This is a genomic window from Pseudoalteromonas sp. S3431 (genome assembly GCF_000690035.1).
In the GTDB taxonomy this organism is placed as follows: domain Bacteria; phylum Pseudomonadota; class Gammaproteobacteria; order Enterobacterales; family Alteromonadaceae; genus Pseudoalteromonas; species Pseudoalteromonas fuliginea.
The window spans coordinates 1-57671 of record NZ_JJNY01000011.1 but is presented as its reverse complement, the minus strand read 5'-3'; the positions used below and the strand labels follow the sequence as shown (position 1 = coordinate 57671).

At 38.8% G+C, this 57671-nt stretch carries 40 protein-coding genes and 1 pseudogene (1 of these 41 running past the window's edge); 28 read left to right on the top strand and 13 right to left on the bottom strand.

Annotated features, from left to right (window positions below; translation table 11 throughout):
- Together DO88_RS15340 and DO88_RS15345 are read right to left on the bottom strand one after the other, a co-directional pair.
- Positions 1-786: the 5' portion of a TonB-dependent receptor gene (locus DO88_RS15340; RefSeq protein WP_007375546.1), read on the bottom strand. It extends 2388 nt beyond the left edge of the window; only the first 786 of its 3174 coding nucleotides appear in the window; its start codon is at positions 784-786; its stop codon lies beyond the left edge, outside the window.
- A gap of 43 nt (positions 787-829) precedes the next feature.
- Positions 830-1684: a S1/P1 nuclease gene (locus DO88_RS15345; protein WP_033038156.1), complete on the bottom strand. Its 855-nt coding sequence runs from the start codon at positions 1682-1684 to the stop codon at positions 830-832.
- 221 nt (positions 1685-1905) lie between these two features.
- Here DO88_RS15345 and DO88_RS15350 point away from each other — a divergent pair, with 221 nt between their 5' ends.
- Together DO88_RS15350 and DO88_RS15355 are read left to right on the top strand one after the other, a co-directional pair.
- The gene (locus DO88_RS15350) at positions 1906-2802 is read left to right on the top strand and encodes a hypothetical protein (protein WP_188085299.1); all 897 of its coding nucleotides are present in this window, start codon (positions 1906-1908) and stop codon (positions 2800-2802) included.
- Complete coding sequence (locus DO88_RS15355) at positions 2795-3739, top strand: hypothetical protein (protein WP_033038155.1); 945 nt, start codon at positions 2795-2797, stop codon at positions 3737-3739. The genes DO88_RS15350 and DO88_RS15355 overlap by 8 nt, the downstream gene beginning before the upstream one ends.
- 29 nt (positions 3740-3768) lie before the next feature.
- Here DO88_RS15355 and ushA read toward each other — a convergent pair whose 3' ends face one another.
- Positions 3769-5388 (bottom strand): bifunctional UDP-sugar hydrolase/5'-nucleotidase UshA, encoded by a 1620-nt coding sequence (ushA, locus tag DO88_RS15360; protein WP_033038153.1) that lies wholly within the window; start codon positions 5386-5388, stop codon positions 3769-3771.
- 87 nt (positions 5389-5475) lie between these two features.
- Entirely contained in the window at positions 5476-5661 is a 186-nt protein-coding gene (locus DO88_RS15365) for a hypothetical protein (protein WP_007375541.1), read from the bottom strand.
- A gap of 250 nt (positions 5662-5911) precedes the next feature.
- Between DO88_RS15365 and DO88_RS15370 the strand changes: the two genes are divergently transcribed.
- The gene (locus DO88_RS15370) at positions 5912-6652 is read left to right on the top strand and encodes a peptidylprolyl isomerase (RefSeq protein ID WP_033038151.1); all 741 of its coding nucleotides are present in this window, start codon (positions 5912-5914) and stop codon (positions 6650-6652) included.
- A 67-nt stretch (positions 6653-6719) separates the two neighbouring features.
- On the opposite strand, the gene DO88_RS15375 is transcribed toward DO88_RS15370, so the two are convergent.
- Positions 6720-7136 (bottom strand): MAPEG family protein, encoded by a 417-nt coding sequence (locus DO88_RS15375; protein WP_033038149.1) that lies wholly within the window; start codon positions 7134-7136, stop codon positions 6720-6722.
- A gap of 240 nt (positions 7137-7376) precedes the next feature.
- On the opposite strand from DO88_RS15375, the gene DO88_RS15380 reads away from it, so the two are divergent.
- Together DO88_RS15380 and DO88_RS18530 are read left to right on the top strand one after the other, a co-directional pair.
- On the top strand, positions 7377-10259 hold the full coding sequence (locus DO88_RS15380; RefSeq protein WP_033038147.1) for an insulinase family protein: 2883 nt from the start codon (positions 7377-7379) through the stop codon (positions 10257-10259).
- Between the two features lie 972 nt (positions 10260-11231).
- Positions 11232-13454 carry a discoidin domain-containing protein gene (locus DO88_RS18530; protein ID WP_050482422.1) on the top strand — a complete coding sequence of 741 codons (2223 nt, stop codon included), beginning with the start codon at positions 11232-11234 and terminating at the stop codon, positions 13452-13454.
- A gap of 505 nt (positions 13455-13959) precedes the next feature.
- Here DO88_RS18530 and DO88_RS15385 read toward each other — a convergent pair.
- The 5 genes from DO88_RS15385 to DO88_RS15405 form a co-directional block, all read right to left on the bottom strand.
- Positions 13960-18432: a di-heme oxidoredictase family protein gene (locus DO88_RS15385; protein WP_050482421.1), complete on the bottom strand. Its 4473-nt coding sequence runs from the start codon at positions 18430-18432 to the stop codon at positions 13960-13962.
- A 422-nt stretch (positions 18433-18854) separates the two neighbouring features.
- Positions 18855-19463: a PqiC family protein gene (locus tag DO88_RS15390; protein ID WP_007375535.1), complete on the bottom strand. Its 609-nt coding sequence runs from the start codon at positions 19461-19463 to the stop codon at positions 18855-18857.
- A complete protein-coding gene (pqiB, locus tag DO88_RS15395) occupies positions 19463-21118 on the bottom strand; it encodes an intermembrane transport protein PqiB (protein WP_007375534.1) in 1656 nt (551 codons plus the stop codon). The genes DO88_RS15390 and pqiB overlap by 1 nt, the downstream gene beginning before the upstream one ends.
- Positions 21115-22281, bottom strand: a complete 1167-nt coding sequence (locus DO88_RS15400) for a paraquat-inducible protein A (protein WP_007375533.1) — start codon at positions 22279-22281, stop codon at positions 21115-21117. Before DO88_RS15400 ends, pqiB begins: the two co-directional genes overlap by 4 nt.
- 184 nt (positions 22282-22465) lie before the next feature.
- A complete protein-coding gene (locus DO88_RS15405; protein WP_033038145.1) occupies positions 22466-23281 on the bottom strand; it encodes a thioesterase family protein in 816 nt (271 codons plus the stop codon).
- 241 nt (positions 23282-23522) lie between these two features.
- On the opposite strand from DO88_RS15405, the gene dnaK reads away from it, so the two are divergent.
- The 11 genes from dnaK (at position 23523) to DO88_RS15460 (ending at position 36250) form a co-directional block, all read left to right on the top strand.
- A complete protein-coding gene (gene dnaK / locus DO88_RS15410; RefSeq protein ID WP_007375531.1) occupies positions 23523-25439 on the top strand; it encodes a molecular chaperone DnaK in 1917 nt (638 codons plus the stop codon).
- Between the two features lie 200 nt (positions 25440-25639).
- Entirely contained in the window at positions 25640-26779 is a 1140-nt protein-coding gene (gene dnaJ / locus DO88_RS15415) for a molecular chaperone DnaJ (protein WP_007375530.1), read from the top strand.
- 99 nt (positions 26780-26878) lie between these two features.
- Positions 26879-27340: a Cys-tRNA(Pro) deacylase gene (ybaK, locus tag DO88_RS15420; RefSeq protein ID WP_033029845.1), complete on the top strand. Its 462-nt coding sequence runs from the start codon at positions 26879-26881 to the stop codon at positions 27338-27340.
- A 123-nt stretch (positions 27341-27463) separates the two neighbouring features.
- Entirely contained in the window at positions 27464-27868 is a 405-nt protein-coding gene (locus DO88_RS15425) for a DUF1761 domain-containing protein (protein ID WP_033029847.1), read from the top strand.
- 42 nt (positions 27869-27910) lie between these two features.
- Positions 27911-28162 (top strand): hypothetical protein, encoded by a 252-nt coding sequence (locus tag DO88_RS19050; protein WP_007375527.1) that lies wholly within the window; start codon positions 27911-27913, stop codon positions 28160-28162.
- Between the two features lie 150 nt (positions 28163-28312).
- Positions 28313-28576 (top strand): CBU_0592 family membrane protein, encoded by a 264-nt coding sequence (locus DO88_RS15435; protein WP_007375526.1) that lies wholly within the window; start codon positions 28313-28315, stop codon positions 28574-28576.
- Between the two features lie 375 nt (positions 28577-28951).
- Positions 28952-30682 carry a sensor histidine kinase gene (locus tag DO88_RS15440; protein WP_033029849.1) on the top strand — a complete coding sequence of 577 codons (1731 nt, stop codon included), beginning with the start codon at positions 28952-28954 and terminating at the stop codon, positions 30680-30682.
- Positions 30675-32039: a sigma-54-dependent transcriptional regulator gene (locus DO88_RS15445; RefSeq protein ID WP_007375524.1), complete on the top strand. Its 1365-nt coding sequence runs from the start codon at positions 30675-30677 to the stop codon at positions 32037-32039. The genes DO88_RS15440 and DO88_RS15445 overlap by 8 nt, the downstream gene beginning before the upstream one ends.
- A gap of 176 nt (positions 32040-32215) precedes the next feature.
- Positions 32216-33172, top strand: a complete 957-nt coding sequence (locus DO88_RS15450; RefSeq protein WP_007375523.1) for a porin — start codon at positions 32216-32218, stop codon at positions 33170-33172.
- Positions 33173-33181: 9 nt separating this feature from the next.
- Entirely contained in the window at positions 33182-34651 is a 1470-nt protein-coding gene (locus DO88_RS15455) for an SLC13 family permease (protein WP_007375522.1), read from the top strand.
- A gap of 180 nt (positions 34652-34831) precedes the next feature.
- The gene (locus tag DO88_RS15460) at positions 34832-36250 is read left to right on the top strand and encodes a coniferyl aldehyde dehydrogenase (protein ID WP_033038143.1); all 1419 of its coding nucleotides are present in this window, start codon (positions 34832-34834) and stop codon (positions 36248-36250) included.
- Between the two features lie 62 nt (positions 36251-36312).
- Here DO88_RS15460 and DO88_RS15465 read toward each other — a convergent pair whose 3' ends face one another.
- A complete protein-coding gene (locus DO88_RS15465; protein ID WP_007375520.1) occupies positions 36313-37038 on the bottom strand; it encodes a tetratricopeptide repeat protein in 726 nt (241 codons plus the stop codon).
- A gap of 577 nt (positions 37039-37615) precedes the next feature.
- Between DO88_RS15465 and DO88_RS15470 the strand changes: the two genes are divergently transcribed.
- The 7 genes from DO88_RS15470 to DO88_RS15500 all read left to right on the top strand — a co-directional run bounded on the left by DO88_RS15470 (position 37616) and on the right by DO88_RS15500 (position 45653).
- The gene (locus tag DO88_RS15470) at positions 37616-38479 is read left to right on the top strand and encodes a DUF6279 family lipoprotein (protein WP_007375518.1); all 864 of its coding nucleotides are present in this window, start codon (positions 37616-37618) and stop codon (positions 38477-38479) included.
- A gap of 161 nt (positions 38480-38640) precedes the next feature.
- Positions 38641-39669, top strand: coding sequence for an XdhC family protein (locus tag DO88_RS15475; protein ID WP_033038141.1), 1029 nt, complete (start codon positions 38641-38643; stop codon positions 39667-39669).
- Positions 39663-40277, top strand: a complete 615-nt coding sequence (locus tag DO88_RS15480; protein ID WP_033038140.1) for a nucleotidyltransferase family protein — start codon at positions 39663-39665, stop codon at positions 40275-40277. Before DO88_RS15475 ends, DO88_RS15480 begins: the two co-directional genes overlap by 7 nt.
- A gap of 103 nt (positions 40278-40380) precedes the next feature.
- Complete coding sequence (locus DO88_RS15485) at positions 40381-40869, top strand: (2Fe-2S)-binding protein (RefSeq protein WP_007375515.1); 489 nt, start codon at positions 40381-40383, stop codon at positions 40867-40869.
- Between the two features lie 12 nt (positions 40870-40881).
- Positions 40882-43173: a xanthine dehydrogenase family protein molybdopterin-binding subunit gene (locus DO88_RS15490; RefSeq protein WP_033038137.1), complete on the top strand. Its 2292-nt coding sequence runs from the start codon at positions 40882-40884 to the stop codon at positions 43171-43173.
- A gap of 95 nt (positions 43174-43268) precedes the next feature.
- Positions 43269-44240: a GTP 3',8-cyclase MoaA gene (gene moaA, locus DO88_RS15495; RefSeq protein WP_007375513.1), complete on the top strand. Its 972-nt coding sequence runs from the start codon at positions 43269-43271 to the stop codon at positions 44238-44240.
- Positions 44241-44654: 414 nt separating this feature from the next.
- Positions 44655-45653 (top strand): GGDEF domain-containing protein, encoded by a 999-nt coding sequence (locus DO88_RS15500; protein WP_033015114.1) that lies wholly within the window; start codon positions 44655-44657, stop codon positions 45651-45653.
- A 30-nt stretch (positions 45654-45683) separates the two neighbouring features.
- On the opposite strand, the gene DO88_RS15505 is transcribed toward DO88_RS15500, so the two are convergent.
- Positions 45684-46622, bottom strand: coding sequence for a LysR family transcriptional regulator (locus DO88_RS15505; RefSeq protein WP_008134313.1), 939 nt, complete (start codon positions 46620-46622; stop codon positions 45684-45686).
- Between the two features lie 119 nt (positions 46623-46741).
- Between DO88_RS15505 and DO88_RS15510 the strand changes: the two genes are divergently transcribed.
- From DO88_RS15510 to DO88_RS15530, 5 genes are all read left to right on the top strand, one after another.
- Positions 46742-47911: an efflux RND transporter periplasmic adaptor subunit gene (locus DO88_RS15510; protein ID WP_033038135.1), complete on the top strand. Its 1170-nt coding sequence runs from the start codon at positions 46742-46744 to the stop codon at positions 47909-47911.
- A gap of 9 nt (positions 47912-47920) precedes the next feature.
- Positions 47921-51073 carry an efflux RND transporter permease subunit gene (locus DO88_RS15515; RefSeq protein WP_007375508.1) on the top strand — a complete coding sequence of 1051 codons (3153 nt, stop codon included), beginning with the start codon at positions 47921-47923 and terminating at the stop codon, positions 51071-51073.
- Positions 51066-52478: a TolC family protein gene (locus tag DO88_RS15520; protein ID WP_033029863.1), complete on the top strand. Its 1413-nt coding sequence runs from the start codon at positions 51066-51068 to the stop codon at positions 52476-52478. The genes DO88_RS15515 and DO88_RS15520 overlap by 8 nt, the downstream gene beginning before the upstream one ends.
- A gap of 10 nt (positions 52479-52488) precedes the next feature.
- The gene (locus DO88_RS15525; protein ID WP_033029865.1) at positions 52489-53517 is read left to right on the top strand and encodes a zinc-binding dehydrogenase; all 1029 of its coding nucleotides are present in this window, start codon (positions 52489-52491) and stop codon (positions 53515-53517) included.
- Positions 53518-54007: 490 nt separating this feature from the next.
- Positions 54008-56263 (top strand): acyl-CoA dehydrogenase, encoded by a 2256-nt coding sequence (locus DO88_RS15530; protein WP_007375505.1) that lies wholly within the window; start codon positions 54008-54010, stop codon positions 56261-56263.
- A gap of 220 nt (positions 56264-56483) precedes the next feature.
- On the opposite strand, the pseudogene DO88_RS0118170 reads toward DO88_RS15530, so the two are convergent.
- Positions 56484-57446: pseudogene (locus DO88_RS0118170) on the bottom strand (integron integrase).
- Positions 57447-57671: the final 225 nt, after the last annotated feature.

The window sequence follows — 57671 nt, the reverse complement described above, 5'->3', positions numbered from 1 at the left end:
ATCGCCAGCTATCTCAGGAGTAGATATTTCGTAAAAGCCAGAAAATTTGAACTCATTTGTACCAGATTTTGTTACTGCGTTAATAGTACCGCCACCAAAGTTACCTTTAGAAGCTGAGAAAGGAGATACATCAACAGAAACTTGTTCAATAGCATCAAGTGCTACAGGAGGCTGAGAAGTAGGGTAGCCACCAAAGTTCAAGCCAAAGTCATCATTTTGACCAATACCGTCAACGGTTAAACCGTTAGTACGAGGGTTACTACCTGCAAACGTTAGCTCACCATTACCATTAATACTGGCAAGTGGGTTTAAGCGCGCAATATCTTTAATGTCGCGATTAAAGCTTGGCATATTTTCAATAGTGTCAGAGCCAAATGTACTGCTAGAGCCACCTGATTGTTGAACAATCTTATAACCAGACACTTCAATCTTTTCGATGTTTAGCGGAGCTAGCTGTGAGCTTAAACGGTAAGTTTCACCAAGGTTTAAGTAGATATTTTCAACCGTTGTGTCGTTAAACGTATCAGAATCGATGATCACCATGTAAGGACCACCTACACGTAAACCATTAGCGATAAACGTACCACTTTCGTTTGTAGTGAGCTCGCTAATAGTTCCCGTTGGTTGGTGAACTACTTTGATTTTAACGTTTGCAGCACTGCCACCTGAAGGCGTTGTGATTTTACCACGCATTGCAGATGAAGTATCAGCAGCCATTGCGCTTGTAGAAACACCTAGAGCTAAAATTACCGCTCCAGTTAATTTCGAAAGGCGAAGCTTAGTCATAATGTTGATTTCCCGTGTGTAGGTTATATAAATTTAATACAGTTTATTTGTCAGTCGTCATTTTCAGCGCCGTTTCTAACTCTTTTGCAGAAGGGTCAAATAAGGCATTTAGTAATCCAGCTAGTCGAATACCCGCTTGTTGTAAGCGTGTTTTTACAATTGGAGTGTTGTTATAAATGTAGCTATAACCAATTTCATCGTTGGTATATTTATAAATTTCTGTTGCTAAATTATGAGATTCTTCAACCCAAGTTTTAGGTGAGCTTTGTAAATACTCAGCAATTAGTTCTTTATTGTTTGTATCAATAAATTGTGCAAATTCGGTGTAAGACAAGTTCTGGTTTTCGATTAACTTAGTATCCCAAAGGCTGTGAAGGTTTGTTTCTTCGTTAAAAAATGAAACCTTGATACGGTTACCACCTCTGTCTTCACCTCGACCCGCATGAAATGGTTGGTGACTGTCGCCCACCAAATGCACTAAAAAACGCAAACTGAACTGCTTAGCATCTAAGGTGCTATTTTTATCAGTGAGCGTTTGCATTGAATAGTGAATGCCCTCTAGGATATTACTTACAGATTCTTTGTTTTTAGTGTGATCGTGATTGAAGCTGAAAGTTTTTCCTGGTGCTGCGTTAATGTAATGCCAACGAGATGATTTCTTTTGCCAAAAGTCGCCAGGAGCAGAGCGCATTTCATCAGGCCACGTTGATATTTGCGCAAGTGACTCACCATCAAGGTAGGGTTGTATTGCCGTTTTTGTTGTTTCGCTTATATGAGATTCTGCAATCTTCCCTACAATACGATGGCCATTTTGACCCCAAGCGTATGAGTTAGTGCTTGTGAATATTGCACTAATCAAAAGCAAAGAAGATATCGAGTATTTTATATTGTTATGCATTAGAACTTCCTAAATGAATATTTCATGGGGTTGCTATAAGCTAATGCGGTCAATTGTCCTCACTTTTAATGTTGATAGGAAGGACTTATTAAAATTCATACTTTCTTATTCACTTGTGATTAAAATCAATAGCTTATAATTAACAGGTAAAATTACTTGTTGTAATAAGTAAGTAAAGTTGTTCAAATACAATATATGATTTATTTTTGAGTGGCACTGCGTTGAATTTGAAAAATATCGTGTTACATAAAACGTTAATTGTTACATTTTTGTTTGTTTTATTGGTCGTTACGTGGGTTTGTGGACAAGTTAGTGTGTATAACGATGATTTGCATTTCCCAGTTATGATCGAAACCTCAACAGAGTGTCAAACAACAGCAACAAGTAATAAAAGCCAATTGATTGTTTTTACGCAATCAAAAAAAATAGCCAAGTTATTAACACAAAATTTGTGTTCTGATAACGTAGTGTCTAAGCAGTATGGCTCTGTAAAAGGATATTGGGGGTATAGAACGGCAGACAGCTTTGAGTTTGTTGGTAAAGGTATTGCTGATTTAATTTTGGCTAAAAATAATATTATGGCAGCCTTTAAAGCAGAGTCGACCTATAACTACCAGCCTGTTGTTGGCTTTTCTGACTACACGGCCTTTTTTATATCTTCTAAAGAAAAACCTCGAATCACAAAACAATACTTTTTAGATAAGCGCATAGGTTTGCTTGATTATCCGACCAGCCGCTCAGGGCATATTTTACCAAAGCAGACGTTTAAAGAGTTGGATATAAATTTAGCTAATTTGAAAATCACTTATGCTAGCTCTCATAACGAATTACGTGATTTACTCGCCGACGGAAAAGTAGATATTATTGCCTCGTTTTGGAAAGAGAGCGACGAAAAACGTTTTTCTAAAAACTATATTACGCCATTGAGTAATAACATTTCAGGAACAAGATGGTACTTAAAAATGCAGCAAAACAATACTGATTTATTGTGTGCAGTGCAAGCAAATTTACTTGATATGTCTAAAGATCAAAGTTTGCATTACTATCAAAACGTACAGCCATTTTGGAGTTGCGGTACTAGTTCAGTAAACTTAAAAGAGGAAGTTAGTGATGAGTAAATATAAACAACTGCTTGTTTTACTTTGCTTGTTTTTAACTTTATCGTCTGTTTTTTATATTTCTGTAACTCAAAAAAACCAGCAAGTAACTAAACAAAAAATAACGCAGATAGAAAGGCAAATAGCACTAGATTTACCATTACTTGATTTACCAAATGAGCTGCTTAAGCATTCAGGTAATAAAGATGCAGTTAACAGCTATATCAAAATCTTAAATAGCTACATTAATATGAGTGGGCTTAAAGTTGTTGCTATTGCACCAAAAAGCGAAATGGCAACACCTATAAACTCAAGCCAAATAATACGTAATTTGAGCACAAATAACGGACTCGTATTAGTTGTTTTTAGTGTTAAACACATTCACTTTCCGCTGAGTCATTTTATTTATTATTTTATATTTTTGGTATTAAGTGTGTTGATTAGTTTTTGGGTAAAGTTTGCGTTTATTAAACAAAGCAATAAGCAGTTTAGTAATGCAAAGCATCAATCAATTGTAGAGCCTACGCCGCTGATACTTATTGTTGATCTTAACGATAAAACATTATCTAGTAGTTGTAACCCAGAACAAAAAATATGTTTAGCCAATAAGCCATTGTGCTTTTATTTAGCACTTATAGAGTATTGTACAAATAACGATGATGTAGCACTTAGTCATAATAAAGATGTACCTGAGGAACTGCTAGAGCTTGCTAACAAGTATTTTTATAGGTTAGTCCAACTTGGTCACACAGTTAGAAAAAGACCAAACTTTAATAATAGTCTTGAAAAAACGTTGAGTGAAATACGTGCGGCACTAGATGAAGTACTTAACGAATGCCCTGAAGAGAAAGAATTATATTATCCACCAAAAGCGTATGGTGAGGGCTCTCGCTCTCGTTTGCATAGTTATGGGCTGGCAAATATTAGAAAAGGCAATATCGAAATAAGAGGAAAGTAGCTTGGCTACTTTCCTCTTATTATCTTTATTTACTTAGGAGCAAACTCAGCCGTTTTAAGAGGGCTGTTTTTTGATATAAAGTCTTGAAGGGCTTGGGCATCTGTTTCATCTGTACTAACAAACCCCTTTTTATTTGTAAGCGCAGGGTAGCCATCACCGCCTGATGCGTTATAGCTATTTAGACTCATTCTATACGTATTATGTTTATTAAAAGGCTGGCCATTAATAACCACATTAACTAGCTGTCCATCTTTACGCTCAAACGATAGTTTATGGTATTGCAAATAAGCACCTGCATCCGGTGGGAAGCTCGTTACTGTATTTAAATAATCCCATAAATCACTGCCTTGCCAATCCATATAAGTAATGCGATTTTTAAAAGGATGTACTTTTAAAATATCTTTATAGCTTACTTCACCAGCATCAATTGAGCTGCGAATGCCACCACCACTTATCAGTCCAAAGTCTGCACCCACTACATCCATTTGCGCTTGAATAATTACGCGTGCAAGATTTGTTTGTTGATAGCGGACTTTGTTTCTGTCACCTTCTAAACGAGCATCTACTTCACCAATGGTACCTTCAATTTGTTTAGCGCCTTTAGCTTGGTATACCGCTAAATAAGATTCAAGTTTTGAGTCTGGTTTAATGTACTCGTTCGCTAATACTTCTTTAGTTGAGCCATCAGCTTGTACTTTATCTACATACAAATTAACTGGCATCAATTTGTAGTCTAGTAACGTTAATTTTCCATTTTCAAGTTTAAACTCAGCTTTACCCACATACTTACCCCATTCATGGGCTTGCATAATGTAAGTACCGTTTTGTTGGTCTGGTTTACAGGCAAGACCTGGTTTAAAGTTATCGTCATTTACATTTGTATCGCTCATACATACAGGTTCTTGAGAGTGGCCACCAATGATCATATCTAGCGTGTTTGCAGGAAGTGAGCGAGCAAGTGTTACATCACCGGGTGCGTTAATACCAAAGCTAGCATCAACATAATGACCCATATGAGTCAGGGCGATTGTAATGTCAGGATTGTACTTAGCTTTTATTTCTTTAGCTAGTTTTGCGGTAACGTCAACAGGGTCTTTAAACTCTAAGTGCCCAATATACTGAGGATTACCAATTTTAGCTGTGTCGGTTGTTGTTAATCCAATAACGGCAATAGTTAAGCCATTTTTTTTGAATATTTTATAGCTATCAAACGCGTGCTCGCCTGTCTCTTTTTCAAATATATTGGCTGATAAAAAAGGAAAGTTCACCCATTTTTGCTGTTGCTTTAAAACATCAATAGGGTTGTCGAATTCGTGATTACCCAATGCCATTGCATCGTAACCAATCAGCGACATTCCTTTAAAGTCAGGTTCTGCTTTTTGTAAGTCTGACTCAGGAATACCCGTATTAATATCACCACCAGAGAGTAGTAAAACGGCATGACCTTGTTTGTTCGCTTCAGCTCGAAGCGAATCAATAAGCGTTTTACGTGCAGCCATGCCGTATTCGCCTTTTTCATTGTGCCAAAAACGTCCATGGTTATCATTTGTATGTAGAACAGTTAAGTATTGAGTTGAGGGACTACTAGTTGATGATGAAGTGCAACCAAGTACACTAAGAATAATTGAGAATAAAATAATAATACGCATAAAATACCTATGGATTAAGGTCTACTTAATTTATTGAGCGGGTAGTTTAAACTAGTTTAATCCTAAAAAAACGTACTTATTTACATTTTATTTAGAAGGTGCAGTTAATTGATTTGTGGCAGCACGTTCACGACGCCTTAATTCGGTATTCGCATATTCCCGCTTGCTGTGATTAGTACCTATCATCCATGTTAAAAAGCTCGCCGGTAGTTTTGTGTATGGTTCACCTTTGTGTAAACCAAAGTCGCAAATCGTTTGTTTAGTGTGTGGCATTGTTAGATCCTGTTGTTTGTGTTTTTTTAAAGTAACAAAAAGTAGTCACGCTTTTTAGATGATTTATTTGTAAATAATTAAATTTATATAGCTAAAAAGCATATAAATAATGATGTATGTAATTAATTTGTTATCAACACGGTCTAATTTGTATCAACTCGCACTTTAGAATCGATTTTAATCGCCTATGGTATTAATGTGTTAACGTATTAACTACTTATCTAAAAAAATATAACAACAGGAATGTAACATGAAAAAACTTTTACTTGGCTCAGTACTCGCTGCAGCAAGTTTTACTAGCACCGCTACTATTGTCGAAATGAACACGAGCCAAGGTGTGATAGAAATTAATCTTTTTGATCAACAAACACCTAAAACAGTCGAAAATTTTTTAAGTTATGTTCAAGATGATTCATATAACGAAACAGTGATTCACCGCTCTGTCAGTAATTTCGTTATTCAAGGTGGTGGATTTACATTTTCTGATTCATTAGATGCGATTACGACAAAGCCTACTGTAATAAATGAGCCGGTTTTTTCTAATGTTAAGGGTACAATTGCTATGGCTAAATTATCAGGTGATGCTAATAGCGCGACAAGCCAGTGGTTTTTCAATATCACCGATAACAGTGCTGCACTTGATACGCAAAATGGTGGTTTTACTGTGTTCGGACAAATTACTGCAGCGAGTCAATCTACTTTAGATAAAATTGCAGCTTTGGTGCACTGTGGTGAAACTCCAGTTGTTGATATTACTGCTGAACAATGTTCAAGCAATGACGTAACGATTAGCAGTGCTAATTTAGTGACTATTCAAAGCGTAACTGTAATGGATGATGACCCGAATTCTTCAGCAGGGCTTACAGTCACTGCAAATACGTTAATTGACGCTGACACATCAACAGATTCAGGTAGTAGCTCTGGCGGCGGGTTAATTTGGCTTTTAGGTGCTTTTTTACTTGCGTTACCTCGTTTAAAACATGCTAAATAATTAAAATTAACGGTAATGTGGATGGCGTAAACCAGTCGTCCACATTACTATTATTAAACTTTGCTATTTAAAATAATACTCGCCAAACCATCGCAAGCCAAATTGAAAACACACAAATACAACCCAGTAAAAACACGTTAAAACGTGCGCGTACGTTATTTTTACCTAAATGAATAACACTATGCACAATTCGTGTTGCTACAAATAAACAGGCCAATATAGCCACAAGTGTACTGGCGCTATTTAGTTGTAGTGCAAGTAAACATCCCGCGTAAAAAAGTACAGGTATTTCAAACTGATTCGAAAAGTTCCTATCTGCAACCCTAATAGTGTCGCCAGCCTTATCTAACTGCATTGTTTTAAAATCCCTTAAATCTAGTTGTTTATTTTTAGCTGCTGCAAAGCGCCTTTTACCCATAATGAGCATAACAACCAGTGAAAGTGTAACTTGTGTGAACATGGCAAGTATGATGATTTTTTCCATTATTTTTCCTTATTATTATTTAGAGTTTGTGTATCTTTTGATATTGAATGATTTTTAATCTTGTAAGGTTTGCAGATTCCCAATCTAATATTCGATTATGAAGTCATTTTTCACAATGTGTTACACAAAATAGCGTTATTTTGTAGAAAGTTATTAATTGAAAATGTTAGTTTAGCTTAACTATATTGCTTTGAATTGGCGCACGCTATTTTGCGCAATACTTTTTAATGGAAAACAAAAATGAAAAAGATTATTGGTTTTAGTGCTATCGCACTTGCAGTTTTAAGTGGTTGTTCAAATACGGCTTCGGTTTCAGTGGCGCCTCAGGCCTCTTTACTATCAGATACGTTAGTCGTAAGTCCTAACGATAACCGCGAATATAAAATACTTAAGCTGGCAAACGACATTGAAGTTATTTTAGTGTCAGATCCAGGTGCTGAAAAATCAGCAGCGGCACTAAGCGTTGGTGTTGGTTTACTGCACGACCCGATGTCGCAGCAAGGTATGGCGCATTATTTAGAGCACATGCTGTTTTTAGGCACAGATCGTTACCCAGATACAAAAGGGTATTCTGATTTTATGACCAAAAATGGTGGCGCGCACAACGCGTATACGTGGCTCGATATTACCAATTACATGTTTAAAATTAATAACGACGCGTTTGATGAAGGGCTAGATCGTTTTGCCGATTTTTTCAAAGCGCCAAAGCTATACCCAGAATACACAGACAAAGAAAAAAATGCAGTGAACGCAGAGTGGTCAATGCGCCGCGAAATGGACTTTTTTGGACAATTTAAACTCGCGCGTAAAATGATGGGCGATCACCCAGCTAATCGCTTTTTAATTGGTAACCTAGAAACCCTTGGCGATAAAGAAAACAGTTCACTTCATAAAGAAACGGTTGATTTTTATAATAAATACTACTCTTCAAATATTATGAAAGTTGCGCTTATTTCTAATTTACCTATTGCTGAAATGGAGCTAAAAGCGCAAAAATACTTTGCTGACATAAAAAATAAAAATATCGAAAAACCAACAGTGACTGCAAAACTTGATTTTGATAACGCTGGCGGAAAACGCGTGTTTTATGCACCAAATGAAGATGTAAAACAGCTGCAACTTGATTTCACCATTGCTAATAATAATAGTGAATTTGCACTTAAACCAAACCGATTTGTAGCGTATTTACTAAGTAATGAAATGCCGGGCAGCCCAGCGCAACTTCTTCGTGATAAAGGGTGGGTATCTCAGCTTTCAGCTTCAGCTGCACCAAATCAATATGGCAACTACGGTTCGTTAAATGTAAATGTAGAGCTTACAGATGAAGGCATGAAAAATCGTGACGAAATAGTTGCAACTATCATGCAGTACATCGACCTAATTAAAAAAGAAGGCGTTGATAGCAAGTACTTCAACGAAATTCGTACTTCCCTTAATAACCAATTTAAGTTTTTAGAAAAAGGTGATGAATTTAATTATGTAAGCTCACTTACACAAAGTATGCAAGATTATCCGTTAAATCACGCTATTAATGCACCTTATTATTATGCAAAGTTTGACGCTGACGCTGTAAACAATGTACTTGAGCAGTTAAATGCCGATACCCTTCGTATTTGGTATGTATCGCAGCAAGAAGAGACTGACTCACAACTACACTTTTACGACGGTAAATACCGCATCAGTGACATTAGCGATGATGAAATTGCCAGCTGGAAAAAACCAAGCGAATTTAAGTTAGCACTACCAACAGTAAACAATTTATTGCCTGAAAATTTTGCAATAAAAACGCAAGCATTTAAAGAGCAAAAACACCCAGAACTTGCTTACGATAAAAATGGTGTAAAAGTATGGCGCCAAGCAAGTCAAAAATTTGCAGAGCAGCCAAAAGGGCTTGTCGAAGTTTATATAAATACTCAACCAGGTTTGAACGATATCAAAGCAGAAGTCCTTTATTCTGTTTGGGCTGATTTATATAATATTCAACAAAGTCAGTTAAGTACCGAAGCAGCAATCGCCGGTATGAGCGTAAGCTTAGCACCGAGTAATGGCCTTGTTTTATCTATGAGTGGTTTTACAGATAAGCAAGATGTATTGCTTAAACAAGCTTTAACCGGATTAAAAGCCGATGAAACAGCACAAGCATTTAGCCAAGCTGTAGATCGTTTTAAACGTAATTTACTAAACCAACAAAAGCAGTTTCCGTATGCACAAGCATTTGGCGAGTATTCAAAACTAACGCGTACAGGTGGCTTTGATACAGATGCGCTTATAAAAGCCGCTGACTCACTGAGTGTTGCCGACTTAGCACAATTAAAAACAGCTACGTTTGCACAAAACGATTTACGCGTATTTAGTTACGGTAACTACGATCAGCAAGATATTGACGCGATTGCACAAGAGTTAAGTGCAACATTACCAAGTAATCATAAGCGCAGTGAATTTGCACGAAGCAAAGCGTGGTTGCCACAACCGGGCGAAACGCTGGTACTGCAAAAAGATATTGATGTAGCCGATGTAGCGGTGGTTGATATGACCGTTCATCCTGTTGCGGGTTACAAACAAAAAGCAGAAGCAGCTGTATTACAAAGCCACTTTAGAACAGTTGCGTTTGATAAAATGCGTACTGAGGAGCAACTTGCATACGCAGTAGGTGCGTTAGCTCGCCCAATTGAAGATTACTCAGCAATTGGTTTGTATATCCAAACACCGGTTAAAGGACCAAAAGAAATACAAGCTCGTTTTGATAAGTTTAAAAAAGAATACGCAGTTGAACTCGATAACATGAGCGAAGAGACTTTTGAGCAGCTGAAAAACTCTACCCTTGTATCACTTAAAGAGCAGCCTAAAAACTTAAGTGACGAAATGAGCCCACTTATAAACGATTGGTACCGTGAAAACTTTACCTTTGATTCTAAGCAAAAGCTGATTGATGAAGTTGAAAAAGTAACGCTTGCAGATATAAAAGACTACTACAAGCAAACAATGCTTAACCCTAATGCTGCACGTTTAAATGTGCAATTACGCGGGACTAAGTTTATAGAAAGTGACTTTGCCGATTTACCAAATCAAACTAAAATCACAACGCTTGATGCCTATTACAATGGCATCAAGTTACAAAAGTAATACGCTCTGTTATATGTAAAGTGAAACCGGTGCAAATGTACTGGTTTTACTTTTATACACTAACTCTTCACTTCTAAAATCGTTATTTTTAATATTTATATTTTAATGGTTTAGCTAAAAGTTTATTATTTTTACTAGGGCGTGTTGACCTGTGTGGATTGAAATTTTTTCAATCTAGAGGCGATTAAATCGCGGCGCATGTTTGGTATTTATGCTTCGTTATCGCCTATTTATGGGGAATAAACACCATACGCTCTGCCTTGCTTAAAAACCAAACATATTGCTGGAAATTAAGCCACCAAAGATCACATGCCCTAATGCAAATTCTAATTTTTCCGTAAATAATACCAACCTGTGTAAATATTTTAACAATTTATCGAATTAAATCACTCTACAGTGTTGTTAAAAATTTTTATTTAGAACAACTAGATACAAAAATTTTTGCCTAGTTCTAGCGAAATTTTCTTATCGTTAAATAGACCCCATATATGATCAGATTGGTATAACCTGAACTCCGGTTAAAATATTTACTAACGTATTGAATTAAAGTGATATTTAAATTTATTTTCTCTAGCCAGCCTATTGCAAGTAAATTCAACGCAGTTAGCGTTGAAAATAGCTGAGCGAGATAGATTTATTATCCAGAGTTCAGGTTAAATAATAAGGAAAAGTTCGGTTTATCCATTTACTCATCAACAGTAACTTCTGCTAGCATGCGTCATCGGAACCTACCTTGAATATTCGTAAAATCCATAAGAAACTTGTTTTAACCTCCACAAGTTAACATTTGTTAACGAATAGTAATTTTGTATCTTATTTTTTAATTTAAATATTGGCTTGCAATTAGTACCTTAAGAAGGTAAATTGCCGTCCCCTTCAAACTATAAGCCTGCTTTTATTTTTTAATGTAGTTATAAAGTGCTGGTATTTTTTTGTGGGTAAGTAATTTAAATAAATTAATGAGAAAAAATAATGATTGGAAAATTTAAAATATTACCGCTTGCTGCGATAATGTTAACGGGTTCAATGCATGCAGATGCAGTTGTTATTAAAAACGCAGGCTTTGAAAGTGGCCTAACATATTGGACGATAATTGATGACGCACGTGCATCAATTATAAGTAATTCTGGTACGCAATCTCTGCAATTAATGGGCTCACCAGCGCGCGTACACCAATGGATTGACGTTGAAAAAAATACAGATTACATTCTTACAGGCTATGTAAATGGTTCTGGTAAGTTTGGTGTTAATAATGGTTATGATGTAGTAAAAAAAGTAGTGTTTGATGTGAGCAAATGGCGTAAAGCTGTTGTTCCATTTAATTCTAAGTCACGTTCTAGAATTCAAGTTTACACTAAATTTAATGACGAATTCCAGCATGGTTACTTTGATGATATACAAATAGTTAGAGCTGATTCTATACCTACAAACCCAACTGAACCAACTGAACCAACTCCTGTTCCAGAACAGTGTGGCGTGACTAAGTTAGAAGTTATCGAAGCTAGCGATGATGGTTCGTATAACAACAACTACTCACCAGAAAAAGCGATCGATGGATTTTTAACTAACTCTTCACGTTGGTCTTCAAAGGGCGACGGTAAGTGGATCCAGTTTGATTTAGGTGGCGAAACTACGATTGACAGTATTAAAACAGCGTGGTTATCAGGCGACAAGCGTACTGCTTACTTTGATATTGAAACGTCACTAGACGGTGAAAACTGGACTCCTGTAGTAACAGATGCTAAATCTCAAGGTGATGACTCGCTTAATAAAGATGATTTAGGCGATGTTTACGCTCGCTTTGTACGAGTTGTGGGTTACGGTAATAGCTCATCTGAAGACTCACAATGGAATAGCTTACTAGATGTAGAAGTATATGGTTGTGATGAACTTAAAGAAAGTCCAATTGAAACGCCTACTGAACCAACAGAACCAACAGAACCAACAGAGCCACCAGCTTCCTGCCCAATTACACGCTTAAGCGCTTCAGCTACTGATGATGGTTCATCAAGCGGTAATTATAAGCCAAGTCTTGCTGTAGATAATTCTTTGAAAGACTCTTCTCGTTGGTCTTCTAAAGGTAACGGTAAATGGTTACAGTTAGATTTAGGTGGCGAGACAACAATTGATTCAATTCAAACTGCTTGGTACTCAGCGGATAAGCGCACAGCTTATTTTGACATTGCTGCGTCATTAGATGGTGTTAACTGGGATTCAATTCTTACGGGTGGAGAGTCCAAAGGAAATGAACAGCTAAATGAGAATAATTTAGGCGACGTATATACTCGCTTTATTCGAGTTATAGGCCAAGGAAATAGCTCTTCTGAAGATTCTCAATGGAATAGCTTACTAGAAGCACAACTTTACGGTTGTGGTGAATTAGTAGATAGCCCAATTGAATTGCCAACAGAGCCTACGGAACCAACAGAGCCAACAGAGCCAACAGAGCCAACAGAGCCAACAGAGCCAACAGAGCCTACGGAACCAACAGATCCTGGTGAGTCAATTCCAGATTTAGTTATTCCTGAAAACATCACTAATGGTTCACTTTTTGATCTAGAGGGGAGTGACCCAAGAATTAACGACTCTACTTTAGTATTTCTTGCACTTGAAGAGCAAGTGACTACGCCTAACGGTAACGGTTGGCGTCATGAGTACAAAATCAAAGAAAGCAAACGTATTGCGATGACGGATACGTACGAAGAGTTCCAAGCAACTATTAAAGTTGACCTTTCTAAAGGTGGTAAAACAATCGTTGCGCAGCATCACGCAGGTGATACTGGTACGATTATGAAACTTTACGTTTCTGATACTGATGAGCCTGGTTTCTCTGATAGTAAAGCTGAAAACGGTATATTCGATGTGTACGTTCGAATTCTTAATAAGAGCGGTAAAGAAGAGAAAAAAGCCCTAGGTACTATTAAGACCGGTGATTCATTTACTTTCCACGTATTAAATGATTACGGTGTGGTAAAAGTATCTGCTTTTGGTAAGGACTTAGAAACTGAAGTTGAAGATGATTCAAAGTCATACTTCAAATTTGGTAACTACTTACAATCACAATACCCTGAAGGCACAGATAATTGTGGAAAACATGGTGATTCTTCAAGCTTTAAAAAGTGTTTTGAGAAAATTGGGATTACAACGTCTAAAATTACAATGACAGACGTAACATACGTTCGTAAAACAAAATAATTTTTACGAATAACGAATCTAAACCCGTATAGCGTTTGCTATACGGGTTTTTTTATATTTAAATTTATTAACTTAGCCATTTATTTATTTGTTAATTGCCTTGGCAGTGAGCCTCAGCCTTTAAAACTTATTAACCTAGCCGTTTATGTATTTGTTACTTATCTTCGCAGTGATCCTCAAGTTTTTTATATTGGTACGTGTAATCATGAAGGCATATCTAATCTACTTTATTTGGCTATCTGCTTAAAATGATATTATTTATTCATACGCTATTGTTTTAGTGAATAAAAAATTTATAGACAGCAGTGTTCAACCCTTTAAATTTGAGGCCGTGTTTTATGTATCAAAGTGATTTGTTTAATCTTATAAATAAATGATGCAACGGGGGAGGGTTTACAGAGATTTAGTTAAATAGAAGTGAATGATTACGCAGTGGATGATTGAATAGCGAAACATTCACATCAGTAATTTATACTGATGTGAATGTCGTTCTTATTGCGATGTCTTATAGTGAGTTTAAAAACGCCAACAAGGCTGAGCGTCTTGTATTACTCAGAGATTCATAAGCAATACGTGATTGCTCTGCTTCTCCACCGTGCCACATGATCGCCTCATTAATAGTACGTGCACGGCCATCATGAAGGTAGTTTGCGTCAGGTGTGCACACGTCGTCACCTTGATAACCTGTTGGATTAGTTACTCCTGCGGTTACACATGCGGATAAACCAAGGCCCCAAAGTGGTGCTGTGCGCCACTCTGCACCGGTTGCATTTCCGCCACCTAAGTTATCAGCTAGACCTTCACCCATATCATGGAGTAATAAGTCAGTAAATGGGCGAATAGTTTGACTGCGAAGCTCTGCGTGTACAGCAAATTCACTGGTTTTCATTGTGCTTCTATGACAGCTTTCACAACCCGTTTCGTTGAAGATCGTTTCACCTAATATTACACTTGAATCATCAAGATCGCGCTGTGCACGAACACCTAATAAAGAAACATATTTAACTAAATCATTTAGGTGTTCATCAGCAAGCTCACTGCCTGTATTATTTCCACAGGTTGTTTGCTCTGGCCCACAATCAGGAGTTGGCAATACCGATGTCATTACACCCATATCTGTATTTAATGCGCCAGCAACTTGATGCATAATACTTGTTGCATTACCTTTATAACCAAATCGTCCTAAACGCGTTTCGCCTGTTATAGGGTCAGTGGATAAACGAGCTTTGCCAGAGATGCCATCTCCATTAAGATCTGCTTCATCTTCACGTTCTAATATTGTCTCTTCACTTATTGCTTCGAGTAAGCCTAAACCGACTAGTTGTGGTGCTAAGCGAGCAGAAAAACGTGCAGGTCGACCTTTTGAGAACTCATAATTAGGTGAGCGCAAGCCATTATTTTCAGTCCATGAAGCAATTTTAACTGTACCTTCACCTAAAGCTGAATTAATACCAATATTGTTAGATTGTAAAATATATCCACGAAGAGGATCTGGTTGGCCATTTTCGTCTGCAATTGCAAACACCCATTTATCTAATGGTTCGCCTACATCAGCAACAGAGGCACGGCCATTTCGTTGATGGCAACCAGCACAAGATGCATTTACGTAGTTCGGCCCCGCTTTACCTGCGAGTTCAGCGAAAATACCATTTTCAACGCTTTCATCATGGCCACCTGTTTTAAAATTAGTGTGATGAACACGACGACCTTTAACAAATGTTTGACCATTAATATTCGATAAATTAGTTGCCATTTGCATAAAGTGATTGTCAGACTCCGCAGTATAATTGTATGGTAAAGTAGTACCGCCACCTAAACGGCCATGTTCTGCAATAGGGTATGAATCTTCGCGTTCTGATGTTGAATCTTCAAATTCACCCACTGTTTTCCATGGTACAAGACCTTCACCTATAATGTACAAATAGGTTGTGCCGTAATAATTTTCACGCCCCTCTGGTACACCGTCTAGAAACTGACTTACTTCAAATTCCATCCGTTGACCCACAGCCAATGGGATATTATCAGATGCTGACCAGTTTAAAGGGCGGTAACGATCAATAACTAAATGGTAACGGTATTGATCGCCATCATTACTTATTTTATTAAAGTTATGATCGTAACTGCCGTTATCTAATTCAACAACATTACCCCCTAAATTACCATGGTATTCAGCAACTGTATTTAAACCGCGATACCAAGCTCTAAGTTCTTTTGCGCCTAATTTCCATTCAGTAATAAAAGTAATTTCAATAGTTGAGCCACCTTTAGCTACGTAGTCAGCAAGCTCAAACTGTGCTGTTCGATGCGTCCAATAGTGTGATAAATAATGATCGTAGGCTTGAAATTGGTCCTCTTTTGCATGACGATCGCGCCCACGATCGGCAAAGCGAGTCACTAATGCATCGCCTCTGTCGAATGATATGGCTTGCTCAAGTACCGTATTGGCATTAAATAAAGGAACAATACTCGTTAAATCTGTATTAAGAGGATTGTCAGCGCCGTTGTTGCTGCCATTGTCGCCGTTGTTGCTGTCATTGTCGCCGTTGCTGCTGTTATCGTCGCCGTTATCGCCGCCGTTATCGCCGTTATCGTCGCCACCGTTGTTAGTGAACGCAGTGCTACTAAATACTAAGTTAAACCAAGGTGACGTTTTTACTCTGTAATCACTGTCTAAATATGTAAAAGAGTAAATAATCTGATCGCCATCATTTAGCCCAGTAAGGCTTCTTGTGTTATTATTACCATTGTTGGCCATTCTGAAATTACGCTGTGTACCTTCATTGACAAAATAATGTACATCAGCCCAATCAGGTAAATTAACAACAAAATCTAGTGAACTTTGCGAGGTGATTTCAATATCTAAGATATTGGTTTGTATGATTTTACAACCAGCTTCATCGACAACTGAACCTGGTAGAGTATCGGTGCATTGATCTTGAGCATCAAGTACTCCATCATTATCACTATCAATAACAGTATCGATTATCTCTGGTTCTATAAGCGTCAACTCTAGCCAATTAAAGTTAAAACTTCCGCTTTGTGCTGTAATAGTTAATGTATGTTGCGATGCTTCTAGTTCTACTGTATTTAAAAACAATGTTTCATATTCATGCCAACCTTCAGTAGCTGTAACACCGGTTGCAATAGCTTCACCATCAATAGATAACGTAAAGCTACCCGTTATTGCAGAAGCAACGCGGGCATTGATATCGTATGTACCTGCACCTAAATTTAGTGTGTAATCAAGAAATTCTTCTGGTTCTATCCATCCAACATTGTAGCCACCGCCTTGATCTGTTGTTGTTCGTATGTCAACAGCATCATCACGGTATTCACCACCAATATTTATCGGCGTCTTATCATAGTAGTTAGTGTAATCCTCAGCTTCAATGCGCACACTTTGTGCAGTTATTATGTGGCAGCCGTTATTATCAACATTTTTACCAGGCTGGGTATTAGGGCAAATATCATTAGTATCTAATACACCGTCATTATCAGTGTCATCTTGGTTAGAAGTTGTATTACCACCTAACCACACTATGTCATCTATCGCCATTTCAAAGGGGGCTTTGGGTAAATCATTATCAAGACTTGTAATATAAAAAAGGCCTTTTAATGATTGCAGTGCAATTAATTCACCACGCAATTCATTAACAGGAATATTCACTGTAGACCATTGACCATCTCGAATTAACCCATAATGTTCTTCATTAGCTGGAAATTCGATCCAATTTATATTTGTATATGTATCTTCAATACCGATTTTAAACGATACGTCTGCTGGTATTTTAATTTTAAAACTTAATACACCATCCTCTGTAAAGTTACTTAGATTTCTTACTTGGCGTGCTTGAACCCCTGCACCAAACCATTCATTTTCAGAGACATAATCCCACGAAATAACATTACCACCTTCAAATGGCGGTTCATCACCTGCAGTAATAGACTGCGTATTCCACACAAAAATGTCTGCATTTGTGCCTATTTCAAGTTGGTTGTTAGTTTCTGTTGTGTCTGTGTATATGCCAAAGCTGCCATTTTCTGGAACTGTTTGATCACCAATAAATACTTCCCCTTGGCCATCTAATTCATACACTCGAACGTAATCTACGTACATTTTTGCCGGTTTTATAGCGGTGACTTGGTTGTTGGTTATGGCATCGGTAAAATTACCACCGACAGCTAAGTTCAATAGTAAATAAAAGGGAGCTTGAAACTCACTCGACTCATCAGTGATAGTAAAAGGTGCATCGAACATATCAATTTCAACGCCGTTATCTTCAACAGTGAAGCGTATTTGCGAGTCGGTCCAGTAAGTGCGATATGTTACAAAGCGGTTTGTTAATGGCTCATTTGATACGTGCGCATTATCGTTTTGCCAAGCAATGCTTGCAGCACATGTTGGATTACCATCACTACAGGCATCGTCGGTGTAAAAAATTAAGTTAGAGCCAACGTAGCTATTAATATCAGCCCCAGGAAAGCCTGCATCCACGCGTGCTTGTGCTTTGTGGCCCATTTCCATCATGTCTATTTCGCCTTTGGCAGGCCAAGATTGGTTTGTAGTGCCAAGTAACCATGCTGCTGGCCATAATCCAATACCTACATCGGGTACCATCATGCGCACTTCGATCATGCCATATTTTACAGCAATTTTATTGCTAGTTTGTACTTTACCAGAAGTAAAGGCATAACCATTACTTGCTTCATCTCGAGCTTCTAAAATGAGAGCCTTATTTCCCGCTTCATTGGGTATGTTATCAATGTATGCATTACTTTTAGCATACCATTGGAGCTCTTGATTCCCCCAACCACAGAGACCTTGGTCACACCCGTCTCCAACATCAACTGTCCATATTTCATCATCTAATGTGTTGAAATTCTCCTCCCAGATTAGATTTCCAATGGCAGCATTTGCGTGTATTGTTGGGCACAGCAAAAGGATTGCTAATCCTGTGAGTAGTATTTTCTTTTTCATATGGTAGTTCCTGATATCTCTACTATTAAACAAATCATTAGTAAAAGTAGACGCAATAAATTTAAAAAAGCGCTGTCTTTTTGCTACAAAAATAGATAACTAACTCATTAAATTAAATGTGTTCGAAATTTAATTGTGAACAAAGTATTTTGCTTTTTGGTTTACCTGCTACTATTTAATGATTTTTTATTGGTACTATTGTATTGGTTTAAGTGGGTTTGTACGTGCTTATGGGTTGTTTTTGGTGTTGGTGAGGATGATATAAAATAGGTACAATTTTGTCATTATAAATTTAATACAAAAGAGCCTTACGATATATTTAATAAAAAAGTAAAAAAGGTGTTGCTAGAGCACCATCACGATCAGGCTAACGAAGTAAACTACGCACCAGAAGAAAAATTGAAGATATATTTTGAGGTTGATTAAAAATTCGATTGGCCAATTTTTTTAGCAATATCTAAATTGATGTTTAGCCATATTTTTTCAAGCGTTGATACCAAACCGTCATAGCCGTCATCATCAATAGGCACTATGTTTGAAAAATTATGAATACTTACAAGACGTCGTCCGGTTTCTGGATGTGTATAGTACAAGCGCCAGAGCCCCGAAATATCGGCGTTACCTTGCATATCGCCATTAAAGTGGTGAATCTCGTATTCAAGTTCATAAAATGTTTGTTGATCAAGTTCAGTAATGACTGGTAAGCCTTTTATTACCATCCAGTTAGGCATAGCATTAAAGAGTGTTTGCTGGGCTGTGGCAGTAAGCATTACATCCGGCGATTCGCCCCACAGGTTGTAATTTGCAGCATGAATTTGGTTGCTATCTATTTTCATAGCAATGCCCAAATTATTTAAAGCGCCTCTGAGTACAACAGTTTGTATTCTTAGTTGCGCATCTGTATCCGCAATGTTGCGAGACGAAGCGCCTATTGGCTGTTCAAACTGGTAATACTGTGTCGCAGTTTGTATTGATGAACTACAACCTGACAATAGTAATAATAAACTTGCAGTTAAAAATAACGATCTCATTATTGCTTCCTTGGTTTTGGATCTGCGGGTAATGATTTATCAAAAATTAGCATATTAGGTTGCTCGTTCAAACCACGAGTAAGCGGTTGTAACCCTTCACTTAAACGTTTAAATTCTTTTAATGTTTGCTGTATTTGATGATGAAGTTCAGAACCGGCTTGGTAACTGGCCATTGTTTTGTCGAATTGACGCATGGTTACTTCAAATTGCACCATACTTTTTGTCATTTTCTCAAAATTACGGTTAAAGTCACCCGGTAAATTTTGTGTGTCTTTTTGGCTCAGTAGCTCTCGCATTTCATTAGCAAGCGCTCGATAGTCAGTAAATGTCGCTTGCATTTGCGCTAAGCTATCTTCAATTTTTAAGTCATTAACTTTATTGAGTACATCAGATACTTGATCTGCCAATACGGTTATACCGCTGGAAATACTTGGAAAAACATCATATTGAACAAGTTTGCCTAAATGCGCTGCGGGTGCGTCGGGATATATATCAAAATCAACATACACCGCACCAGTTAATAAATTGCCGGGCTTTAATGAAGCGCGCATCCCACTTTCAATCCAGCCTTTTAAACTACCTTGCCAATATTCTTTAGCTGAAGCACTGTCATGATACAAACGTCCGTATTCTACTTTTATAAGTACCGGAACAGCCGTATTGTGGTTTCTAAAGTGAGCGGGCTTACCGTTAACAATTACATTAGCAGGGGCTTCTACAACAGTCCCTACACGCATACCTCTATATTCTACAGGCGCTCCTGTGCGCAACCCTCTAACGGATTGTTCAAATTCAATTAGGTAGTAATCAAAGTCGTAAAAGCGCTCTTCTAACGCTTCTTTATAGCTTTGGCTTAATGAAAAGCTATGCCCATCTTGTGCTATTTCACCCGGGGCCTGTTGCTCGGGTAACCCAACAGAAACACCGCCTTTTAAAAGTTTGCTTAAAGAGCCAGTATTTATATTAATACCGTCTGCAGAGAGGTCAATTTCAATACCCGCGTTCACCCAAAAAATAGAATTCATAGTGATGAGGTTTTGATAAGGTTCTTTAATAAAAACGCCATACTTCATTGCTTGGTTTTCCCAATCAAAAGTAGCGGTTTCTATTTGCCCTATTTTATAATTTTTGAAGAATATACCGGTGCTTACATCAAGTACTTCAGCGTTATAACTAAGGAGTTTAAAGCGACCGCCTTTAACGTCTTTACCGATAAGTGCGGGTTCATCTTGGAGCGTAAACCTTTCTTTTAGCTCTTTACTTTCTCCTGGAGAAAACTCTAAATAAACACCTGATAAAAGAGTACTCATACCACTAATGCCTGTTTCATCAATGCGAGGTTTAACGACCCAAATTTTTGCATCATCGGTTAATAAGTTATTGTAATTTTTATCTATTTGTGCACGAGCAATAACACTGTCTTGTGTGTCAGATAAACGAATATGATCGATTTGACCTATTTTTACACTGCGTACTTTTATTTCCGTTTTACCTGCAATGATACCTTCGGCTTGTGGCATTTCGATAAAAATAGTAGGGCCTTTATTTGCTTGATACTGATATAGCATCCACATGCCCACTAAAAGCGCAATTGCCGGAATGATCCAGATGGCGGAAATCTTCGGTTCTTTTGTTATTTCAGCAGTTTCGGTCATGCTTTATTCTCTGATATCTTATTTTTAGGTGAATCCCACAACAGTCGTGGGTCAAAGGCATGGGCAGCCATCATTTGGCATAATACCATAACTGTAAAAAATACAATGCCAAGACCTGGAGTTACCGACATTAAATTACCAAGCTGTACCAAGGCAACTAAAATAGCAACGACAAATACATCTATCATTGACCATTTTCCAATAAACTCAGTCAGTTGATAAATTCGAGTATAACTTTTTGTATGCCGATTTGCAGGCTTTGTAACCATAATACATAAAAAGCTCAGCACAAACGCTTTAGCAAGCGGTACAACCACACTGGCTAAAAATATAATGGCAGCAATGGGATAGGAACCACTCTTCCAAAGTGTAATTACACCACCAATTAATGTAGAGGGGGATTCATCACCTAAACTAGTGGTATGCATTATTGGTAAAACATTAGCAGGAATATAGCAAATAACAGAGGTTATTAACCATGCAGTTGCTTTTTGTACACTATAAGGGTTTCTGATGTGTGTTTTAGTGTGGCAACGCTGGCATATATCACCGGTGCATAGTTGGTGGCATACATGGCAGGCTTTAATATTTTCATCAATTGCGCGTTTTGCGTTATCAGCGCCTTCGAGTAATTTTACAGGCTTAATTTGAGCCCATAAACGCGGGCGATTTAAGTGAACAAGTGCTGCTATATATAAAATAACAAACCCTACATAAGCCCAAAAACTTGCCCCAAAGCTAATATCAGCCAGCGACATAATTTTAACCATACTGACCAGCACACCGATTAAAAATATTTCTGACATAATCCAAGGCTCTAACGCAAGGGTGAATTTCAATAACCGCCTTGCTATGCCTTCGGGCAATGTTTTTAATACCCCTAAGTGCAGAGGGATCAAAATAAGGAGTAAACCCATAGGCAGGGCAATAATACTAAGATCAATAAATAAGCCAAGTAGCTCACTATCATAATTAAACAAAATTCGAGCCGCGTCGGGCAGTGTAATAGTTTGAGTTATACCGCTACTACTAAATGAAATAAAAGGGTAAAACATACTGCTGAGCAGCATTAATAGTGCGCTAAAGCTTAGTGCAACTATGCGACTGTCGTGATTAACATCGGCTTCGCAAAGTTTATGGTGACAATGTGGGCATATCGCCATTTGTTTTGCGATTATGCGAGGTATGTCTATGATCAGATCGCAGCAGGGGCAGATAGTTTGCAATTTAATACCAGGCAAGAAGAATGTTTGTCCAATTTTGCAATATTTAATGCATTAATACAACGCGAACAGTGAATAAGCCTTTAAAAGCCAAACACTTTAATATTGTTTGGCTTTAGGGCTTTTAGTCAAATAACGCCACCGTTTGGCGTGTAAGGGCTATTAACTCCCCTGATTGTGACCAAATACAGCCATCTTCTAAACCATAACCATTTTTTGAATGATGAGTGATTGCTTCAAAGCCAAGCCATTCGCCAGGTGTTAAGTTTGGTTCTTGCACAAACTCTAAGTACCAAGACATGCTACTAGCTGGAGCGGGTTGTTTAAACATTTGTAATAACGTAGGTGGCCATGCATCTGTTAATGCAATAACGTGCGCTTCTGTTATTTGCTCTGGGGTGTGCTTAAAGCGCATCCAGCCCCCTAAGTGAGAAGTTTCTGCGCTGCTAAATGGCATAGCGCCTTGTTGTGGGCATAAATCAACATGCTGAAAAAACTCAGGCATCTGGTCTTTAACAAAAGGGAGTGTATAGCGCTCGTCTACCGGTTTTAACCCTAAAGATTTCGAAACGGGCACATTAACACCCGACTCTCTACTTTTAGCAAAACATGCTTGTACGATAACGCACACTTGTTCATTTTGAATGGCTTTGGCAAGTACCTGTGTACTGCTTTTACCTTGTCGTAATATTTCTACTGATAAAGAAAAGGGAGTATCGGCAAGCAATGGTCCTACAAAATTAGTGCTAAGAGAAAGTAGACGACGATCACTTGCAACCTTACCTCTGATTGCTTGATACAACAGTGCGGCTGATAGCCCACCAAAAGCAGTTCTGCCTTGGCACCAGTTTTCTGGAAATTGCATTGTGCTAGTTAATTGTTCGGTATTGTCTGAACTTCCAATTTTTGAAGCTTGGAGAAGTAATTGTTCAAAATGCATGAAGATGTCCTTTTAAAGTGCGATTTAATAAATTTATAACACAACCAAACTAGTCAGACCAGTAATTAAAAGCGCCTCTGGCGGTGTAAAAATCATCATTCCTTACAATTATTAGGGTTATTTTGTAAATAAATCATAAAAAATGAATTTTTTTTCATTTTTACAGTTGAAATAAGTTTGGCGCATCCCTATTTACTAAGTCATCGAACGTATTAACGAATATTGAAGTTGGAGAAGTTTCATGGGTAAAATTATTGGAATCGATTTAGGTACTACAAACTCTTGTGTTGCAGTACTTGATGGTGGCAAAGCACGTGTTATTGAAAACGCGGAAGGCGATCGCACAACCCCGTCTATTATTGCTTACACGCAAGACGGCGAAACATTAGTAGGTCAATCTGCTAAGCGTCAAGCGGTTACTAACCCGACAAATACATTATTTGCAATCAAGCGTTTAATTGGTCGTCGTTTTGAAGACGAAGAAGTACAACGCGATATCGGCATCATGCCGTTTAAAATCATTAAAGCAGATAACGGTGATGCATGGGTAGAAGCGGGCGGCGAAAAACGCGCTGCACCACAAATTTCTGCTGAAGTACTAAAAAAAATGAAGAAAACGGCTGAAGACTTTTTAGGTGAAGAAGTAACTGAAGCTGTAATCACAGTACCTGCATACTTTAACGATTCACAACGTCAAGCAACGAAAGATGCTGGTCGTATTGCGGGTCTTGAAGTTAAACGTATTATCAATGAGCCAACTGCTGCGGCACTGGCTTACGGTATGGATAAAAACCGTGGCGAAAACATCGTTGCAGTATATGACTTAGGTGGCGGTACTTTCGATTTATCAATCATTGAAATTGATGAAGTTGAAGGCGAGCACACTTTTGAAGTACTTGCTACAAACGGCGACACTCACTTAGGTGGTGAAGATTTCGATAACCGTGTAATCAACTACCTAGTAGCTGAATTCAAGAAAGATCAAGGCTTAGACTTAAAAGCTGATCCTCTTGCAATGCAACGTGTTAAAGAAGCTGCTGAAAAAGCAAAAATTGAACTTTCATCTGCACAATCTACTGAAGTAAATCTTCCGTATGTAACTGCTGATGCATCTGGTCCTAAGCACATGAACGTGAAACTAACACGTGCTAAGCTTGAATCACTAGTTGAAGATTTAGTAACTAAGTCTCTAGAGCCACTTAAACGTGCACTTGCTGATGCTGATTTATCAGTAAGCGACATCAACGATATTATTCTTGTTGGTGGCCAAACACGTATGCCTTTAGTACAAAAAACAGTTGCTGATTTCTTCGGTAAAGAACCACGTAAAGACGTAAACCCTGATGAAGCAGTTGCAGTAGGCGCAGCGATTCAAGGTGGTGTACTTGCTGGTGACGTTAAAGATGTACTATTACTAGACGTTTCTCCATTATCTCTAGGTATTGAGACAATGGGTTCAGTAATGACTGCATTAATTGAGAAAAACACGACGATTCCTACTAAGAAATCGCAAACATTCTCAACCGCTGAAGATAACCAATCTGCTGTAACAATTCACGTGTTACAAGGTGAGCGTAAACGTTCAAGCGACAATAAATCTCTAGGTCAATTTAACCTAGAAGGTATTCGCCCAGCACAACGTGGTACACCGCAAATCGAAGTAACATTCGATGTTGATGCCGATGGTATCTTACATGTATCTGCGAAAGATAAAGATACAGGTAAAGAGCAAAAAATCACAATTCAAGCATCTTCAGGCTTAAGCGATGAAGAAGTTGAAAAAATGGTTCGTGATGCAGAAGCACATGCTGAGGACGATAAAAAGTTTGAAGAACTTGTAGCTGCTCGTAACCAAGCTGATGCTTTAGTTCATGGTACTCGCAAGCAAATTGAAGAAGCTGGCGATGCATTACCAAATGAAGACAAAGAAGCGATTGAAGCGGCTGTTGTAGATTTAGAAGCGGCTATTAAGAGCGACAATAAAGAAGAGATTGAAGCTAAAACTCAAGCGCTTGCTGAAAAGTCTCAAAAACTGATGGAAATTGCACAAGCGAAAGCACAGCAAGGTTCAGCAGATGCAGGCGAGCAACAGCAATCAGCTAAGCAAGACGACGACGTTGTTGATGCAGAGTTCGAAGAAGTGAAAGACGACAAATAATTGTTGCTAACGCTTCTCGCTAGCCAAAAATACTTAACTCAGTTGAGTGTTTAGGTTAGGATGAACAATTGAGGCGCGCGAGCAATAGCTTGTCGCGCCTTTTACATGTGTTTAAGGTTCAAATTCAATGATAAATCGATGGGATTTATCGGTTTATCCAGCAGCTTACGCTGCAAATAGAAAAGAGTAGTGTGATAGATATGTCAAAACGCGATTATTACGAAGCCCTCGGCGTAAGCAAAGATGCGAGTGAGCGAGACATAAAAAAGGCGTATAAACGCTTAGCGATGAAATATCATCCAGATCGTACCGCAGGCGATAAAGATCTCGAAACAAAGTTTAAAGAGGTTAAAGAAGCCTACGAAATTTTAACCGATGCGCAAAAACGCCAAATGTATGACCAACATGGTCATGCGGCATTTGAGCAAGGCGGCGGTGGTGGCCATGGTGGTTTCGGCGGCGGCCAAGGTGATTTCGGTGATGTATTTGGCGACGTATTTGGCGATATTTTTGGTGGTGGCGGTGGTCGACGTCAATCTCGTCAGCAACGTGGCTCTGACTTACGTTACAACATGGACTTAAGCTTAGAAGAAGCGGTTCGTGGTAAAGAAGTTGAAATTAAAGTACCAACATGGGTGGGTTGTGAGCCATGTGACGGCAGTGGTGCTAAAGCGGGTTCTAAACCTAAAACATGTACTACATGTCATGGTGCTGGCCAAGTGCAAATGCGCCAAGGTTTCTTTGCTGTGCAGCAAACATGTCCAACGTGTCAAGGACAAGGTCAGATTATTTCAGATCCTTGTAACAAGTGTCATGGTCAAGGCCGCGTAGAAAAAACCAAAACGCTTTCAGTTAAGATTCCAGCTGGCGTTGATACCGGTGACCGTATTCGCTTAACAGGTGAAGGCGAAGCCGGAATGCACGGCGCGCCATCTGGCGACTTGTACGTGCAAGTATCGGTTCGCGAGCATGAAATATTTGTACGTGAAGCGAATAACTTATATTGTGAAGTACCAATTAGCTTTACTACAGCAGGCCTTGGTGGCGAAATTCAGGTGCCGACACTTGATGGTCGTGCAAAACTTAAAATACCGTCTGAAACGCAAACGGGAAAAATGTTCCGTATGCGTGGCAAAGGTGTTAAGTCTGTACGCAGTGGTGCCCAAGGCGATCTAATTTGTAAAGTGGTAATCGAAACGCCAGTTAATTTGAACGAGCGTCAACGTGAATTACTGACTGAATTAGATGAAAGCATGGGCACAGATAGCTCTAAAAACCGTCCTAAAGAGCAAGGCTTTTTTGACGGTGTTAAAAAGTTTTTTGATGATTTAACTAAGTAAATTTAAATTATTATAAATAATGAAACGGCGCTTTTTAGCGTCGTTTTTTTTGCTTTAAATTTTATTTTTGTTACTGTTAATAAAAAATGATTAAGTATTATGACACCTGCAATCGATCTATTGAAAAAATCAAAAATCTCGTTTGATGTCTTAAGTTACGAGCACGACGCTAGCAATAGTCACTATGGGCTTGAAGCAGTTGAAAAGTTAAAGCTTAATAGCCATCAAGTATTTAAAACATTAGTGCTTGAAACACATGAAGGCGAATTAATTGTTGCAGTAACACCTGTTTCTCAACAAATTCATTTAAAGCAATTGGCAAAATTAGCCTCATCTAAAAAGGTGGCGATGGCGGCTGCACAAAAAGTACAAGCCAGTACGGGGTATATTTTAGGAGGGGTAAGTCCACTGGGACAAAAAAAACGCCTCGCTACCTACATTCATGGTAGTGCATCACAGTTTGAGCACGTATATGTAAGTGCAGGAAAACGCGGTTTAGAAGTGAAATTAATGACAACCGATCTTATTACATTAACTGGTGCAAAACTGGGGATATTTTAACTTTTTCTTTTTGACATTTACGGGGAGTCCATATAAGGCCCTAGTTTCCAGATTATGAGTTTGCCGCTTTAATAATTATTAACTACAGTCAAATAACCCATCATGCATAAGTTATGGCAGTATATGAATTTTTCTGATGTTGATTATTTTGCGGTATTAATTGCCGCGCTCTCTTGCTTTATGCTTGGCGGCATTTGGTATTCAAATAAAATGTTTAAACAAGCTTGGCTTGAAAGTTGTGGTTTAACAGAGCTAGATTTGCAATCAGCAGATCCAAAATTAATTTTTGGAGGGAGCTTTTTATTATCTTTTATAGCCACTTTTTTGCTTGCATTGTTTCTAGGTGAAAACCCTAACGTTGGTGAAAGTGTAGGAACTGGATTTATTATCGGTGTATTTTGGGTTAGTAGTTCACTTGGGCTTAGTTATATTTTTGAGCAACGGCCGATGAAGCTGTTTTTAATTAATGGTAGTTTTCATATTTTACAATTTTCTTTAATGGGCCTAATTTTGGGTATTTGGCCTTAGTCTTGTTACACTTTAGGTATTACTTTGAATTAATGACTAATTATGGCTAAACCAAATAAAAAAGGGCCAACAAAAACGGTTGATATTTTTTGTTCTGCTTGCAAAACCCCCTTATTTAAGTATCGAAAGGGCGGTAAAGGAGCGCTTGTTAAATGTTTTATAGAACGTATTAGCCAAAATTTCACAAAAGAGCCCTGTATTTGCCCTAACTGTAATCGTCCTTTTGCAAGGCCTGCTGTGATAAGAGGGATACCCGCTTATAAAATTATTGGTGGTAAAGTTACATTTAAATAAGCATATTGCTTATACGGACATATGCCCTTGTTAGAATTTATCATCTTGATAGAATCGCCCGGTTTTGCTGTTTCAATGAATGAAAAAATACCCTCCCCACGGATCGGGCCAGTTTTTTGGGTTATTTAAAAATGGATAAAGGATAGTTTCGTGATAGCACTCTTATTTGACATCATAGGTATGACAGGTACTTTTTTAGTCGTTGGCTCATTCTTTTTACTGCAGCTAGGTAAAACATCTCCAACTAGCTTAATGTACAATATGATGAATTTAACAGGGGCCATTTTATTGTTGATCAGCCTTTGTTATAACTTTAACTTAGCCAGTTTTGTAATCGAAATATTCTGGATTGCAGCGTCATTAATTGGTTTATACAAATATGTTAAAAATCGAAGAGCTGTAACTGCAAGCTAATTTAGCGAATAGATAATGCTCTATATCAATTTGCAATAATACGTTATCAATTTAAGGGATAAAGCCTGAGGCTAACAGAAGTCAAAACTTCTGATTTATAACGCCATGGATGCAGTAGATAAAGCAATGCAGAAGTCATTGCTGGGAACAACGAAATAACGAATTTTTACCTTGTTATCGGCAATGTTTACTACCTCAAAATAGATAATTTAATGAAGTGAATTGGTATAATAAAAATCACCGTGAATATTTTTGTTTGCGGTGATTTTTTGTTTTTACTCGCTCTGATTTTTGTTAACAAAAGTTTATATCGCTATGGCCAATAAGCCGTTAAACTAGGTTCTTTAAATTCATCAGGTTATTTTGTGGGTCAGTATGTTTTCTCTTTCTAAAAGAATCATTATTACTTGTATATTACCCATATTTATTTTGTTGATATCATTTTTTCTCGGACGAATTCATGATATTGAGCAAGCAAACCTTCAGGCTGAACGCCAAGTTACTCAATTAAATAATTATATTGATACTGAACTTGCACGCTTTTCTGCGATCCCAGAGTTATTAACTTATAATGAGTTGATGATAAGTTTTGTATCAGGATCACCACAACATTATAGCGCAATTAATAATTATCTAGCTGATATTCAGCAAGCCAGCGGTGCGTCTGACATCTTTGTGTTGGATACGCAAGGTGATGTTATTGCAAGTAGTAATTGGCAGACTGATTACACTTTTTTGGGCAGTAACTATGCTTTTAGACCCTATTTTAAACGTGCTTTTACGGATGATAAAGTGGCCTATTTTGCACTTGGTATACGTTCAAATAAACGAGGCATATATTTTTCACAAGCAGTTTATAGTGATAATAAAGCCATTGGAGTAGTGGTTTTAAAAGTTAATGTAAGTAAGTTCGAAAATGATAGAGAGTTGCTAAATACGTCGAAAGGGAGCCATTTTTATTTACAACTTCCCGATCACGTTATTGCCATGTCTGATATTGAACAGTGGCGTTTGAATAGCTTTACTCAGCTCGGAGTTACTGCAAAGCAGGAGATTAAATCTAGCCGTTCTTATCTGGATCATCAACCAATATACATAAAGCAGCATCAGTCTCAGAGCCAAGGTACGACGCAATTTAAAATTGATAAACAGCGATATGTTTCGTCCTCAATGAAACTCAATAACCTTAATGCCACAATGCATATTCTTGTCGATGTATCAAAGGTCGATAGCGCACAAATATCGCGCTTATTTTGGGTTATTATTATCTACAGTTTTATAATTATTATTGGGTATAGCTTATTAGCTCGTTTTGCTGGATATAAAAAATTACTTTATTCAAGGCATAGTCTTGAGCAAAAAGTAATAGAGCGTACCCAAACGCTTGAAAAGGTACAAACGGCTTTAGTGCAATCAGCTAAACTGGCTACTATAGGGCAGCTGAGTGCTGGTATAAATCATGAAATAAACCAACCTCTTAGTGCAATTAATACATACCTAGCAAGTGCTAAGCGGCTATTAGCAAAAGGTAATTACGAAGCCTTAAGTCAAAGTTTGGTTATTATTGAAGGGCTAGTCGAGCGAGTGCATAAAATTGTGGGGCAGCTGAAGCACTTTAGTAAACCATCAGGGATGCAATTAAGACCATATCCGCTTGCTGCGCTTGTTAATAATGCATTAATGATTTCTAGCGCGCAGTTAAAGCAAGACAATGTGCAGGTGCAGCCCCCGCAATTTGATGAAGCAGTCATCGTCTGGGTTGATGCTCTTAAGTTTGAACAAGTGCTGGTTAATTTAATTACCAATGCCAGCCAAGCTATGAATGGTGCTGTTGAACGTAATTTGACCTTCAATTTGGAGTGTTTTGAAGAACGCGTTAAATTCTCTATTTTAGACACCGGTTCGGGTATTGAACAACATGTATTTAGTCATTTATTTGAGCCCTTTTACAGCACTAAAGATAACAAAGGTCTCGGTTTAGGGTTATCAATATCAAAACAGATTATTGATTCATTTAATGGCTCTTTAAGCGCACACAATAGATTGCAAGGTGGGGCTGAATTTATTATTAGTCTTTCAAGTAAGCAGGGGGATAAGCATGATTGATAGTTTGTTGTGTAAACACATTATAGTGATTGATGATGAAGCGATGATCAGAGATTCGCTAAAACAACTACTCACACTAGAAGGTTATACAGTAGAGTGTTTTAACGACGCAAGTACGGCTCTTAGTAAGCTTAGCCGACGGTATAATGGAATTGTGCTTAGCGATATTAATATGCCCACAATGAACGGTTTAACTTTACTCGAGCAAATCACAGCCTTTGACAGTGAGCTTCCTGTGATATTTTTAACCGGCTATGCCGACGTGTCCATTGCGGTAAAAGCGATGCAATTAGGGGCATACGATTTATTCGAAAAACCGCTGAACGAACACTTACTTGATTGTATTGCCAGAGCTTGTGATAAGCGCAGTCTTGTTATGGAAAATCGCGCATTAAAAGTGGTTGTGCAAAAAGCATCTGCGCCGGGTGTACGTATATTGGGGGATACGCCCAAAATGCAACATATGATGCATTTATTAAATACAGTAATAGATACGCCAACAGATATAATGATTGAAGGCGAAACCGGCACAGGAAAAGAGCTCGTAGCACGCTATTTACATGATCAGAGTATTCGTTCGAGTTGTAACTTTGTGGCGATTAACTGTGGGGCTGTACCAGAGCAATTAATAGAAAGTGAACTGTTTGGCGCAGCAAGTGGAGCATACACGGGTGCTACGCAAAGCCGTAAAGGTAAGTTTGAATATGCACAAGGCGGTACGGTCTTTTTAGATGAAATAGAAAGTACCCCAATGTCGCTGCAAGTTAAATTACTGCGCGTTTTAGAAGAGCGAAAAGTGACACCAGTGGGCGATAATAAAGCCATTGATTTAGATATAAGAATTGTAGCTGCGACAAAAGTTGATTTACTTTCCTTGGTGGAGAAAGGGGAATTTAGAGCTGATTTATATTACAGGTTGAGCTTAGTTAAAGTTAATATCCCGCCATTACGTGATCGCAAAGCCGATATATTACTTTTGTTTAAGCATTTTAGTTCCATTGCTGCAACGCGCTATCACAAGCCTCCAGCACCCCTGAACAGCGAAATACAACAGCGCTTAGTTGCTTATGATTGGCCTGGTAATGTAAGAGAGCTCAGAAACCAAGCCGAACGTGCGGTATTACTTGGCGCCGAACTTGCCTTTACCGAGGTGAATACGCAGCAGTTTGGTGGATTATCTCCTGATTTGAGCTTATCAGAAAAAGTGGCTTTTTATGAGCAATCACTGATTGAATATGCGCTTGAGCAAAATCATGGAAGCATCAAAAATACCATGGAAACACTGCAAATTGCGCGTAAAACACTTTACGATAAAATGAGTAAATATAATCTCAATCGAGATATGTTTACGGAATAGTTGTGCGGATTTAGTGACAACATGTATTTCTAAGTGTGCGGTTAACCGCACACGCTTGTGTAAATAATAACAGCAATTTTTTTTAAGGTTATGAAAAAAAAGGTTTTTATATCATTGGCAGTAAATTTGCCTTATTAGAGCCGACAATAAGTTGATTCTAATAATTAGGACGCACAATGATAAAAACAACACACCTATCTACTTTGCTTATACCCCTGAGTAGTTTAGCAATATTGCCCAGTATTACTTTAGCCGCTGATTATACCGTTTACGGTAAAGCAGAAGTTCAAATCGCAAATACCGACACTGGTATTATGCGCTACGCCAAAGAAGGTACGCAAATTGAAGCGCCTTTTTCTCGTATTGGTATAAAAGGTCAGCATAAATTAAATGAATACTTAAGTGCAGTTTTTAAATACGAAGTACAGGTGAAGGGCTTTGAAGAGGATGATACAGAAGAGCCCTTTACAGCACGTAATACTTATTTGGGTCTAAAAGGGGCGTTTGGTGAAATCGTTATAGGTAGAAACGATACGCGCTTTAAATACTCCGAAGGAAAATTAGATAACTTCAATGAAACCCAAGGTGATATGGCGCAGGTAATTGCTGGGCAAGATCGGCTTGGTGATACGCTTACATACACATCTCAATATTGGTCTAATGCTCAGTTTTCGTTTACCTATGCTCCAAAAGACGATAATAAAAATAACAAAGCAGGGTTTGCAGCGACGCTAATCTACGGTGACCGTAATTTAAATAATACACCTTATTACGTCTCATTAAGTAGGGTTGATTCTTTGAACAATATTACAGCTAGCCGAATCGTGGGCGTGTATAAATTTGAGAAATTACAGCTAGGTGCACTGTACCAACATTCGGAATCAGTTGATGAGACTAAGTCAGGCAACGGTTATGTATTAAGTGCAAGTTATACAATTGATAAATGGGTTCCAAAATTACAATTTGCTAAAGATGACTCTGCAATTCGTCAAGAGTCAAAAGCGATTCAGTGGAGTACTGGACTTGACTATGTCTTTGACAAGCAAACCACAGCGTATCTTTTGTATACCGATTTAGATCTCCAAGAAAATGCGGATAATAGTGTCGCACTTGGTCTCAAGTACAAATTTTAAGGGCAAATTATGACTCAGAAAATTATAAAAAACGAGCCAGTGAAAAATACATTAACGCAAAAAATTATATTATGGCTTGGCCCTGCTGTAATGCTATTAACGTGCTTGATAGACCCTCCTAGTGGTATGTCTGGTCTTGCATTTAAAACCGCAGGGTTAGCTTTTTGGATGGCATCGTGGTGGGTTAGTGAAGTTGTGCCAATACCTGCAACATCATTATTGCCACTTGTTATATCGCCGATTGCTGATATAGCACCTATAAAAAGTACCGCAGCGCCTTATGCGCACCCCTTAATATTTTTATTTTTAGGTGGTTTTTTGATCTCCATTGCGATGGAACGTTGGGGGCTACATAAACGGATCGCGTTAACGACGATGCTTTATGCGGGTAAAAAGCCGAGTTTACAGATTTTAGCCATGATGTTGGTGACAGCATTTTTATCTATGTGGATGTCAAATACTGCAACGACAGTAATGATGCTACCAATTGCACTTTCAATCATACACTTAGTGAGCGAATCAAACTCAGAGGATGATGGATTTGCTAAAGCACTTTTGTTATCTATTGCATATGGTGCGAGCATTGGAGGAATTGCAACACTAATAGGTACACCGCCGAATGCCTTAATGGCGGCCTATTTGTCAGAAAGCTATCAAATCGAAATAGGGTTTGGTCAATGGATGCTTGTTGGTGTTCCGTTAGCAATTGTTATGTTGATAGTATGTTGGGTTTGGCTCACAAAATTCAGCTACAAGGTTGATGAAAAAACAGAACATTTACACGACAGTAAATCTGTTTTTATAAAAGAACTGACGACCCTTGGTCCTTTGCAGCGTGCTGAAAAAGGGGTGTTTTATGTGTTTGTATTAGCCGCTCTTTGTTGGGTTTTTAGACCTTTACTCGCTGATTTTTCTGGACTTAAAATTTCAGATACAGCAATAGCAATAGCGGCTGCATTGTTATTATTTGTTTTACCAGCCAATAAAGGCAGTGATGAACGAATTTTAGATTGGGTGAGTGCATCGAAAGTACCATGGGGAGTACTATTATTATTTGGAGGAGGGTTATCACTCGCTTCGCAAATAAAATCATCTGGCTTAGCACAATACATTGCGCATTTAATTGAAGGTGCAAGCGCAATACCTCTGGTTATGGCTGTATTAGTGGTTGTTGCGTTAATTACATTTTTAACCGAAATAACCAGTAACACGGCTACTGCCGCTGGTTTTTTACCTCTTTTAGGCCCTGTTGCGGAGAGTATTTTCGGATCGCCTTTAGTTTGGGTTATTCCAGCAGCTATTGCATGTAGCTGTGCGTTTATGATGCCAGTGGCAACACCACCAAATGCAATTGTTTTTGGCTCGGGAAAAATACAAATACGAGATATGATAAAAGCAGGGTTTATGCTTAATATTATTGCGATAATTTTAATTACATTAGTGACGATGACTATTGCAGCAAAAGTATTTAATTTTTAAACAAACTTAAACTTAGCTTATAGCTATCTCGATATGAGTCGTTTTGCCTATCATCTCAGTTCTGGGCAAAACGACTCTTAATGCTTACTTGTTTGGCTATTATAGCTAAATTAGTGTGATTGCTCGAAAAACAGTTCAGGGTTATTATCTGTAGTAACTTTGAAAATTGAGTAAACTACTTTGACCACTGACACTTCCAATACAGTTTCTTTAACCACACAGTTTGATGGGTTACAAGACGCCTTTCTAAGTACGCCTTATTTACCAATTAATAAACGTATTACGTTGCTAAAAAATCTCCGATTACGAATTGTTGAACTTGAAGAAGAGCTTGTAGATGCAGTTTCAAAAGATTTTGGCTACCGAACGGCATTTGACACTTTACTTGGCGACATTCTGCCTACAGTACAAACACTTGCGCATATAATAAAAAAATTGCCTAACTGGTCTAAACCAAGTAATCGTGCGGTAGGTTTAAGTTTATGGCCTTCAAAAGTCAGTGTAACTTATCAGCCTAAAGGGGTTGTTGGCGTTATTGCACCGTGGAATTACCCTATTCAATTAGCCATAGTACCTGTTGTAACAGCGATTGCCGCAGGTAATAGAGTGATGTTAAAACTGAGCGAATTTACACCACACACAAATGTGGTACTTGAAAAATTATTTAGCGACGAAATACAAGAGCACTGTAAAGTAATTCAGGGCGGCAGTGAGGTTGCAAGTGAGTTTTCATCGTTGCCATTTGCTCACTTATTGTTTACGGGCTCAACTGCGGTGGGTAAATTGGTGATGGCCTCAGCGAGTCATAACTTAACACCAGTAACACTTGAACTTGGGGGGAAGTCACCCGTTATTATTACCGATCAGGCTGATATTAAAAAAGCAGCGCAAACGTTACTATTTGGGAAAATGGCTAACGCTGGGCAAATATGTGTCGCACCCGATTATGTATTGGTACCACAAGCACTTGAGCATCAGCTCATTCAGCAATTATGTGAGCTTTATAAAAAGCATTTTAAAGAGGGTGTTGAAGGTAAAAACTTAACATCGATTATTAGCGATGCACATTACAAGCGTTTAACGGGTTATTTAGCGCAAGCACAAGAACTCGGTGCAACGATTGTAAAACCGCTTGAGCAAAACCAGCAAGATGCAGAAAAACACCGCATGGGGCTGCATATTGTTACACAGGTAAGCGATGAAATGCAGCTCATGCAGGATGAATTATTTGGCCCTATATTACCAATAATGAGTTATAACAAACTTGACGATGCTATTGATTACATTAAACAACATCACCATCCATTAGCACTTTATATTTTAGGGCAAGATAAACCAGCTCAAGACTATATTATTAAGCAAACACTCAGCGGTACAGTTGCTGTTAATGACACGCTAGTGCAAGTTACAGCAGATGATGTACCATTTGGTGGTGTTGGGCACTCAGGTATGGGGCATTACCATGGTAAAGAAGGATTTTTAACCTTTAGCCATGCTAAAAATACGCTAGTTTCAGGTTCATTTAATCCGCGAGTTGGTATGTTACTCAAGCAAAGTAACGTGCTTATAAAGCTTTTAAAGTGGCTTTATATTAAGTAGGTGTGGCTTCAGATGAAAAAAGCTGAACTATGGTAATAGTTCAGCTTTAGTGAATATAAAGATTAGAACAATCGGCCTTCACCTGCATATGTACCAGCTAAAATTTTGGTATAAATAGCGTCCGCTTTTTCTTTAGCTTCCTCAACTTCTTTAGGTAGCATTTTTCGTTCATCGAGCTTTCGGCTATGGCTTGCTTGCATATTACCGTTGTATTCAGCAATAGTATTCCAAATGTATGACTTTTCTAAGTCTTTTGGCATGCCTAAACCTTCAAAATACATGAGCGCTAAGTTAAATTGCGCTAGTGAGTAATTATTAGCGGCTGCTTTTTCGTACCATTTTTTTGCAAGTTCAAAATCGTGGCTAACGCCATCACCATTCGCGTACATAACACCAAGATTAAACTGCGCAGCGGGTAAATTTTTATTGGCTGCTTTTTCAAATAAGTTTAATGCCATTTGTTTATCTAACTTAACGCCTTTGCCTTCATCATATAACACCGCTAATGCAAACATAGAGTCTACATGGTTTTTCTTAACACCTTCTTGATAAAGTTGAGCGGCTTTACGGTAATCGCGAATTACACCGTAACCCCCTTCATATAACTTCGCGAGTTCATATATTCCAGGTGCATAACCTTTATCAGCAAGGTATTCAAACTCTTTCAGGGCTTCTTCAAAGTAACCTTCATTAGCTGCTTTAATGCCATCTTCGAGCCCTGCATGGGCAAAAGGGCTTGTAAGCAACACGCTAGCAAGTATTAAAGTTTTTAAATTAAACTGTGACATATTCATGTCTCCAATTAGTAATCGTTGCAATATGTATTAGTCAAACGTCATTTTATTACAAATTAATGCGCTAAATAGACTGTTGTAACGTTTAAATGTGAGTGCAAAAAGAAGTGTCTACTGTTATGTTTTACGCCAGCTTTTATATAAACGCAAGATACAGTGCTTCTAGTTTGGCTGAATATGTAATGTATAGCTCAAAACAGAGTTTTTTTGCATGAAGTAAATTTATAAGTGGTGTGTAAGATACAGATATTGCAGAAAATTTAAAGAAATAAAAAAAGCCCGTTAGGGCTTTTTTGAGTCATATCAACCGTCACTAATATGAGCAATGTAGCAAGTAATTGTGATCTTGAGTGCTGACTACTTGGGTCGAGTAAGTAGAAAACACGAAGCGGCACAGTCTTCTTAATTAAATATCAGCATCCTTGCTGTAACTTCTTCCTTAGGCACTGAGGTCGTTACACTATGTTTATGCGAACGATTATCACTTGTAATAGAATGCAAGTCAATAGTAAATGATAATTATTATCAAATGAATTTATTTAATAACAATATAAGTTAAAAAAGGAATGGGATGCTAAACAACACTAAAATGAAAAAATTCAAACATGTAGGCGTCGCTATTAGCATGTTGTTTTTATGCAGTTGCTCTGCCTCATTTACTTATAATAATTTAAGCTGGCTTTCATCGTTTTGGGTTGATGATTATGTTGATTTAAATAAACAACAAAACAAGCAACTAAAAAAAATTATCGAAACAACACAGCATTGGCATAGGTCAACGCAGTTACCAGCATACAAACAAGATATACAAAATATAAAAACCTTGTTTAACGAAGGTTTAAAACCCGTTCGGCTTAAAGAACACGTTGTTTTTGCAAAAAAACATTGGCGAAATTTACTTGAATTCGCTTATTTGCCTTTGGCTGAATTAGGTGAAAATTTAACGCCTTTACAGCGCAAAACATTCATAAATAATATTCAAGAAAAAATTGATGAAGAACGCGATGAACTTAACGAGCAAACATTTATAGCACGTAAAAAAGATCGTTTAGAAGAACAATTAGAATATTACGAGCAATGGCTCGGAAAACTTAATGCTGAGCAAAAAATACTAATTAAACTGACCAACGATAAACATCAGGACTCAAGTGAGCTGTGGCTCGAATACAAACAACAGCGTTTAAATGCTGCTAAGCAAGTATTTGAAAGTGAAAATTTAACGCAATCTGAGTTTATTGAGCAATTAAGCACGGTTATAAAAGAGCGTGAATTATATATGAGCCCAGAGCTGCTTAAAATTAATGATGAAAATCTTAGTTTATATGTAAATTTATTAAATGAGTTAAATACCACTTTAAGTGATAAACAACGCGAAAATGTAAATGAACGTTTTGATGAGCTAATCGACACATTGGATGATATTATTGAGGGCTAAAACATTAATAATCAATCACTTTGCTATAAAAGTGTTACATAAGGTTACGGCAAAGTAAGGTTGCTGTTCAATTTTTGTAGTTGTTTAAACGAATCTAAAAATTGTCACGTAAAGTGGCAGTAATCATCGGCACACACGATGATTTTTTAAGGTAAAAGTGTATGGTTACTGATTTAAAAAATATATTAAATAGCTGGGAGCCTCTCAAAGATAAACAAGAGTGGGTTTTAGCCACTTTGTATCAAATAGAAGGTTCTAGTTATCGTAAGCTAGGCGCAATGATGCTTATTTCGAGTTTAGGGCAGCGTTTAGGTATGCTCTCTGGTGGTTGCCTAGAGGCTGACATACAGCGACATGCTAAGCAAGTAATGAGCACGTTAACTAGTAAAACGATAAGTTACGATGCAACAGATGAAGATGATTTAACATTTCAGTTAGGTATTGGATGTGGCGGTATAGTGCATATTTTACTTCAGCCAATTCATAAGGCTAACGAGTATTTGCAGCTTGAACATATGAGAAAAGCACTTAACGACAATGTAGCGGGGCACTACCTTCAACAAGTGAACCCTATTATACCTAGTGGCTGTGGGGAATTTGCTCTAAACGCAGAGCAACAAGGTTTATCAATTAATCGAAAAGCTCAACTGATTGAAATTAATGATGCAACGTTTTTAGATATTTCTATTTACCCTGCGCCTCATATACTTATTGTAGGAGGTGGGGCAGACGCGGTGCCTGTTTATACACTTGCTAAACAACTTGGTTGGAGTGTAACCGTATGGGATACGCGTCCAGCAAATGCTAAAAGGCAGTACTTTACAAATGCTGATGCTATTTTACGTTCTAAGCCAAATCAATTACGTGAGTATTGTATAGAAAACAAAGTGGATGCCGCTGTTTTAATGGCCCACAGTGTTGAGCTTGATGCTAGTGTGCTTTGCGTACTCGCTGATATAGCATTTAAATACATAGGTTTACTTGGCCCTAAACATAGACGGGCGCAAGTGCTAACGCAGGCGAATACTTCGCTAGAGAAAGTAAAGTCACCTGTATTTGGTCCTGTAGGCTTAAATCTAGGCGGCGACTCACCAGAGAGCATTGCACTTTCACTCATTAGCGAAATACACGCCGTGTTTTCAAATAAAAATGCCACCTCATTGAGTTACTGGGGAAATGAAAAGTGTTAATCGCTAAGGTGATATTAGCGGCGGGGCAGTCATCACGGTTCAATGGTTGTAAGTTAACTGCCGATATTGGCGCAGGCCAAACGATGATTGAACGTGCGGTTGATGTTATACAAGCACTTGATAGCTCACCTGTATTTGTCGTCACGGGTGCATGGCATAAAGAAGTAAAAAACACGCTCGAAAATAATAAAAATATTAAGCTGATTGAAAATAAACAATGGGATAAAGGGTTAGGTGATTCTATTGCGACAGCCACAAAAGCTATTTTAAAAAATCAGCAGCCAGATGGTATTTTATTTATGCTTGCTGATCAGGTTGAGCTTACTACAGAACATTTGAGTGAATTAGTTGCAAATTTTAAAAAGCATCCTGCTCGTTGGTGTGCTAATTACGGCGAGCGTTTAGGCGTGCCTGCGATATTTCCTAACGTTGATCTATCGAAGCTTAGCGGCTTAACTACAGATAAAGGTGCGCAGCATCTACTGCGTTGCAATGATGAAGAAGTTAATACTGTTAATTTAAAATGTGCGAGTTTGGATATAGACACTGAAGCGCAACTCCATGAGTTTATAGAAAAACGCTGTAAAGCATTTTCACGACAAAAGTAATGAGTAAGGTCAGTAATTACATTTTTTTAATAGTTATAGCAACTCTTTAAGTTATACGTATAACTTAAAGAGTTGCTATAAAAGCTTAATCAAGGGGCAAGCTATGGTGACGTTTACAATTAATGGCAAGGTGATTGAATCACACGCGAGTGAAGATACACCGTTGTTATGGGTTATTCGTGATGAAATTGGACTAAAAGGGACAAAATTTGGTTGTGGTATTGGGATGTGTGGTGCGTGTACTGTGCACTTAGATGGACAAGCTACGCGTTCGTGCTTGTTACCTGTAGGCGCTATTGCGGGCAAAAAAATTACTACCATCGAAGGATTAAATAACGAACACCCACTGCAAAAGGCATGGGTTGACGAACAAGTCCCACAATGTGGTTACTGCCAATCGGGTCAGATAATGCAAGCAGCTACATTACTGGCAACGAACCCAAATCCCTCTGAAGACGAAATAGCCAACTATATGAACGGCAATTATTGCCGTTGTATGGCATACAAACGCATTAAAACAGCGATTCAACGAGCGGCTGATGAGTCACAAAGTGTTGTCAATATTTTTGATCCAAACGCACAAGACGCTTAACTGGAGCTAATAATGAAAAAATTATTTCAAAAAAATAGTGAAACCGTTAATTTAAACCGCCGTTCGTTCATGATTGGTACTGCAAGCGCAGGTTTGGTTATGGCGTTTGCTCCAGCATTTTTTTCGGGCTCGCTAAGCGCTAAAGAATCAATAGCTCAGCAAGCATTCTCTCCTACAATTTGGTGGACAATGAACACCGAAGGTGGCGTTGAAGTAAGCATTGCAAAGGCTGAAATGGGTCAACATATAGGCACTGCATTAGCGCGTATAGTTGCAGATGAGCTGGAATGTGATTGGGAAAAAGTATCAATTACGTATGTAGATACCCATGAAAAATGGGGTTATATGGTAACTGGCGGTTCGTGGTCGGTTTTTCAAAGCTTTAAACCACTATCCCAAGCAGGTGCCGCTGGTAGAATTGCGCTAATAGAAGCAGGCGCAAAAATGCTGGGTGTGGCTGTGGATACATGCCACGCTGAAAAAGGGTATATAATCTCTGGCGATAAATCTGTTAGTTATACTGATTTAGTTAAAAAAGGTGAGTTTAATCGTACTTTTACAAGTGAAGAAGTTGCTACTTTACCACTAAAACCTGCCAATAAACGTCATTTAACAGGGCTTAAACAAGATTTTAAAGCGCTTGATATACCAGCTAAAACCAATGGTACTGCTGTGTATGGTATTGACGTAGAAGTTGAGGGGATGCTCTATGCTCGTCCAGTAATTCCGCCAACACGGTTTGGCAGCAAAGTGATAAGTGTTGATGACACAGCAGCAAAAGCGATTAAAGGGTACAAAGGTTATGAGATTTTAACCGACCCGAGTAATACGGTAGAAGGGTGGGTTGTTGTACTTGCTGATAACTACCCCAGTGCCATTAAAGCGGTTGATGTACTAAAGGTTAAGTATAAAAAAGGTAACGCAGCAAACGTAACTGAGTCTGATATTCAAAAAGAGGGTATACGTTTGTGTGAGCAAACCGATTCAGGCACTTTATTTGTTGATGAAGGCAATATTAAGAAAACGCAAAGCGATGCCAAAGAATTACTTGAATCAATGTATACCACAGCGACCGCTAGCCATTACCAATTAGAGCCTTTAAATGCCCTTGCTCAGTATAAAGATGGAAATTGGATTATCCATACCGGTAATCAATGGCAGTCGCTAACACTACCTGCGATAGCTAAAGCACTTGAAGTAGCGCAAGAGAAAGTGATTATTCGCCCTTATTATTTAGGTGGTGGCTTTGGTCGTAGATTATTTGGTGATTGGACTGTACCCGCAGCCCTTACAGCTAAAGCAGTAGGCAAACCTGTAAAACTTGTATTTACTCGAGCTGATGACAGCTTATTTGACCAATCACGCTCAGCTTCTGTTGCAAAAATGACAGCATCGTTTGATAAAAACGGCGTTTTCACGGGCTTAGAACATGCTTTTGCTGCGGGTTGGCCAACCAAAGCAATGGCACCGGGGTTTTTATCCCCAGGTGTTGATGGAAAAGGCAAGTTTGACGCGTTTTCTGCATCGGGTGCCGATCATTGGTATAGCATGAACAGCCATCGCGCAAGAGCCATTAATAATGAGCTTGTACAAAGCACATTCATTCCAGGATGGTTACGCTCGGTTGGGCCAGGTTGGATTGCGTGGAGCCTTGAATCGTTCATTGACGAGGTTGCACACAAACAGGGGAAAGACCCTGTTGCTTTTCGCCTTGAAATGCTAGATGCAAAAGGCAAGCAAGCAGGTAAAGCACCAGAGAGTATCGGCGGGGCAGCACGCTTGCATAACGTACTTACAAAAGTATCTGAAAAAGTAGCCAATATTAAGTTAGGTGAAAGTGAAGGTATCGGCTTTTCAGCGAGTTCAGGGCAAGAACGTACAATGCCTGCATGGATTGCTACAGCGGCACATGTGCATGTAAATCGTGGTAATGGAAAAATTACCCTTAAAAAGCTGTATATTGTTGTTGATGCAGGTTTAATAGTTCATCCTGATGGCGCGTTAGCGCAATTAGAGGGGTCTGCACTTTGGGGAACGAGCCTTGCGTTGCATGAATCAAATACGTATCAAAACGGACAGGTTTCAGCGACCAACTTTAATACTTACTTACCACTTAGAATGAAAGATGTACCGGATATGGATATTGAATTTATACAAAGTGACGAGTTTCCGGTTGGTTTAGGTGAGCCGGGCGTTATTGGTATCGCCCCCGCGATTGGTAATGCTGTGTTTAATGCGGTTGGCGTTCGTTTACGAAACCTACCTATGAAACCAGATGAGCTTAAAAAGGGCTTGTCAATATAAAACAGTAAAAGCAGTATATGTGTAAGAGGTTTGTATTTTAATGCGACCTCTTTAACATGTAATAAATATACTTAAGTTATACCCAAGGTTTAGTTATGTTAGTCGATCCAGCAGGACGAGAATTTAGTTACTTACGTTTATCAATTACCGACGTGTGTAATTTTAAGTGTGTTTATTGTTTACCAAATGGTTATCAATGTGACCACGACCGAGACTTTCTTTCGCTTAATGAAATAAGTAATACAATTAAAGCATTTGCTCATCATGGTATTAAAAAGGTACGTATTACCGGCGGGGAGCCAACGCTTCGAAAAGACTTTATAGATGTCATCCGCGCAGCAAAAGACACAACTGGTATAAGTCAAATCGCCGCGACCACAAATGGTTTTTCTTTACAAAAAAACATTAATGATTGGGTAAATGCCGGCTTAAGTGCCATTAATGTGAGTATTGATAGCTTTGATCCACGTATGTTCAACTCAATTACAGGGCACGATAAATTTGCGTCTGTGATGCGTGGTATAGATGCAGCGGTTGATAGCGGTATTTCGTCAGTAAAAATAAATAGTGTACTGATGAGACAATATAACGCCTCAGAGCTAGACACCTTTTTAAGTTGGCTTAAACACCGACCTGTCACTATTCGTTTTATTGAATTGATGCAGACAAACGATAATAAAGATTTTTTTGATGCAAACCATCTCTCAGGTGAATCAATAAAAACCAAGTTATTGCAAAAAGGGTGGCAACGTATCATTCAAGGTGCTTCAGCGGGCCCCGCGCAAGAGTTTTCGCACCCAGATTATCAAGGTAATATTGGCTTAATAATGCCCTATAGCAACGACTTTTGTAGTACCTGCAATAGATTAAGGGTGTCTTCGTTAGGTAATTTACATTTGTGTTTATTCTCTGAAGAGGGCATCTCTCTAAGAGAGCATATGAACAGCGATTCAAACGAAGCGTTAATCGCATTGTTATCGCGCTATATTAAAACTAAAAAGCCATCCCACTTATTGCAACAAGGTAATACGGGTATTACGACTAATTTATCGATGTTGGGTGGCTAGCTGATTTTTAAGTATAAATAAGCCCGCAGCAATAAAGTGTTTTTTTATTACTATGGAAGGGCGATTTAATCGCAGCGTGAAGTTTGCGAATTTGGTAACAGTTTCTGCGTTACTTTCCTTGTTACATCTATGTATGCAACAAGGAATAAATCGCTCTTAGGATGAGCCAACTGGCTGCGCGTGTTTGGTATTTATGTTGCGGTATCGCCTATTGATGGGGAATAACCACACTACATAGGCTCTGCCTTCCCTAAAAACCAAACACACTGCTGCAAATTCACCCACCAAAGGTCAACACGCCCTAACTTAACTTACTAAAAACAGTACTAATACTCAGAATTTTATATTTGTAAAGCTTGTTATCTCTATTTTTCACGTTAAACTGGATTTTTATTTCATTATTAAGTTTTATGAATGGATATCGCAGCTCTTAATAGTACTAAAGTTCTGAGATGGAATGTACTTAGGTGGATGTGCTTCTGCTTTGGCAGCTTATCTGCAATCTTTTCTGCCTTTAATTTAACAGTAAACAACTTTTATACACTTGGTTATTTAGAAATATGTTTTTCTTTATATTGTTTGTACACTTTTATTCGCTTAGGTAAACAAGCTCTTCAAGTTTGGCAATCGATTGTAATGTGCGCGCTTATTACATTAATAGTGGTGTTTGGAACTTACATAGCAACGCCTAAAAATGGTGTATTCATTTGGTCATTTGCGCTCCCCATTTTATATTATCTTCTGCTTGGTAAATACCCAGGGGTAATTTTATCAGCGTCCTTACTTAGTCTGCAAAGTATTATCTTATTCGAAAAGTCGCCATTGCTCCCCTTTACCACATTTAATCTAAGCTTAAATTTATCACTCACGTACATAAGTATATGGGCAGTATCACATATTTTTGAAGTGAGTAGGGCACATTCTTCTAAACGATTAAAAAACTTAGCATTACTTGATCCATTAACAGGAGCAGGCAATCGACTTTCAATGAGCCATTATTTTGAAGTGGAACTACAAGATAAATCTCAACTTTTTTTGTTTTTATTAGATTTAGATTTTTTCAAACAAGTGAATGATAAATATGGTCACGATGTTGGCGATAAAGTACTCGTAGAAATTGCTGCATTGTTAAGAGTGACTCTCGCTAAAGGGTATGTATTTAGAGTCGGAGGCGAGGAGTTTGCACTTCTTAGCTCATTCAAAAACGCTGATGATGCGTTTGCCGCTGCAGAAAAGCTAAGATCGATAGTTGAAACCACTAATATAGACATCGACGGTAAAGTGATTAATTTAACCATCAGTATTGGGGTAACTGAATACAAAAATGGTCAAACTCTTCTTGAATTTGTGAACTTAGCAGATAAAGAACTCTATAAAGCAAAACGCCTTGGGCGCAATAAAGTATATGGTTAACGTATTGAAGAAAACTCTACTCAACTTGGTTTAATACATTTGTTCAAAGTTAGGAATGCCATTTTCCCAAATTGGTTTATCTTTTCCTAAGTACTCTCGGACCGCATCAAAAAACAATCGCGTTCGCACAGGTAAGTCACGATGTGGGTAAACAGCATACATAGCACTGTATTCCATCAATTTTATATCCGTTAAGAGCGGAATTAATTTACCATCTGTGATTTCATTGCCAATTATAAATGCGGGTGCTACAAAATAGGCCGTGCCTGAAATTGCTTTCATTAGGAGTACTTCCGCATCGTTTGCACGATATACGCTCTTTATTTTTTGCTCACAAGGCTCACCTTTACTATTGTAGTAATCGACTCCTTCAACCCTTATAGAATTGCTAGCATAGCTTGCTGCGGGCAAATCGGCTAAATCTTCCATTGTTTTAGGCATCCCATAAGTCTCTATAAACTCAGGTGCTGCGACAATCAATAGTCGGTTACGCGCAATTTTACGAGCAATAAGCGATGAATCTTTTGGCTCGCCAACTCTAAATGCTAAATCAAAGCCTTCGGACACAATATCAACGAGCCTATCATCTAAGCGAAGTTCTACCTCAACCTGAGGAAAGCGTTTTTGAAAATTATTCAGTACCGGTTGCAAGTAACGGCGTCCGATCAAGGTTGATGATGTGATTTTTAATACGCCTCGGGGCTCTAAATGGTAGTTTTCAGCCATGCGCACTGTTTCACCAAGCAGCTCTCTTAGCTCAGCGGCTTTTTTTATCATTTCTGCGCCTGCAGCAGTGAGTGAAAATGAGCGAGTCGTGCGATTAAGTAGCCTAACGCCGAGTTCGTCTTCTAAGCGACTAATTTGCTTAGAAATAACAGAGCGGTCAATGTTACGAATTTCAGCCGCTTTGGCAAAAGAGCCTTGTTCTACCACCTCAAGCAACATCAAAAGCCGACTTGTCGTATCCATTATTACATCCTAATTAATTTATTGATGCCATTTTGGCACTAATGAATTTAAAAATCTATGCTTTTTGTCCGCAAGCTTAATACGTACTATGCAACACTAATTATAAAAGGAGCGTCTTCATGAAAAAACATTTAATTGCTGCTGCACTCGCTGGCGTATTATTAACACTTGCGGGTTGTGCTGACGAAAGCACACCACCTTCAGCTCAGGCGCAACATCTTCAACCAATTGATGTTGCAACGGTACTTGTTAAACCAGTACAGAGTTGGCACACCTATACAACGCGTTTAGAGTCTCCTCAAGAAGTGGCATTAATGCCGCGTGTGTCAGGTGTTATTGATCACATTGCATTTAATGAAGGCGACAATGTTAAAAAGGGCGACCTATTATTTAAGTTAGACGACCGCCCATTTGCGGCTGTGGTAGCCAGCCTTGAAGCACAAATTAACAGTGCACAAGCTGCATTAGAGCAAGCAAAAAGTGAAGCTAAACGCGCGGTACGTTTAACACAGCGTAAAGCAATCTCTACTGAGCAGGCTGAATCTCGTACATCTGTTTTACGCCAACGTGAAGCACAGCTTGCTGCTTTGCAAGCACAGCTTACATCAGCCGAACTAGATTTAGAATTCACTTCAATTGTATCGCCAATTGATGGTGTTATTTCGCGTGCAAACATTACTAAAGGCAATAATATTATTGCGGGTCAAAGTGTATTAACAAGTATTGTTTCTAATGAAAAAATGTATGCATACTTTGATATTGATGAACGCACTTGGAATAGTGCTTTTAGTAATGTAACAGCCGCTAGCCGCCAGCCTATTGTTATGCAAAAAGTAGGGCAACACGACTTTGCATACAAAGGGTATATCAACTTTATTGATAACCAAATTAATGCCTCTACGGGTACTTTGCGTGTGCGCGCTGTATTTGACGAAGATAATAACCAACTTCGTTCAGGGTCATTTGCGCGTATTAAATTAGCGGCTAATTCAATTAGTGAACAAATTATTGTGCCAGACAGAGCAATCGGCACTGATTTAAAAAATCGCTTTGTATTAACCGTTGGCGAAAACAACGTATTGCAGTACAAATTAGTCACTGTGGGTGAGCGTTATGGTTCGCTTCGCGCAGTAACATCGGGTTTGTCTGAAGGTGATGTGATTGCCGTAAATGGTCCTGCTCGCGTAGGCCCAGGTATGCCAATTGCACCAAACACAGTGACAATAGACAGCAGTGATGTTGCATTCACACTCTCTAATGACGAATCACGCTTAGTGGCTAAGCAATAAGGTTTATTGATGAAATTTTCACACTTTTTTATTCAACGGCCGATATTTGCGGCTATGTTGTCTTTAGTTATTTTAATTGCAGGTGGCATTTCTTTATTTCAGCTACCAGTCAGTGAATATCCAGAAGTTGTTCCACCAACAGTAGTTGTAACAGCAAGTTACCCCGGTGCTAACCCAACGGTTATTGCTCAAACAGTGGCAACACCACTGGAGCAAGAAATAAACGGTACTGAAAACATGCTGTACATGTTTTCACAAGCAACCAGCGATGGGCGTATGACCCTAACGGTAACATTTGCATTGGGTACCGATTTAGACCGTGCTCAAGTACAAGTACAAAACCGTGTAAACAGTGCATTGCCGCGTTTGCCAGAAGAAGTACAACGTTTAGGCGTGGTAGCCGAAAAGTCATCACCGGATCTAACCATGGTGGTGCATTTATATTCGCCAGAAAAAACACACGATACCGCGTATTTATCTAACTATGCCGATTTGTATGTTAAAGACGAAATTGCACGACTACCTGGTGTAGGCGACATTCGCTTATTTGGTGCGGGCAAATACTCAATGCGGGTATGGTTAAACCCAGATGCATTAGCAGCACGTGAGCTAACAGCAACCGATGTTGTAACTGCGCTTCGTTCGCAAAACCAACAAGTGGCCGCAGGTAGCTTAGGTGCTCAGCCGGTATCAAACGACAGCCAATTCCAAATACTATTAAATGTGAAAGGGCGTTTAAATAGTATTGAAGAGTTTGAACAAGTAATTATTAAAGTAGGCGATGAAGGTCAGTTAACACGTTTATCTGATATTGCACGTGTTGAATTAGGGCAAGATACTTACTCACTGCGCGCAGAGTTAGACACTCAACCAGCGCTCGCAATGCCTATATTTCAGCGCCCAGGTTCTAATGCTATTGAGCTTTCGGATCAAGTGCGCGAAACCATGGCGCGTTTATCAAAAGATTTTCCTGAAGGGGTTAAATACGACATTGTTTACGATCCTACTGTATTTGTACGCGGCTCGATTGACGCAGTAATTGCAACGTTACTTGAAGCCATTGTACTGGTTGTAATTGTAGTTATTGTATTTTTACAAACATGGCGTGCGTCTATTATCCCGCTTATTGCTGTGCCTATTTCACTTATTGGTACGTTTGCTGTTATGCAGTGGTTGGGTGTGTCGATTAATACCTTATCGTTATTTGGATTAGTACTTGCCATAGGTATTGTTGTAGATGATGCGATTGTAGTAGTAGAAAACGTTGAGCGTAATATAGAGCAAGGTTTATCACCACTTGAAGCCACCCGCGTTGCTATGAACGAAGTAACCGGCCCTATTATTGCTATTGCATTGGTATTAAGTGCAGTATTTATTCCAACCGCCTTTATTACGGGTTTGTCTGGTCAGTTTTATAAGCAATTTGCACTTACAATTACAATTTCGACTATTATCTCAGCGTTTAATTCATTAACACTTTCACCTGCATTAGCAGCGCTGTTATTAAAATCGCACGATGCAAAACCAGATGCATTTACACGTTTACTAAATAAATTATTTGGTCGTTGGTTATTTAAACCATTCAACCGCATATTTGACCGTGGCGCAAAGGGCTACGAAAAATTGGTTAAAAAGCTAATTCGCCTAAGCCTAATTGCTATGGTGGCCTATGTTGCACTGGTTGGCGGTACAATTAAACTGTTTGATACCGTACCTGGTGGCTTTATTCCACAACAAGATAAGCAATACTTAGTGGCGATTGCTCAGTTACCAGACGCAGCAAGCCTTGACCGCACTGAAGATGTATTAAGACAAATGCAGCAAATTGCCTTAGATGTTCCGGGTGTTGCGCATACGGTTGCTTTTCCTGGTTTGTCGGTAAATGGTTTTACCAATAGCCCTAACAGCGGTATTGTTTTTACACCTTTAGATGCGTTTGAAGACCGCGCCGATCCAAGTAAATCTGCAATGGCTATTGCCGCGCAGCTAAACCAACGGTTTGCTGCAATTGATGAAGCATTTGTCGCGGTATTCCCACCACCGCCAATTCAAGGTTTAGGCACAACAGGTGGCTTTAAGTTGCAAATTGAAGACCGATCAAACAAAGGATTCGAAGCGTTATTTAATAGCCTGCAAACGGTTATTGGTAAAGCACAGCAAGATCCTGCGTTAATGGGGCTTTACTCAAGTTTTCGTATTCAAGTACCACAAATGGATATAGATGTAGACCGCGAACAAGCACTAATTCAGGGTATTCCACTTGATGAAGTATTTAATGCATTACAAATTTACTTAGGTTCGGTGTATGTAAATGACTTTAACTTGTTTGGTCGTACGTACCAGGTAAATGCGCAAGCAGATGCTGATTACCGTTTAGACCCTGACCAAATCCTTAATTTAAAAGTGAGAAACCGCGCGGGTAACATGGTGCCATTAGGTTCAGTATTAACGGTTACACCAACAATTGGTCCTGACCGTGTAATGCATTACAACGGTTACCCAAGTGCAGAACTTAACGGCAGCCCAGCGCCGGGTTACAGCTCAGATCAAGCACAGCTGGCGATTGAAGCAATCCTTGCTGATAACTTGCCAAGTGGTATTGAATACGAGTGGACTGAGGTTACTTACCAACAAGTACTTGCGGGTAATACCATGGTGTATGTATTCCCACTGGTAGTGCTACTGGTATTTATGGTACTTGCTGCTCAGTATGAAAGCTTGCGTTTACCATTGGCTATTATTTTAATCGTGCCAATGACCATATTTTCAGCGTTACTTGGTGTGTGGTTTGTAGGTTCAGACAACAATATATTTACGCAAATAGCATTAATCGTATTAGTTGCCTTGGCATCCAAAAATGCGATTCTTATGATTGAATTTGCGAAAGATCAAAATGAGACTGGATTATCACATTTTGATGCCATATTAGCGGCGTGTCGTATGCGCCTGCGCCCAATATTAATGACCTCAATTGCGTTTACAGCTGGTGTTATACCGCTTGTATTGGCAACCGGCGCAGGAGCCGAAATGCGCCATGCAATGGGTAATGCCGTGTTCTCAGGCATGATTGGTGTAACCGTGTTTGGCTTATTGTTTACACCGGTATTTTATATGCTTGTAGTAAATAAAAAAGAAAAAGCGCAGGAGTTACCACATGAATAAGTTAGCAAATAAAACGCTAAAAACACGCTTAACAATAAGTACTGTATTGGTGGCTGCGTTTTTATCAGGCTGTGCGAGCAAAATAGATACGCTCAGTGAGCAAAACGCAATTAATGAGTTTGTGGCAAAAGCAGCCGTTGCTGAGCAGCTTACTGGCGCTGACGAAACAAGCTGGTGGAAAGGGCTTGAATCAAGCCAATTGAATCAGCTGGTAACTCAGGCACTTGCAAATAACTACGATTTAAAAACTAGCCAATTAACGCTTAAAAGTGCGCTCGCACGATTAGGTGAGCAAAAAGCACAATACCTGCCGCAAGGTGGTGCTGAAATTAGTGCTCAGCGCAGTGGTTTGGGTGACGTAAATAGTCGTCAATCGAGTGCTAATTTAGCGCTCGACTGGCAACTTGATTTGTTTGGGCGCATTACAGCATTGGTTGATGCGGCAAATGCATCGGCTATGAGCCAAGCAGAGCAAGTACGTTTACTTCAGATTGAAGTAGTCTCGTCGGTTGTTAAAGGGTTTGTAAGCTATCAGGGTAATGTTGAAAAACAACACATTGTAGCGCTGCAAATAGAAGCGCTTGAACAAAGCATAGACGTACTACAAGCTCGCGTTGATGAAGGTGTTGCAAGCGAACTTGATTTAAATCGTACTATGGCGCAGCTTAGACAGCAGCAAGCACTTGTTCCTGCTTTTGAATATGCAAAATATCGCGACCTGTCAACGCTTGCCGTGCTTACTGGGCGTTTAACGCAAAACGTTGAATTAAGTAATGAACAAGCTATTTTAGAGCATGAGTTTGAGGTGTCTCTTAATGAGCCAAATAACGCAATTGCACTAAGACCCGATATTAGCCGTGCGCTTTATAACTTTAGCCAAGCTAACAGTTTAAGTGTTGCCGCAAGCAAAGCGTTATTGCCAGATATAAGTTTAAGTGGTTTTGCTGGAGTACTTAGTTTAGGTAGTAATGGCTTTAGTGATACACAACAACAGTGGCAAGTAGCGCCGCAGTTACAGTGGTCTATTTTAAGTTATCCTGCGCTTTTAGCGCAGCGTGACGCGCAGCAGTTTTTAAGTGAGGCCGCTTACAGCGATTATCAACAAGTGGTGTTAAGTGCACTAAGTGAAAGTGAACTTTCACTGCAATTGTTGGTCAATCAAGCACAGCAAAAACGCTTTGCCGATGAGCGTTATGACTTTGCTAATAAAGCATTTTTACAAGCACAGGCAATGTACGAAGAAGGGCAAATTCCTTATCTTGAGTTGTTAGATGCGCGTCAGGATGTTTTAATAGCGCAAGAGAACGCTGTCGATTCAAAAATTTCATCGCTACTCGCTAAAGTTAATGCTTATCAGTCATTTAACGGGCGATGGAGTTATGCTTTAAGCAACACTAAGAAGTAGAGTTATATTGATGCCTAATACTGATGTTACACATGAATACACTATACCGCACACTATGCGCGCCATTGTATTACCAGAGCCAAACGAAGAAATTAGCTTGGCTGACGTTCAATTGCCTGTCCCAGAGTGTGCAGACAACGAATTGCTTATTAAAGTTGAATACGTTGGCTTAAATCCTGTTGATGGGCAATTTGCCAAATCGGGTTTTTGTAATTGGCAATACCCCCATGTTTTAGGTCTTGACGCCGTGGGAGTGGTGGTAAAAGCAAATAAAGGCGTTTTTCCTAGCGTGGGTGAGCGGGTCATGTGGCATGCCAGTGTGGGTGGTCAAGGTGTATTGAGTGAATACGCAAAAGTACCTAACTACGCAGTATCGGTATTACCAGCAGGGTTAAGCCCTGCGGTGGCCGCTATTTTGCCTTGTGCCGGTATGGCTGCACTTATAAGCATAGACAAATTAAGTATTAACGAAGGCGACACTGTACTTATCGAAGGTGGTGCGGGGGCCGTAGGGCAGTTTGCTATTCAGTATGCTAAGCAGCGGGGGGCAAACGTTTTTGCAACTGCATCGAAAAGAAACCATAAACTGGTTAAGCAGTTAGGTGCTGAGGTGGTTTTTGATTACAACGATAAAAAGTTGTGTGACAAAATTCGCAGAGAGCTCGGCCCGCAAGGTTTTGATGCCGTTATAGATACAATTGGTGGTGAGTCAACAGCTCGTAATATTGAGTTAATGCGCTTTTGCGGCAAAATTGCATGCCTAAATCCATTGCCATGCTTTGATCAGGACCTAATGTATCGCAGAGCGCCCAATATTAGCGTGGTATCGCTTGGTGGTGCATGGCTTGCTAATAGTTTATGTGCACAACAGCGTTTAAGCTTTATGGGTAACTTATTGCTAGAAGGCGCGTGTAATGGCGATATTAAAACGCCTGCACTCACCGCAGTTGAGTTTAATGCACAGGCTGTGTCTGATGCGCTTAATAAGCAATTAGCGGGTGGCTTTACGGGTAAACAAGTTGTTCATGTAGCACCATAAGCATACGTCACTTTAAAAAACGCAGCATTTTATGCTGCGTTTTTTTATGCCTATTTTATGTATTTTGCATCCCACCAAATCGTATTTTTATTTATTAACCTGAACTTTGGTTAAGAGATTTACTAACATATTGAATCATGGTGATATTTAAATTTATTTTCTCTAGCCAGAGATTTTCAATGAAAACAAGGCGAATTTACGCGTCAATAGCTGGCCTATTGCAAGTAAATTCAACGCAGTTAGCGCTGAAAATAGCTGCTAGAGATAGATTTATTATCCAGAGTTCAGGTTTATTAGCTGTTTTATTCGTCATTTTAATAAAAACAGTTATTTTCAGCGTACAACTGTAAGCCTTTGTGTTTCAACAGTTTACGTTCAGGTAAAGAAAATAAATTGAAAAAACTGTTAATTAATTGAATAGAGTAATTGATCTAAACGATTTTTTATGACGTAATGTAGGTATTATTTAGCTGGTCGGATGAGTTCAATCATGAGTTTACGTACAAAACTAAAAAAAGTATTACCAAGTATTTCTATCACTGAACAAGAAGCGTTAGACGCGGGTGATGTATGGCTTGAAGGGTCTATCTATCAAGGTAAACCTGATTTCAGCGCATTGCGCGACGTACCTGCAGCTACATTAAGCGCAGACGAGCAAGCATTCTTAGACGGTCCAGTAAAAGAACTACTGGGCATGATTGACGATTCAGTGATTCAAAACGGCATTCATTTACCAAATGACATCTTAGAATTTTTGAAAAAAGAGCGTTTTTTCTCGCTTATCATTCCTAAGTCGTTTGGTGGTTTAGAGTTTAGCCCTTATGCAAACTCTACTATTGTTGGCACAATTGCGACTAAAAGTTCAGCAGTTGCGGTAACCGTCATGGTTCCAAACTCGTTAGGCCCAGGTGAGTTACTACTTCACTTTGGTACGCAAGAACAGCAAGCACATTACCTACCACGCCTAGCAAATGGTACAGATATTCCATGTTTTGCATTAACAAGCCCAGAAGCGGGTTCTGATGCAGGCGGTATTCCTGATGTTGGTAAAGTAACTAAAGGTATGTACAACGGCGAAGAAGTGCTTGGTTTAGAAATTACTTGGGACAAGCGCTACATTACACTAGCACCTATTGCTACCGTACTTGGTTTAGCATTTAAAGTAGTTGACCCTGATGGTTTATTAGGTGGTAAAGAAAACTTAGGTATTACCTGTGCACTTATTCCAAAAGAGCACCCAGGTGTTGAGCTTGGTAATCGCCACGACCCTATGGGTATTCGTTTTTACAACGGTACTACACGTGGTAACAAAGTATTTGTACCAATGGACTTTGTTATTGGCGGGCAAAAAAATATCGGCCGTGGTTGGCAAATGCTGGTTAGCTGTTTAGGTGCCGGCCGTGGTATTTCATTACCTGCGCTAGGTGTGAGTACAGCACAAGTTGCATTTAAATCAGCGTCTGAATACGCAGCAGTGCGTGAACAGTTTGGTTTAGCGATTGGCCAATTTGAAGGTATTCAAGAAAAACTAGCTGACATTGCAGGTAAAACATACCTACAAGAAGCAATGCGCGTACTTACAACTGAAGGCTTAGGCATGGGCTTAAAGCCATCAGTAGTAACCGCAATCGCTAAATACCACATGACAGAGCTTGGTCGCGACGTACTTGATTCAGCAATGGATATTCAAGCAGGAAAAGCGATTCAAAACGGTCCACAAAATACCTTAGCAAGTGGTTATGTTGCTCAGCCGATTGCCATTACGGTAGAAGGCGCGAACATTCTTACTCGTAACCTAATGATTTTTGGTCAAGGTGTTATGCGTTGTCACCCATATTTACAATCTATGGTTGAGTCAATTCATAGCGAAGACAAAGGCGCAGATAAAGAATTTAACGGTATTTTACGTAAAACAATTGGCTACAGCACAGCAAACAGCTTACGTGCTTTCCGCCTTGGTGTTTTACCATTTACAGCAAGTGCAAACTCTGAATTACCAGAAGTACGCGACTACGAAAAAGCAGTACATAAGTTATCTGCAAAACTTGCAGTGTACGCAGACTTTTCGTTACTTGTACTTGGCGGTAAGTTAAAACAAGCAGAAATGCTATCGGCACGTTTAGGCGATGTAATGAGCTTCTTATATGCAGCTATGGCATCAATTAAATATTACGAGCAAAAAGTATCAAGTAGTGACCGTGAGCAAGCAGCGCCGTATTTCCATTACGCGACGCGTTTTGCACTACAAAGTGCTGAAGAAGCATTGCATAAGTTTTTAGATAACTTCCCTGCAAGTGGTACACGTAAGTTTATTCGTTTCATTACAATGAACTACTCAACTAAAATGCCAAAAATTAGCGATGATTTAATCCGCGAACTAGCTAAGCAAGCTCAGCTAGATACCGCATTTAAAGCGCAAATTACGCATTTAGTTAAGCCAGTTGAGGGCGATGGTCATCATATTAATGAGCAAGCTTACAAAGCTAAAATGGCATCACTTGGCGAGCTGGCTAAAGTTAAAAAAGCACTACGTGCTAAAGTAATTAAACCAGGTGCACGTTTTAACATTACGCTTGATAACGCACTAGCGGCGAACGTAATTACCCAAGCTGAACACGTTCAGTTAATTGATTACAACATCAAACGTGAAAAAGCGATTCGTGTAGATGAGTTCGATTTTGATATGAACATACTAGACGATAACGCACAGCCGATTAACCCGCTTAAAAGCGTAGTTAATCAGTAAAATTAAATTCAATGATGCAAAGCGCCCGCAGTATCGGCGCTTTTATTCTTGAGTAAAAAATTAGTGTGGAGCCCCGCTTGTGTAAAAACAAGCGGGGCTTTTTTATGTTTTTAAAAGTAGCAGTAGACGGCGGAATTCGTTTGTAAAGGGAGCTGGTTTAAGGTTGATTAAAAAAGCATAGATCTTTTGGGTTGTGCTTTTTTGTTTTAAATAGGGGAGTTTATAATCTTGAAAAAGGGCTGATAACTCCGTTGGCACCTTGTTGTAATACATGGGTATATATTTGCGTAGTACGCACGTCGCTGTGACCCAGTTGTGTTTGTACTGTGCGTATATCAGCGCCGCTTTGCAGCAAATGCGTAGCGAAAGAGTGGCGCAAAGTATGTGGTGTAACGTGTTTATTAATATGTGCATCAAAAGCAGCTTTTTTAACCGCGCGTTGTAATTGCTTTTCATCGATATGATGACGTCTCAATTGCTTACTCTCAGGATCAATACTTAATTTGTGTGATGAAAATAAATATTGCCAACCTAACTGTTTGTTATGGTTTGGATATTTTTTACGTAACAAATGCGGCATGTAAGCGCCGCTATATAATGGGTTTTTCAGATCTAATTGCAGGTAACTATCAACTAATTGTATTTGAGAACGTAATTGCGGTATGAGCTCTACTGCAAGGGTTACAACACGATTTTTGCCTCCTTTGCCATCCCAAATTCGAATGCAGTTATAGTCAAAGTCAATATCGTGTACTCGTAAACGCAGTACCTCCATTAATCGCATACCACTGCCATAAAGTAATCCACAGGGTAAATAATGCTTTGCTACAAAGTGTTTAAATAGCGCTGAAACTTCTGTTTGAGTAAGCACAACGGGTAGTTTTCTTGGGCGTTCACTTTTTACAAAGTCTAATGATAATGAAAGGGGGCTCTTAATTATTTATTTATATAGGAAACTTAGCGCATTTAGTGCCTGCGCTTGTGTGCCTTGCGCTACGTTTTGCGAGTTTACTAAATGGTTCAAATACGATTCCACTTGAGTGTCTCCCATAGAGCTTGGGTGCTGCATATTATTAAAGCGGATATAGCTAGCTATCCAAAAAAGATAAGCTTCAATAGTGCTCTTTGCATACCGTTTGCTATACATATGGTCTTTAATCATGGTTAGAAAGAGAGATTTCATAAATGATATTCAACTTTTAAAAACATACTGTATATATAGACAGTTGTTCGTGTTTTGTCCAATAACATTATTAAAAGTCGTTTTGGTGTATTTTAACAACAATAACTTTACAAAATACGTAATTACTTGTTTACATGGGAGTTGTTTAGTGGAATTATTAAGCAATGTAATATACGCCGTTTTGGGGTGTTATAAACTCCCAAAGTGGTGTTCAATAAGCTGTTA

Bases quoted from the DNA above. Each gene is read 5' to 3' on its own strand.
- DO88_RS15345 (WP_033038156.1), bottom strand. From the start codon at position 1,684: ATGCATAACAATATAAAATACTCGATATCTTCTTTGCTTTTGATTAGT.
- DO88_RS15355 (WP_033038155.1), top strand. From the start codon at position 2,795: ATGAGTAAATATAAACAACTGCTTGTTTTACTTTGCTTGTTTTTAACT.
- ushA (WP_033038153.1), bottom strand. From the start codon at position 5,388: ATGCGTATTATTATTTTATTCTCAATTATTCTTAGTGTACTTGGTTGC.
- DO88_RS15365 (WP_007375541.1), bottom strand. From the start codon at position 5,661: ATGCCACACACTAAACAAACGATTTGCGACTTTGGTTTACACAAAGGT.
- DO88_RS15370 (WP_033038151.1), top strand. From the start codon at position 5,912: ATGAAAAAACTTTTACTTGGCTCAGTACTCGCTGCAGCAAGTTTTACT.
- DO88_RS15375 (WP_033038149.1), bottom strand. From the start codon at position 7,136: ATGGAAAAAATCATCATACTTGCCATGTTCACACAAGTTACACTTTCA.
- DO88_RS15380 (WP_033038147.1), top strand. From the start codon at position 7,377: ATGAAAAAGATTATTGGTTTTAGTGCTATCGCACTTGCAGTTTTAAGT.
- DO88_RS18530 (WP_050482422.1), top strand. From the start codon at position 11,232: ATGATTGGAAAATTTAAAATATTACCGCTTGCTGCGATAATGTTAACG.
- DO88_RS15385 (WP_050482421.1), bottom strand. From the start codon at position 18,432: ATGAAAAAGAAAATACTACTCACAGGATTAGCAATCCTTTTGCTGTGC.
- DO88_RS15390 (WP_007375535.1), bottom strand. From the start codon at position 19,463: ATGAGATCGTTATTTTTAACTGCAAGTTTATTATTACTATTGTCAGGT.
- pqiB (WP_007375534.1), bottom strand. From the start codon at position 21,118: ATGACCGAAACTGCTGAAATAACAAAAGAACCGAAGATTTCCGCCATC.
- DO88_RS15400 (WP_007375533.1), bottom strand. From the start codon at position 22,281: ATGGCGATATGCCCACATTGTCACCATAAACTTTGCGAAGCCGATGTT.
- DO88_RS15405 (WP_033038145.1), bottom strand. From the start codon at position 23,281: ATGCATTTTGAACAATTACTTCTCCAAGCTTCAAAAATTGGAAGTTCA.
- dnaK (WP_007375531.1), top strand. From the start codon at position 23,523: ATGGGTAAAATTATTGGAATCGATTTAGGTACTACAAACTCTTGTGTT.
- dnaJ (WP_007375530.1), top strand. From the start codon at position 25,640: ATGTCAAAACGCGATTATTACGAAGCCCTCGGCGTAAGCAAAGATGCG.
- ybaK (WP_033029845.1), top strand. From the start codon at position 26,879: ATGACACCTGCAATCGATCTATTGAAAAAATCAAAAATCTCGTTTGAT.
- DO88_RS15425 (WP_033029847.1), top strand. From the start codon at position 27,464: ATGAATTTTTCTGATGTTGATTATTTTGCGGTATTAATTGCCGCGCTC.
- DO88_RS19050 (WP_007375527.1), top strand. From the start codon at position 27,911: ATGGCTAAACCAAATAAAAAAGGGCCAACAAAAACGGTTGATATTTTT.
- DO88_RS15440 (WP_033029849.1), top strand. From the start codon at position 28,952: ATGTTTTCTCTTTCTAAAAGAATCATTATTACTTGTATATTACCCATA.
- DO88_RS15445 (WP_007375524.1), top strand. From the start codon at position 30,675: ATGATTGATAGTTTGTTGTGTAAACACATTATAGTGATTGATGATGAA.
- DO88_RS15450 (WP_007375523.1), top strand. From the start codon at position 32,216: ATGATAAAAACAACACACCTATCTACTTTGCTTATACCCCTGAGTAGT.
- DO88_RS15455 (WP_007375522.1), top strand. From the start codon at position 33,182: ATGACTCAGAAAATTATAAAAAACGAGCCAGTGAAAAATACATTAACG.
- DO88_RS15465 (WP_007375520.1), bottom strand. From the start codon at position 37,038: ATGTCACAGTTTAATTTAAAAACTTTAATACTTGCTAGCGTGTTGCTT.
- DO88_RS15470 (WP_007375518.1), top strand. From the start codon at position 37,616: ATGCTAAACAACACTAAAATGAAAAAATTCAAACATGTAGGCGTCGCT.
- DO88_RS15475 (WP_033038141.1), top strand. From the start codon at position 38,641: ATGGTTACTGATTTAAAAAATATATTAAATAGCTGGGAGCCTCTCAAA.
- DO88_RS15485 (WP_007375515.1), top strand. From the start codon at position 40,381: ATGGTGACGTTTACAATTAATGGCAAGGTGATTGAATCACACGCGAGT.
- DO88_RS15490 (WP_033038137.1), top strand. From the start codon at position 40,882: ATGAAAAAATTATTTCAAAAAAATAGTGAAACCGTTAATTTAAACCGC.
- moaA (WP_007375513.1), top strand. From the start codon at position 43,269: ATGTTAGTCGATCCAGCAGGACGAGAATTTAGTTACTTACGTTTATCA.
- DO88_RS15500 (WP_033015114.1), top strand. From the start codon at position 44,655: ATGGATATCGCAGCTCTTAATAGTACTAAAGTTCTGAGATGGAATGTA.
- DO88_RS15505 (WP_008134313.1), bottom strand. From the start codon at position 46,622: ATGGATACGACAAGTCGGCTTTTGATGTTGCTTGAGGTGGTAGAACAA.
- DO88_RS15510 (WP_033038135.1), top strand. From the start codon at position 46,742: ATGAAAAAACATTTAATTGCTGCTGCACTCGCTGGCGTATTATTAACA.
- DO88_RS15515 (WP_007375508.1), top strand. From the start codon at position 47,921: ATGAAATTTTCACACTTTTTTATTCAACGGCCGATATTTGCGGCTATG.
- DO88_RS15520 (WP_033029863.1), top strand. From the start codon at position 51,066: ATGAATAAGTTAGCAAATAAAACGCTAAAAACACGCTTAACAATAAGT.
- DO88_RS15525 (WP_033029865.1), top strand. From the start codon at position 52,489: ATGCCTAATACTGATGTTACACATGAATACACTATACCGCACACTATG.
- DO88_RS15530 (WP_007375505.1), top strand. From the start codon at position 54,008: ATGAGTTTACGTACAAAACTAAAAAAAGTATTACCAAGTATTTCTATC.